The sequence below is a fragment of the Candidatus Collinsella stercoripullorum genome (assembly GCF_027669965.1).
Classification (GTDB): Bacteria; Actinomycetota; Coriobacteriia; order Coriobacteriales; family Coriobacteriaceae; genus Collinsella; species Collinsella stercoripullorum.
On sequence record NZ_JAQECM010000007.1, the window covers coordinates 1 to 52,520 of the forward strand.

Below are 52,520 nucleotides of genomic sequence, written 5' to 3' on the forward strand. Positions count from 1 at the left end.
CGCCCGGTCGATCCGGGGAGCGCGGGCGGCGGGCCGCCGGGAACGGACGGGCCGCGCCCTGGCGCCGGGAAGCAGACGGCGGCGCCGGGCCGCCGAGGCCCGACGCCGCCAGGAAAAGAGGGGCGCGCCTATCGTCCGGATGCCGCGGATGCGGCGCCCCGCCGCGCCGTGGAGTCGCGGTCGGCGCAGCGGGCCCAGTGCGCTAGCGGATGTTGTAGAACGCGTTCATGCCCGCGTACTCGGCGCTCGTGTACAGCTCGTCCTCGATGCGGATGAGCTGGTTGTACTTGGCGATGCGGTCCGAGCGGCAGGGCGCGCCGGTCTTGATCTGGCCGGCGTTCACGGCGACGGCGAGGTCGGCGATCGTGGAGTCCTCGGTCTCGCCGGAGCGATGGCTCACGATGCAGGCGTACCCCGCGCGCTTGGCCATCTCGATGGCCTCGAGGGACTCGGTGAGCGTACCGATCTGGTTGACCTTCACGAGGATGGCGTTCGCGGCGCCGAGCTCGATGCCCTTCTTCAGGCGCTCGGTGTTGGTGACGAACAGGTCGTCGCCCACCAGCTGGACCTTGTCGCCGATGCGCTGGGTCAGCTTGACCCAGCCGTCCCAATCCTCCTCGGCCAGGCCGTCCTCGATGGAGATGATCGGGTACTTCTCGACGAGCTCGGCCCAGTAGTCGATCATCTCGTCGGTGGTGAGCTCGCGGCCCTCGCCCGAGAGCACGTACACACCGCGCTCGGCGTCGTAGCACTCGGTGGTCGCGGGGTCCATGGCGATCTTGAAGTCGTCGCCCGGCTTGTAGCCGGCGGCCTCGATGGCCTTGACGATGTACTGCAGCGGCTCCTCGTTGCTCTTGAGGTCGGGTGCGAAACCGCCCTCGTCGCCCACACCGGTGCTGTGGCCGGAGTCCTTGAGGACGCTCTTCAGCGTGTGGTAGACCTCGGCGCACCAGCGCAGGCCCTCGGTGAAGGTGGGAGCGCCGACCGGCATGATCATGAACTCCTGGAAGTCCACGTTGTTGTCGGCGTGGACGCCGCCGTTCAGGATGTTCATCATCGGCGTGGGCAGGGTGTGGCCGTTCACGCCGCCGAGGTACTGATAGAGCTCCAGGTCCGTGGACTGCGCGGCGGCGCGGGCCACGGCCAGGGACACGCCGAGGATGGCGTTGGCACCCAGGTTGGCCTTGTTGGGGGTCCCGTCGGCCTCGATGAGGGCGGCGTCGACGGCGCGCTGGTCGAACGCGTCCATGCCGATCACGGCATCGGCGAGCTCCTTGTTCACGTGGTCGACGGCCTTCGTGACGCCCTTTCCGAGGTAGCGTCCCTTATCGCCGTCGCGCAGCTCGACGGCCTCGAAGGCGCCCGTGGAGGCCCCGGAGGGCACCATGGCGCGGCCGAAGGAGCCGTCGTCGAGCACGACCTCGACCTCGACCGTGGGATTGCCGCGCGAATCGAGGACCTCGCGACCGTAGACGTCCAGAATCTCACTCATTGCATCGTCCTTTCCGCTGGAGACCAGCTGGATGATCCATGCCCGGGCTTGGTTACCCAAAGCAAACTTTAGTCAGTATTCCCGATTGCGCGGGGTTTATCCACGGCAAGGCGATGCGAATCGGCGCGGGGCAGATCTTTGTTCCCGATACCCGCGGACCCGTCACTCCCCGTCCTTGACGCCGTCCCACAGCGCGTTGAGCTCGGAGGTGGAGAGGTCCTCGAGCCGCTCGCCGCGTTCGCGCGCGATGCCCTCCATGGCCGCCCACCGGCGGCGGAACTTGGCCGTGGAGGCGCGCAGGGCGCCCTCGGCGTCGATGCCCTCCTTGCGCGCCACGTTCACCAAGGCGAACAGCATATCGCCGAACTCCAGGGAGCGGGCGTCGCTGCCGGGCTCCTCCGCCTCGAACTCGGCGCGCTCCGATGCGACCTGGTCCCACACGTCCTCGACCGTGTCCCACTCGAAGCCCGCCTTGGCGGCGCGCTTGGACACCTTCTGCGCCTGCATGAGTGCGGGAAAGGCCAGGGGCACGCTGTCGAGCAGCCCCTCGGGCGCGGGCTCGGCGTCGGCCCCGTCGGTCGAGGCGGCCCCGTCCTCCGCAGCGTTGCGCCCCTCGCGCTCGGCCCGCTTGACCTCGTCCCAGATGTCCAGGACCGCATCGGCGTCCCGCGCCCCCTCGGCCGAGCCGAACACGTGCGGATGGCGCCGCACGAGCTTCTCGTCGAGGTCGCGCACCACGTCGTCGATCGTGAACTCCCCGGCGTCCGCGGCGATCTGGGCGTGCAGGACCACCTGCATGAGCACGTCGCCCAGCTCCTCGCGCAGATGCGCGGCGTCCCCGGACTCGATGCAGTCGACGGCCTCGTACGCCTCCTCGATCATGTTCCCGGCGATGGAGGCATGCGTCTGCTCGCGGTCCCACGGGCAGCCGTCGGGCTGGCGGAGGCGCCAGATGGTCCGGACGAGCGACTGGAACGAGGCGCGCGCGTCGGCGAGCGTCGACTCGTCGCGCGCCGCACCGGCCGCGGGCGGGCTCCCTGCGGTCTCGTCCATGGCTACTCCTCCCCCATCACGATGTGGGAGAACGCCTCGGTCAGCGGCAGGCTGTCATCGTAGATGCCGTAGCTGTGCGTGCCGTCCTTGGGAATGGAGACGCTGCCGGGGTTGAACGCCCAGATGCCCGGATGGCCGGGGACGGCCTCGTTCACCTTGACGTGCGTGTGGCCGTAGACGATCGCCGAGCCCTCGGGCAGCTCGGGCAGGTTGTCCACGCTGTTGTGGAACCCCGCGCCGAAGACGTGGCCATGGGTGCAGAACAGCTCCCGGCCGGACGGCGCGAGCACCGGGGCGCTGTCGGCCATGCACGGGAACGAGAGGACCATCTGGTCGACCTCGGCCTCGCAGTTGCCGCGCACGGCGACGACCCTCCCCGAAGCGGCGAGGTCGTTCAGCAGGGCGATCACGCGCTTGGGCGCGTAGTCGCGCGGGAGGTCGTTGCGCGGCCCGTGGTAGAGCAGGTCGCCCAGCAGCAGGACGCGGTCGGGGCGCTCCTCCCCGATGGCGGCCATGAGGCGCTCCGCCCAGTAGGCGGAGCCGTGGATGTCGGATGCGATGAGAAACTTCATGCGATTCCCTTCCAGAGGATCGGGCCGTCCCGCGCGTCGCGGCGACGGCGGTTCGGCGTTCGGACGGAGTCGGCCGGGATGCGGAGGACCGGGACGATGCGGAAGCCGGGCGGCGCGCCGGACGTCAGGGCAGCGCCTCGAAGCGAACGCGGCGCGAGAAATGGAAGTAGACGGCCACGATCGCGAGGTTGACCGCCGCGGGCCATACGAAGCCGGGTACGAGGACGTAGACGACCACGGACACCGCGTTGAGCACGACGGCGAGCCACGACACCCCGATGTAGTACACCTCGAGACCGCGTGCGGGACGGTTGGCCACGCCGATGCCCGCCGCCCCGAGCACGAGGTCGAGCAGGGCCGTCGCAAGCGAGCAGATGGCGAGCAGCAGGCCCGTCGACGTGTTGGCGAACATGAGCGCCATGCCCGTCCACGCCGCCATGCCGACCGCGGCGAGCACCGCGATGAAGCTCATGACCTTGAGCGCCTTCTGATTGGATGACATCTTCGGTCTCCTTCCCTCGCGCGGCGCGACCGACCGCGCTGTGGGGGTTATACCCAACCGGGAGCCCGCGCACGCAGACCGCCCGGAGCATGCGGGGTGGGGCGCCGCCGGCGCCAAGCGCCCGGCGAACGGCAAGACCGATCGGAAGCATGCAGGGCGAGCGGCCCGTCGGCGCGAAGGCGAGGGCGCCGGCCTCGAGGCCACCGGCCGAGGGACCCGCCGGCGCGAAGCCGGGGGTGCCGGGCTGCCGCCCTAGCGGCCGGACTCCCGCTCCACCTGCACGGCGGCGTACGCGAACGCGGCCGCGATGGCGAGGCTGACGAGCCCCGAGGGGATGATTCCCCCGGAAAGGACCATGAGCAGCACGTTGCACAGATTCGCCCATACGCCGAGCCACATGGGCAGACGGAGGCGCCCGATCCTCGACGGCGCGTTCGCCGCGCCGATGCCGAGCGCACCCGCCACGAGCCCGAGCACGGCGGAAAGCCCCATGGTCGCGACCTGCAGGGGGTCGAGTTGCATCTCGCCCGTCGAATGCAGGACCCACAGGGTGATGGCCAGGTCGATCCCGGCGATGAGGGCCAGGAAGCTCAGGACCTTGAGCGCTTTTCGCATAGGGGACATCGGACTCCTCTTTCCGTCGGGAGGGACACGGGGGCGCCGGCAGGAAGCGGCGACGCTGCCGGGCTCGCTACAGCCCGGCCTCTCGCGACGCCCGGGCCGCGTCCATCACGCGCTGGAGGGCGATGCCCTCGCGGCGGGCGATGGCGGCGCAGTCCTCGAACTCGGGGGCCTCGCGGCGCGAGCCGTCGGGGAGCTCCACGCGCTTCATGCGCACCGCGCCCCACGGCGTCGGGACCTCCTCGATCGCGCGCGCGAGCACCGTGCGCTCCATGCGGACGCGCCGGACGCCGATGGTCGAGGTCTCACGGAATATGACCTCCTCGAGGCGCCCCGCGTCCTCGATCGCGGAGATGACCTGCAGCTGGTAGGCCGGGCGCCCCTTCTTGGTGAAGACCGGGACCCAGTGGACCTCGCGGGCGCCGGCGTCGCGCAGCCGGTCGGCGGCGTAGGCGAGGACCTCGGGGGTGCTGTCGTCGATGTCGCATTCCAGCTTGACGACCTGCGCCGGCGTATCAGGCACCGGCGCGGCGGGCAGCTCCTCGATCAGCCAGGCGCGCACGACCGAGGGGCGCTCGTAGGCGCGCTTCCCGGCACCCAGGCCGACGGCCCGGACAGCGTAGCGCGGCGGCAGCTCGAATACGGGGTCGAACGCGGCGACGAGCGCGGCGCCCGTCGGGGTGACGAGCTCGCCCGAGACGTCGGCCTGCGCGAGGGGCAGGCTGCAGGCGACGCAGACGTTCAGGGTCGCGGGGGCCGGCACGGGGATGACGCCGTGCTGGCAGCGGATGGTCCCGTGGCCGTCGACCAGCACCGGGACGACCGTGCGGGCGACGGCCAGGCTGTCGAACAGGACGCTTGCGGCGACGATATCCACGATGGAATCGACGGCGCCGACCTCGTGGAAGTGCACCTGATCGAAGGGGACGGCGTGCGCCTTGGCCTCCGCCTCCGCGAGGATGCGGACCGCCCGGTGGGCGATCGCGCGGGCCCCCGCGGACATGTCCGCGGCGTCGATGATGCGGTCGATGTCCGCCGGCCCGCGGTGCTCGTGGTGATGGCCATGGGGGCCGTGGTGGTGATGGCCGCCGTGGCGGTGCTCGTGCTCGTGCTCGTGCTCGTGCTCGTGCTCGTGCTCGTGCTCGTGCTCGTGCTCGTGCTCGTGCTCGTGCTCGTGCTCGTGCTCGTGCTCGTGCTCGTGCTCGTGCTCGTGCTCGTGCTCGTGCTCGTGCTCGTGCTCGTGCTCGTGCTCGTGCTCGTGCTCGTGCTCGTGCTCGTGCTCGTGCTCGTGCTCGTGCTCGTGCTCGTGCTCGTGCTCGTGCTCGTGCTCGTGCTCGTGCTCGTGCTCGTGCTCGTGCTCGTGCTCGTGCTCGTGCTCGTGCTCGTGCTCGTGCTCGTGCTCGTGCTCGTGCTCGTGCTCGTGCTCGTGCTCGTGCTCGTGCTCGTGCTCGTGCTCGTGCTCGTGCTCGTGCTCGTGCTCGTGCTCGTGCTCGTGCTCGTGCTCGTGCTCGTGCTCGTGCTCGTGCTCGTGCTCGTGCTCGTGCTCGTGCTCGTGCTCGTGCTCGTGCTCGTGCTCGTGCTCGTGCTCGTGCTCGTGCTCGTGCTCGTGCTCGTGCTCGTGCTCGTGCTCGTGCTCGTGCTCGTGCTCGTGCTCGTGCTCGTGCTCGTGCTCGTGCTCGTGCTCGTGCTCGTGCTCGTGCTCGTGCTCGTGCTCGTGCTCGTGCTCGTGCTCGTGCTCGTGCTCGTGCTCGTGCTCGTGCTCGTGCTCGTGCTCGTGCTCGTGCAGAGCGTGTCCCGGATCGGCCTCGAGCGCAAGGGCGCCGTCGCCATGCAGATATTCCATATCATGGTCGCGGTTCTCGTGCTCGGCATCCAGCCGCACGGCGAAGTCGCAGCAATCGATGCCCGCCTTCTTCACGCGCGAGACCTCGATCTCAAAACCCCCGACCGACATGCTGTCCAACGCACGGCGCATCGCCGCCTCGTCCGCGCCCGCATCGAGCAGCGCCGCGACCAGCATGTCGCCCGCCACCCCCGCCTGGCAGTCCAGATACAGCGTCAGCCCCTCGCGGGGGCGCACCCGCATCGCGTCGTCCGCTTGACCCATGATCGATCAGGCCTCCTTGCCCGGTAGATGGTTGATAAGGGATGCCTGGTAGGCCGCCCCGAACCCGTTGTCGACATTCACCACGGACACGCCGCTCGCACAGCTGTTGACCATGGCCAGAAGCGCCGTGAGACCGCCCAGGTTGGCCCCGTAGCCCACGCTCGTGGGCACCGCGATGACCGGGCAGGCGGCGAGCCCCGCCACCACGCTCGGCAGCGCGCCCTCCATACCCGCGATGGCGACGATCACCTGGGCGCGGGCTATCTCGTCCCCATGGCGCAGCAGGCGGTGGATGCCCGCCACCCCGGCGTCGTTGACGCAGGTGACGCGATTGCCCAGGAACCGCGCCGTGAGCAGAGCCTCCTCGGCGACCGGTACATCGCTCGTGCCCGCGGTGACCACCAGGATCTCCCCGTTGCCGTCCGGCTCGGGCAGCTCGCCCACGACGCCGGCGCGGGCCTCCTCATGGTAGGTGAACGCGCATCCCAGCGCGGCGAGCTCCTCGGCCTTGCGGGGGTCGAGCCGTGTGATGAGGATGCGCCGCTGCCCGGAGGCGAGCATGGCGTCCGCGATCCCCGCGATCTGCCCGGCCGTCTTCCCGGCCCCGTAGACGACCTCCGAGACCCCGGTGCGCAGGCCGCGTCCGGTGTCGACCTGCGCGAAACCCAGGTCGGCGACGGTATCGGCACGCACATGGCCCACCAGCTCGGCGGGGGTCATCTCCCCTGTCGCGACCTGGCGCGCGAGCGCCTCGAGCTCGGCTGCATCCATAGGGCTCCTTCCGACGTGGCACGGCGCCCGCCTTGCGGCGCCCGCATCGACATGACGCTACCACATGGAGCGCACTCGAAGTCAGTGTCCGGCGGGACAATTCCACAGGGGCTGCGCACGTCCGCGGACCAAAGCGGGTATCCTGCACGTAACCGCACGGGCGACGGCAGCCCGCCGGGCATGCAGCGACGCTGGTGCCGCCTGAACGCCCATATGCCTACATGCGGACGAATCCGCACCCGGTTGCGTCCGCGCCCCACACGCCCGCAACCCCATCTGCGACCAGAAGGAGGACCATGTCCCTCGATCAGAGCGAGTATACCGAGAGCACCGCACCCGTCACCGCCGCAACCGCAGGCGCGCAGGCCAGCTCTGGCGCGGTGGAATCCGAGGCGACAGTCGCCGCGGAGCCCGAGGCGGCCATGCCAGGAACGTCTATCGTCACCATAATCTTCAGCGTGGTGAACGTCATCCTCAGCCCCGACGCGAAGGAGCCCGAGGCGGCCATGCGCCCCGAGGCGGCATCCGCCGGGGAACCCGTCGGCGCCGAGGCGCGCCCCGAGCCCGAACCCGTCGAGGAGGCCCTCGGCACCGGTGCCGAGGAGCCCGCGCCCGGGAACCCGGGGCTGTCCATCGCCACCATCATCTTCGGTGTGGTGGGCGTCATTCTCGCACTGTGGGTGAGCTGGATCCTGAGCGTCATCGCCGGCATCGTGGCCATCGTGCTGGGCCGCATGGCGTCGCGCCAGAACGCCCCCTATCCCCGCGCGATCTTGGCGGGCAAGGTGCTGGGCGTCATCTGCATCTTCGCCAACGCCTTCATGGTGTTCACCTACGTGGCGTACCTCATGAGCCTCGGCGTCCTCTAAGCCGGCATCCTCTAGGCGGGCGCAGGCGGGACGGCGGGGACGCCGCGCGCCCGCACCGCAGGTCGATGAGTATGAAAAACCTCCCGCTTCCCGAACCTCCATATCGAGCTCCGGGAAGCGGGAGGGTGTTCGCAGAAGCGGGTCCGGGTCGACGCGAACAGCCGGACCCCGTCAAAGCGGGACCTCGATGCCCGTGCGACCTCGGCACCTAGGATCTCACGGACGAGGCAGGTGTGGTCTCTGCCCCGACGCCCATGCGGCCTCGGCACCTAGAGCAGGGCCTGCTCCCAGGCGGGCTCGCGGAAACCCACGAGCACCGCGTCGTCGGCGATCACCAACGGGCGCTTGACGAGCATGCCATCGGTCGCGAGCAGCGCGAAAGCGTCCTCGTCGCTCATACCGGCATCCAACTTGGCCTTGATGCCCAGCTCGCGGTAGCGCATCCCGCTGGTGTTGAAGAAGCGGCGCACCGGGAGGCCGGAGCGCTCCTGCCAAGCGGCGAGCTCCTCGGCGGTCGGATTGTCCTCGACGATATGGCGGTCGGTGTAGTCGATCCCGTGCTCGTCCAGCCACTTCTTGGCCTTTCGGCAGGTAGAGCACTTGGGATATTCGATGAACAGGACGGGCATGGAGCCTCCTCGGATCGACGGGTGTGTCGCCGCGATTGTAGCATGCCCGTATCGGGGCGCGGTCTCGACCGATCCGACGGCGGCGGGCGCGGTTTCGGGCATCGGAACGCGGATTCGACCGGGCCGACGATGGTAAAGAATTTTACTGTAACGTTAAATCGGAGACTTCCAAGTAACCCTTCAGCGACGTAAAGCCTCTATCAGGGGTTTTGCAGCTGGCGATTCACCTGGCTACTCGGAGGGACCGAATTTAACGATACAGTAATTTCCTCATAGTGTCAGAATCCCCCATCAACCACTATATGTTGTGGTTTCTCATCGCTCGTCGATGCCGACCTGCTGGAATCCGGCACCTAGCGGCCGGCGCCGCGCATCGCCGCGAGCTCGGCACGCGAATGGACGCCCAGCTTGGAATAGACCTGCTGCAAGCGACTGTTGACCGCGGCCTCGCTCAGCACGAGACTCTCCGCCACATCCGCCGTCGACGCGCCGTCGGCGACCATGAGCGCGACCTCGACCTCCCCGTCGGTCAGGCCGGCATCTGAAAGCGCATGGGCGAACGAGCGACGCTCGAGCCACGCCAGGGCGGCCTCACGGGAATCGACCCCCAGCTTCTCGTACGCACGGGTGCAGTACGTCCCCACCGTCGAACGCGAAACCCCCATCTCCTCGGCCAGCGAGGCGAAGGTACGCCCCTCGCAGGCAGCGAGCAGCACCGTGCGCTCGCGGCGGGTGAGCCCGGCGTCGGCGAGGTCGAGCTCCCGGCGCGCGTGCTCCAAGCCGTCCTGCAGGCGCCGACGCTCAGCGGAGCCGTCGTCATCGGATCCCCCGGCGGCGCCCGAGGCATCCCCGAGGGGCGCCCCGGCATCCGTCTGCGCGGGCATCATGCGCTTCAGGCGCCCGTTGATGCGCAGGGCCACGACGGCGATGAGCACAACCAAGGCGAACAGGATGACCGGGCCGACCACCACGGTCGCGTAGTACCAGATCACGAAGATCCATTCGAATCCGACCGGTGCCATCTCGTCCTCCTCACCGCGCAACCATCGGACACGAGTCCGCTCATCGACAGTATGCCCGAACGCCGCATTTCGTGCTGTCGTGCACGCTGATGAAGATTTCGGGATATCCGCAGCTACGCGGTGTCGTGCAATGCAAGGCGGGAGCGGGACCGCCGAACGGCCCGTCTCGAGGGGCGGGCGGAGGCGTGCGGCGCGGCGCGGACGCCGGGATGCACGGCGCAAGGGGCCGGCATCCGCCACGGGCGCCGGGATGTCGGCATGAGCGCCCGGCACGCGCCGCGGGTGCCGGCGTGATAGGCCGGCATGCGGGGCAGGCGCACGACGCCCGGGGCCGGGGGGCGCGGCGGGCAGGTGCCGACGCCCCTATCGATGCCGCGCGTCGAGCTCGCCGGCGAGCTCGGGCACCGTGACGCCGTAGCGCTCGAGGGTCACGAGCAGGTGGTACACCAGGTCGCCCGCCTCGTAGCGGATATGGTCGTGGTCGCGGTCCTTGCATGCCATGATGACCTCGCTCGCCTCCTCGGCAAGCTTCTTCAGCAGCTCGTCCTCCTCGCCGTTGAGCAGGCGCGCGGTGTAGGAGGCCTCGGGCGAGGCGTCCCAGCGGCCGTGGATCACGTCCGCCAGCCCCTCGAGCGTCTTGCCGATATCGCCATCCTGCACGTTTGCGGTACGAACACCCATGTCGTCTCCAATCTGGTCGAATGTCGCGCGGACGGCCCCGCGCCGCGAGGCGCCGGGCAGCCCGCGCGGGTCGGGGCCGGACCTGCGCCGCCGGACGCGCGCCGGGCCGGCGCCGCCGTCGGTCAGCCGTCCGACTCCCCGGTCAGGCTCCGGTAGAAGCAGCTCCGGTTGCCGGTGTGGCAGGCGGGGCCGGGCGAGTCCACGAGCGCGAGGAGGGTGTCGCCGTCGCAGTCCGCGCGGAGCTCGCGCAGCTGCTGCATGTTGCCGCTCGTCGCGCCCTTGTTCCACAGCTCCTGGCGGCTCCGGCTCCAGAACCACGTGGTCCCCGTCTCGACGGTGAGGCGGATCGACTCCGCGCTCATCCAGGCGACCATAAGGACCTCGCCGGTATCGTATTGCTGCACGACGCAGGGGATGAGGCCCCGCTCGTCGAACTTCAGATCATCGATGCCCATATCGGCTCCTTTCCCGCGGGCGCCCCGGCCCCGCGGCCTCCGGCGCCCCGTCGGCGCCATCCCCTGCCTAGAAATCCAGGCGTATGGGGATGCCCTGCGAGGCCATGTACTCCTTCACCTGCCGGATGCTGTAGGTGCCGAAGTGGAAGACGCTCGCGGCGAGGACCGCGTCGGCCTCGCCCTCGATGATGCCCTCCGCGAAGTGCTCGAGCGTCCCCGCGCCGCCCGACGCGATCACCGGGATCGGGACCGCGCGCGCCACCGCGCGGGTGAGAGCCAGGTCGAACCCCTCCTTGGTGCCGTCCCGGTCCATGCTCGTGAGCAGGATCTCCCCGGCGCCGCGGCGGGCGGCCTCCTGCGCCCACGCCACCGCGTCGATGCCCGTCGGCGTGCGGCCTCCCGCCAGGTAGACCTCCCAGCGGTCGGCGCCCGGCGCCCCGGGCTCGCCTACCCGCTTCGCGTCGATGGCGACGATCACCGCCTGGCTGCCGAAGGCCGCCGCGGCGGCGGTGATGAGCGATGGGTCGCGCACGGCGGCGGAGTTCAGCGAGACCTTGTCCGCGCCGGCGGCGACCATCCGCCGCATGCTCGCCAGGTCGCGGAAGCCGCCGCCCACCGTGTAGGGGATCGCCAGCTCCTCGGCGGCGTGCGCGGCCATGTCGATCGTCGTCGCCCGGTTGTCGCTCGTCGCCGTGATGTCGAGGAAGATCACCTCGTCGGCGCCCTCGCGGTCATAGGCCGAGGCGAGCTCCACCGGGTCCCCCGCGTCGCGCAGGGACACGAAGTTCACGCCCTTGACCACGCGCCCGTCCTTGACGTCCAGGCATGGGATGACGCGTTTAGTGAGCATCGCCGGCCCCCTCTCCGGATACGGCCGCCGACGGCCCGGACGAGCGCGCGCCCGCCTGCGCCGCACCCTGCCCGGCCGCCTCCAGCGCCTCGGCGAGCGTGAAGTTCCCCTCGTACAGGGCGCGGCCAATGATGCAGCCCTCGACGACGTCGGGACCCGCCGCGGCGAGCGCGCGCACGTCCGCGAGGGTCGAGATGCCGCCCGACGCCACCACGGGGAAGCCCGCGCACGCGGCGACGCGGCGGTAGGCGTCCGCGTCGACGCCCGTCTGCATGCCGTCGCGCGAGATGTCGGTGAACACCAGATGGCGGAACCCGAGCTCGGACAGCTCGCCCACCACGCTCTCCACGCTGCGGGAGATCCCGTCGCGCCAGCCGTTGATCTTGACCTGCCCGTCGCGGGCCGCCACGTCGGCCACGAGCATGCCGCCGAAGCCGCGGGCCGCGACCTCGGCGAACCCGGGCTCGGTCACGAGCACGGTGCCCAGCGCGATGCGGCGGGCACCGTACCCCGCGAGCTCGTCGATGCGCTTGAGCGAGCGGACGCCGCCGCCCACGTCGACCGACAGCCCGTCGACGCGGCAGATGGCCTCGATCGCGGCCGAGTTCGCCGCGCAGGCGTCCTCGTCCTCCTCGAGCGCCGCGGAGAGATCGACCACGTGCACCCAGGTCGCGCCCTGCTCGGCGAAGGCCCGGGCCTGCGCCACGGGGTCGTCCGAATACACCGTGCAGCGCGAGCGCTCGCCCCGTTCGAGGCGCACCACCTTGCCGGCGATGAGGTCGATGGCGGGAAAGACGATCATGCGCCCACCTCCTTGACGCGCGCCTCCACGATGCGCACGAAGCTCTCGAGGATACGATGGCCGTGCGCCGAGGACTTCTCGGGGTGGAACTGGCACCCGTAGATGTTGCCGTGCCACACGACCGAACCGAACGCGCGCGCGTAGAACGTGCGGGCGGCGATGTCGCCGGCGTCCGCGTCCCCGTCGAGCGCGTAGGAATGCGTGAAATACAGGTTCGCGCCCTCGTCGAACCCGTCGAGCAGCGGGCAGGCGAGGCCCGCGGGCGTGAGGTGCACCTGGTCCCATCCCACATGGGGGATCTTCAGCCGGTCGGCCGGGAGGACGGTGCACGACCCCTTGAGCAGGCCGAGGCCGCGGACCCAGCGCTTCCCTTCGGCCTCGAACACGGTTCCGGGGGCGTCGCGGAGGTCGGAGCCGGCGGGCACGGGCGGCACCTCCGCCGGCGCATCGGCGGGCGCCGGCGCGGCAGCCGGCACGGGTGCGTCCGGCACGCCCTCGTCGCCGCGCTCGAACAGCAGCTGGAGCCCCAGGCACACGCCCAGAAACGGCGTGCCCGCACCGCCGGCCACAGCATCGATGACCGCCCGGTCCTGCCCCGATTCGCGCATGAAGGCGATCGCGTCGTAGAAGGACCCCACGCCCGGCAGCACGATCCCGTCTGCCGCGCGAATCCGCTCGGGATCGTCGGTCACCTGCGCCTCGGCGCCCGCGCGCGCCAGCCCGCGGGCCATGCTGGACAGGTTGCCCTTATGGTAGTCGACGATGACGATGACCGGCTTATCGGCCATGACCGCACCCCTCTCCGTACCCGTGATGAATCGACCCCGTCCCCCTGCGGCGTCTCGACCTCGCCCCCGAACGCGGCGCCCCGGTCGCTACAGGCTGCCCTTGGTGGAGGGGACGCCCTGCACGCGGGGATCGAGCTCGCAGGCGCGGCGCATGCAACGGCCCACGGCCTTGAAGGCGGCCTCGATGATGTGATGGCTGTTCGCCCCCGCGAGCTCGCGCACATGCAGCGTGAGCTGCGCGTCCCGTGCGAAGGCGTAGAAGAACTCGACCGCGAGCTCCGTGTCGAAGGCGCCCACGCGCTCGGTGGGAAGCGGCAGGTCGCAGTACGCCTGCCCGCGGCCCGAGATGTCGACGGCGGCCGCCACGAGGGCCTCGTCCATGGGGATCGCGCAGTCGGCGAACCGGGTGATGCCCGCCTTGTCGCCCAAGGCGGCCGCGAACGCCCGGCCCAGCACGATCCCCGTGTCCTCCACGGTATGGTGCGCGTCCACCTCGACGTCTCCGGTCGCACGGACCGTGAGGTCGAATAGCCCGTGGCGCCCGAACGCGTCGAGCATGTGGTCGAAAAACGGCACCCCCGTGGAGATGTCGCAGGCGCCCGACCCGTCCAGGTCGAGCTTGACGGTGATATCGGTCTCCCCCGTCACGCGGGAGACCTCGGCGGTCCTCGCCATCCGGTCCTCCTTGCCGGCGGGCGCGCCAGCCCCGTCGGCCCCGCGGGCGCGGGGCCCCGGCCGGGGCGGCGCGCCTCAGCCCTCCTCGTCCAGCAGCGCCGTCAGCGCCGCCAGCAGCTCGTCGTTCTCCTCCGGCGTGCCCACGGTGATGCGCAGGCAGCCCTCCAGCCCGGATGCGTACGAGAAGTCGCGCACCAGGATGGAGCGCTCGTCGCGCAGGCGCTCGCGGATGCGGCTCGCCTCGTCCATGCGCACGAGCAGGAAGTTGCCCTGGCTCGGCCACACCTCCAGGCGCTCGTCGGCCTCGAGGGCCGCGAGCAGCCGCGCGCGCTCGGCGCGCACCTGCGCCACCGCGGACGCCAGCTCGGCGCGCGCACGGACCAGCGCGAGGGCCGCGGCCTGCGTGAGCACGTTCACCGAGTAGATCTGACGGATCGCGGCGAACACCTCGATCACGTCCGGAGCGGCGAGCACGTACCCGCAGCGGATGCCGGCCGCGCCGAAGGCCTTGGACAGCGTGCGCAGGATGACCAGGTTGGGGCAGCTCCCGAGCAGGCGCTCCACCGAGACCCCCTCGTCCGCGAACTCGATGTAGGCCTCGTCGACCATCACCGGCCCGGGGCAGGCCCGGCACAGCTGCGCCACGAACGACGCCGACACGGGGTTGCCCGTGGGGTTGTTGGGCGAGGTGAGGATCGCGAGGTTCGTATGGGGCGCCGCGGCGAGCATCGCGCGCTCGTCGAGCTCGAAGGTCCTGCGGTCGCGGCGCACGTTGCGCACGCCGGTCCGCGTGAGCGAGGCGAAGAACTCGTACTCGGAGAAGCACGGCGGGCAGTTGAGGACGCGCCGCCCCTCCCCGCCGAAGGCGAGCAGGAAGTTGAACAGCAGCTCGTCGCCGCCGTTGCCCACGCAGACGTTCTCGGGCGCCAGGCCGTGGCGCGCCGCCAGCTCGCATCGCAGCTCGCCGGACAGGGGGTCCGGGTAGCGGTTGAGCGGCGTCGCCGCCAGCGCCGCGTCGACCGAGGCGCGCACGCTGGCCGGCAGCGGGTAGGTGTTCTCGTTCGCCGACAGGTTGATGCGGCACGGCGTGAAGCTGGGGTCGTAGGGCTCGATGCCCGCGAGGTGCGGCTGCACGAGGGCGCGCATGCGATCTGAGAGCTCTGCCATGGGTCACGACTCCTTCGCGGGGGAAACGGGCTCGGCGGCGGGACCGGCGGCGGGACCGGAGACCCCGCGCGCCACGGTATCCGGGTCGTCCCCGGGCCAGGCGGTCCGCGCCAGGTCCGCCCCGGCGAGGGCCTCGGGCGAGACCGCGTCCGGACCGAGCTCCAGGACCCGGCGGCGCAGGCCGGCGGACAGCCCGTGCGCCCACAGGCCCTCCGCCTGCGCGAGGCGCTGGGTCGCCGGGGCGTCCGCGAGCAGGCCCGCGGGCGTGTAGCAGATCACCGAGGACTTCTTGACGAAGTCGTCGACGGACAGCGGGCTGGAGAAGGTCGCGGTGCCGCCCGTGGGCAGCGTGTGGTTGGGGCCGGCCACGTAGTCGCCCAGCGGCTCGCAGCTCCAGGCGCCCACGAAGATGGCCCCCGCGTTGCGGATGGAGCCGAGCAGCCCCATCGCGTCGGCGCAGTGCAGCTCGAGGTGCTCGGGCGCGATCGTGTTGACGGCCTCGAGGGCGGTGGGCATGTCGGGAGCGATCACGACCGCCCCCTGCTCGGCGAGGGACGCGGCGGCGATGTCGCGGCGGGGGTTGGCGGCGAGCAGCGCCTCGGCCGCCCTCTCCACGCGCTCGGCGAAGGAGACGTCGCAGGTGACGAGGTAGCATGCGGCGAGCGGGTCGTGCTCCGCCTGGGCCATGAGGTCCGCGGCGACCACGGCGGGCTCGGCCGTGGCGTCCGCGAGCACGCACACCTCCGAGGGGCCGGCGACCATGTCGATGCCGACATCGCCCGAGACCAGGCGCTTGGCCGCGGCGACGTAGGCGTTGCCGGGCCCGGTCACCTTCTCCACCCGCGGGATCGACTCGGTGCCGTACGCGAGCGCCGCGACGGCCTGCGCCCCGCCGACGGTGTAGATCTCGTCCACGCCGCCCACCTTGGCCGCGGCGAGCGTGTAGGGGGAGATGGGGCAGGCCCCCGGCGCGGCGTCGCGCTGCGGCGGCGTGACCATGACCACGCGGCGCACCCCGGCGACCTTGGCGGGGATGGCGTTCATGAGGACGGTCGAGGGGTACTGCGCGCGGCCGCCCGGCACGTAGATGCCCGCCGCCGCCACCGGCGTCACCTTCACGCCGAGCACGGTGCCGTCGGGGCGCGCGGTGAACCAGCTCTGCTGGACCTCGCGTTCGTGGAAGTCGCGGATCTGCGCGGCGGCCTTCTCGAGCGCGGCCAGGAAGGAGGGGTCGAGCCCCTCGAGCGCCGCGTCGACCTGCTCGTCGGGCAGGCGGAAGTCCGCCACGTCCACGCCGTCGAACTCGCGGCAGAAGCGGCGCAGGGCCTCGTCCCCGCCGGCGCGCACCTCGTCGATGATCCCCTGGGCCGAAGCCGTGATGTCCGCCGGCACGGCGCCCTCGCGCGCGAGCATGCGCGGCTGCAGGCGCTCGCCCGGCGCGAGCGTGATGGTCCTCATCCTCACTCCTATCGGGGCACCGGATGCGCCCGACGCCTGCGCGCCGCGTATCCGCGCCCGTGAGCAGGCGGGCGCACGGCCCATCGTTGAGCCGCGCGCCCGCACGAATCTTCTCCTACACGGTGACTTTATCATGATAAAGCATACGGCACAACCGCGTTACCCCGCCGAAACACGGGACCGAGGGAGCGCTGCGCGGGCCTGCTAGCCCCGCCGCACGACGTCCGCCAGGCGCGCGGCGAGCACGCGGACGCGGGGGTCCAGGCGCGCGCGGCCCGGGCTCGCGAAGAAGCGCGCCGTGCAGGTCATGATCTCGCCGGTGACGACCAGGTCGTTCTCGCGCAGCGTGGTGCCCGTCGCCGTGATGTCCACGATCCGGTCCGCCATGCCCACGATGGGCCCGAGCTCGATGTTGCCGTGCAGCGTGAGGATGTCCGCGTTGACGCCGCGCCCCGCGTACCAGGCGCCCGCGATGCGCGGGTACTTGGTCGCCACGCGCAGGGTCCCGCGCCGCGCGTACGCGCGCTCCGTCGCCCCCGCCGCATACGCTGCAGCCGGCTCGGCCTCGATGAAGCGGCACGCACCGAAGCGGAGGTCGACGAGCTGCAGCAGGTTGCAATCGGCCTCGATGAGCGAGTCGCGCCCGCAGATGCCGCAGTCGGCCCCGCCGCACGAGACGAACGCGGGGGCGTCCTGCGCGCGCACGATGATGTACTCCACGTCGCCGATGGAATCCGGGCCCTCGAGACGGTCGCGCACCGTGAACATGAGGTGGCGCCCCGGATCGCGCAGGGGCCCGACGTCGAGCCCGGCGGCCTCGAGAACGCGCAGGGTGTCGCCGTTGAGCGAGCCCTTGGGAACGGCGATGCGCACGGGGGGCGCAGCGGGCGACGGCACGGCCGCCGCGGCGACGGACGGAGCCGCCGGGACGTCCCCCTCCCCGCCCGCATCGCCGTCGCCCGCGGGGGCCGCAGCCGCACCGGCCATGCGCTCCGCGACGGCGGCCTCGAGCCGTTCGAGCGAGAACGCGAAGCCCGCGGCCGGAACGCGGGGCATCCCCTCGACCGCCCCGTCGAACACCTCGTCGTAGCGCCCGCCCGAGCCGATGGACTCGGGGATGCCGGCGGCGTAGACCTTGCAGACCAGGCCCGTGTAGTACCCGAACGAGTTGACGATCGAGAAGTCGAACGACAGGCGCTCCGCCGCCGCGGGGGCCTCCGACGCCAGGCGCTCGGCGAGCGCGCCCAGCTCCCCCACCGACCGCGCGTCCGCGCCGGCGCCCTCCAGCAGCTCCCGGGCGCGCACCAGCACCTCGGCCCCGCCGCAGAGGCGCGGCAGCTCCCTGACCGCCCGCTTGAGCGCGGGCGGCTCGGAGCCGCCCTCCACGAGCTCGTCGAGGTCGACCAGGTTGTTCAGGTGGACGAGCTCGAGCGCGCGGCGGGCGAGCCCGGCATCGGAGCAGTGCGCGAGCAGCTCCTGGTACGGCTGGACGCTCCCGCAGACCACGCGCCAATCGGGCAGGTCGAGGGCCTGCGCGACCTCCGCCGCGCACCGCACGACCTCGGCGTCGCCCTCGATGCCGCCCGCGCCGATGAGCTCGAAGCCGAGCTGGGTCACCTGGCGCGAGGCGCCCGTGTTGCGCGGCGCCGTCCTCACGACCGGAGCGTCGTAGCGCAGGCGCAGCGGGAGCCGGGCGCCGTCCAGCCGCGAGGCGACCATGCGGACGATGGGGAGGGTGTTGTCGGGCCGCACCACCAGGAAGCGGCCGTCGTCGTCGAACAGCTTGAACGGGGTGTCCGCGATGCGGCCCCCTCCGCCCAGCGCGTCGCGGTGCTCGAGCAGCGGCGTCTCCACCGGCAGGTAGCCATGGCCCTTCAAGATGCCCCGCACCGTGAGCGCGATGTCCTCGCGCGCCTGCGCCTCCTCGGGCAGAATGTCGCGGAATCCCCATGGTGTGGCCGTCATCCCCGTGCACCGTCCCCTGTTCGTCGTCCTCCGGCGGCTTCCGCTCGCGCGGATGCGCCCCGTCTCGTCTTGAGCGTGGATACTTTAGCATACTGGAGTGCTCGCTGCTCGGCGCATGGAAGTTTTACCGAACCCTGACACCCTGCCCGCCCCCGCACGACCCCTCATCACGAAAAAGGGGGCGCGGCCAAGCGGCCGTGCCCCCTTCCGCAGCGAAGGTCCGACGGATGCGCGGGGTTACTCGTTGTCGCCCGCGGTCATCTGGGTGGCGGACAGGCCGCCCTCGGTCGCGGCGGCCGCATCGGGCCACACCCAGTCGGTGAAGGCGGGGTGATCGAAGCCCTCGTCCACGGCGAAGCGGAACGCCTCGTCGCGGAAGGCCTCCCACTCGTCGATCTGCGCGGCGTGCTCGTCGGCGCCGGCCTGCGCGTCCACCAGGCGCAGCGCGTCGGCGGCCAGCGCCCAGCGGTCCATGTTGTTCAGGCGCAGCATGTCGAACGGGGTGGTCGTGGAGCCCTTCTCCTCGTAACCGTGGACGCGGAAGCTCTTGACGCCCGGGCGCTCCCACAGGATGCGGTGGATGGTGCCCTCGTAGGCATGGAAGCAGAACAGCACCGGCTTGTCCTCGCCGCCGAAGAACTCGACGAAGCGCTCGTCGGAGATGGCCTGGTCGTTATCGTGCAGGCTCTGGATCTTCAGCAGGTCGACCACGTTCACGAACCAGACCTTGACGCCCAGCTTGCGCAGCAGGTCGGTGGCGGCCAGCGCCTCCATGGTGGGGACGTCGCCGCAGGAGGCGATCACCAGGTCGGCGTCCTCCAGGCTGTCGGCCGTGCAGGCCCAATCCCAGACGGCGAGGCCCTCCTCGAGCTCGGCCTTGGCCTCATCGACGGTGAGGAAGGTCGGGGCGGGCTGCTTGCCGCAGAAGATGGCGTTCACGCAGTTCGTGGACTGGTAGGCGCGCTCGGCCACGGCGAGCGCCATGTTGGCGTCGCAGGGGTAGTAGGCGTTCACGATGTGGGTGTCGTTGGCCTTGTTGAGCAGCAGGTCGATGAAACCGGGGTCCTGGTGGGAGAAGCCGTTGTGGTCCTGGCGCCACACGTGGCTCGTCAGCAGGATGTTCAGGCCGGCGATGGGCTCGCGCCAGGGGATCTCGCGCACGGTGGCCTCGAGCCACTTGCAGTGCTGGTTCACCATGGAGTCGACCACGTGGACGAAGCTCTCATAGGTGCTCCACACGCCGTGGCGGCCGGTGAGCAGGTAGGCCTCGAGGAAGCCCTCGCACTGGTGCTCGGACAGCTGCTCGACGACCTTGCCGGACGTGGCGAGGAGCTCGTCGTTGTCGGCGTCGGCGTGGTAGCCGGCCTCCCACTGCTTCTTGGTCACCTGATAGGCGTCCTGAAGGCGGTTCGAGGCGGTCTCGTCCGGGCCGAAGATGCGGAAGTCGTCGTTCGCGGCGAGCACGTCGGCGGTGTAGGCGCCGAACACGCGCGCGGCCTCGGTCGCGCCCCAGCCGTGGCCCTTCTCGGCGACCGGCACCTCGTGGGCGTGGATGTCGGGCAGGGTGAGGTCGCGGCGGACCTTGCCGCCGTTGGCGTTCGGGTTCGCGCCGATGCGCAGGTCGCCGACGGGCATGAAGGCCGTGACCTCGGGACGGACCTGGCCCTCGGGGGTGAAGAGCTCCTCGGGGTGGTAGGAGCGCAGCCAGGCGCGCAGGACGCGGAAGTGCTCATGGGTGTCCTTGGCGCTCGCCAGCGGCACCTGATGGGCGCGCCAGGAGTCCTCGGTCTTCTTGCCGTCGATGTGCTTGGGGCAGGTCCAGCCCTTGGGGGTGCGGAAGATGATCATCGGGTAGACCGGGCGGGTCTCCACGCCGGTCTCGGCGATCGTCTTGATGTCGCAGATCTCGTTGAAGACCTGCTCGAGCAGGTTGGCGAAGCGCGCGTGGATGGAGGCGTGCGGCTCGTTGTCGAAGCCGGCCATGAAGAAGTGCGGCTTGTAGCCCATGCCCTCGAAGAACTTGGTGAGCTCCTCGTCGGAGATGCGGGCCAGGATGGTGGGGTTCGCGATCTTGTAGCCGTTGAGGTGCAGGATCGGCAGGACGATGCCGTCGGTCTTGGGGTTGACGAGCTTGTTGGACTGCCAGGAGGTGGCGAGCGCCGCGGTCTCGGCCTCGCCGTCGCCCACCACGGCGACCGCGAGCAGGCTCGGGTTGTCCATCACCGCGCCGTAGGCGTGGGACAGGGTGTAGCCGAGCTCGCCGCCCTCGTGGATGGAGCCGGGGGTCTCGGGCGCGAAGTGGCTGGGGATGCCGCCGGGATAGGAGAACTGGCGGAAGAACTTCTGGAGGCCGGCCTCGTCATCGGTGATGTCGGGACGGATCTCGCGGTAGGTGCCGTCGAGCAGGGACTGCGCGGTGCCGGCCGGGCCGCCGTGACCGGGGCCCATGAGGAAGATGGCGTTCTGCTGGTGGTCGGCGATGAGGCGGTTGACGTGACCGAACAGGAAGTTCACGCCCGGCGTGGTGCCCCAGTGGCCCACGAGGCGGTGCTTGACGTCGGGACGGCCGAAGTCGCGGGTCTCGCCGGTCTTCTCATCGACCCAGTCCTTCTTCATGAGCGGGTTGGAGCGCAGATAGATCTGGCCGACGGAGAGGTAGTTGGCGCAGCGCCAGTACTTCTCGACGCCGGAGAGGACCTCGGCGCTCACGGGGCCGTCGAGCTTCTTCCACGGGGTTCCGATCACGGGGTTGGACATTGCTCCTCCTTTTCATGACGCCGGGCGGTGTGCCCGGCGGCTTGCTACCCGAAGGCTGCCATGGGCGATGCGGACGGGCGCGGGCCGGCGGCGGACCGCAGGCAGGGGTTCGGCGGAGCGCGCGCCGGAGGTTGGATCGACCCCCGGTCGCCGGGATCCGCACCCGCCTCGAGCATCGGCGCCAGTATAAGTGATAAAACGTTTTATCACTATGGAAAAACGTTTTATCTTTTTGAAAGTTTTATGTCATGCCGCCGTAAGGGGAAGGGTGCGGGCGACGGTGCGCGCCGCCGCGCGAAAGGCGGACGGAACGGACGCGGGACCGCCGCGGAAACCCCGTCGTGACGGAGGGGCGGTACATGACACCGGCGGCCGTCATAGCACAGGCGGCCGTCATGGCGCGGGGCCCATCCCAGGCCGTCGCCCCTATCCGGCACCCGCCGGCGCCCCTACAGGGCGGCCACGCTCTCCTTGATGACGAGATGGGGCTTGAGCACGCGCTCCACCGGGTCGGCGGCGGGATTGTCCAGACGGCGCATCATGAGACCCACCGCATGGTGGGAGAGCTCGGCGACGTTCTGCTCGATCGAGGTGAGCGAGGGCTCGAACAGCGCGTCGGCGGCGCTGTTGTCGTAGCTCACGAGCGAGTAGTCGCGCGGGATGCGCCTGCCCTGCTCGTGCATGCGCTTGAGCAGGCCGAGCGCGATGTTGTCCGAGCTCGCGAACACCGCGGTGGCGTCGCTGGCGAGCACGTCGGCGGCCGCCTCGTACGCGCTCGAGATGTAGTACTCGGTCTCGGCGACCAGCGACAGGTCCGGCTCGACGCCCGCCTCGCGCAGCGCCCGCAGGTAGCCCACCAGGCGCTTGCGGCCGGTGATGGTCTTCGCCGCGTTCACCATGCAGGCGATGCGGCGGTGCCCCATCTGCAGCAGGTAGCGGGTCGCCATGTATCCGCCGAGCTCGTGGTCGAACATGACCTTGTCGCAGGACAGCTCGTCGACCACGCGGTCGACCATCACATAGGGCACCGGCAGGCCCGACAGCTCGTCGATGAGGGCGCGGTCGTCGGGCACCTCGTCGCCCACCACGAGGAACAGCCCGTCGACGCCGCGCGTCACGAGCAGGCTCAGCAGGTCGAGGTCGTTCTCCGGCAGGCCGTCGGAGTTGGTGATGAACAGCGCGTAGCCCTCGGCGCGGCAGCGCTGCTCGAGGTTCTTGGCCAGCGACGAGAAGAAGCGGCTCTCGATGTTGGGGACGATCAGGCCGAGCGTCTTGGAGCGCTGGGTGACCAGGCTGCGCGCGATCTGGTTGGGGATGTAGTGCTCGCGCGCGGCGACCTCCTTGATGCGCCGCCGGTTCTCCTCGGAGATGCGGCAGGGGCGGTTGTTGAGGACGAGCGAGACGGAGGCGGGGGACAGCCCCACCTCGCGCGCGATCTGCTTCAGCGTCACCTTGTTGGCCACGAAGCCTCCCTGTGCCAGCAAACGACCGGAAAACGCATGGGCGTCTGGTCTTTATACCACCTTCGGCCTCCTTATAATAGCGAGCATGATGAAGCAGGATGACATAACACGAAAGGCCCGGTCGCGCGCCCACGGCATGCCGGAGAGCCCCGGGGCCCGCGTCGCCCTGTACGGGATGCTCGCCGCGCTCGCCCTGTGCGCCGGCTACCTCGAGGTGCTGGTCCCCCTGCCCGTCACGGTGCCCGGCGTCAAGCTGGGGCTCGGCAACGCGGTGGTGCTGTACGCGCTGCTCAGGATGGGCGCCCGCCCGGCGCTGTACCTGATGCTCGCCAAGGTGCTGTGCACGACGATCCTGTTCTCCAACCCGCAGATGATGGTCTTCAGCCTCGCGGGGGGCCTGCTCTCCTGGGCGGTCATGGCGCTCGCCGTCCGCTTCGCCCCGTTCTCCGAGGTCGGCGTATCCGTCCTGGGGGGCGTCGCCCACAACCTGGGGCAGCTCGCGATGGCGGCGGCGCTGCTCTCCCCGGCGACGGCGTACGTGAACGCCCCGGTGCTCGTCATCGCGGGCGTGGTCTGCGGAGCCGCGATCGGGATCCTGCTGCGCGGCGTGCTCGCCGCCCTGCCCGAAGGGGGGATCCGTGCATAGGCCGCATCCCGGGCCCCGCGCCCGCGTCGCGCCCCCGCGCGCACAGGGGGCCGGCTCCCCGCCCGTCGCGCCGCATCGCGGCGGACCCGTCTCGCGCCGCGGGCTCCTCGCCGGCGCAGGGGCGCTGCTCGCAGCGGGCGCGCTCGGGATCGCCGGCTGCGCGGCGCGCCCCTCCGGGCACGCGGACGGCAGCGGGCCGGTCGACGGCTCGACCTTCGCCTTCGACACCTACTGCACCTTCACGGTCTACGGCGACGACACCGCGCTCGCCCGGCTCTCGAGCGCATGCGCGCGCTACGACGCGCTGCTCGACCTCTACGACGAGGAGAGCGACATCGCGCGCGTGAACGCCGCCGGGGGCGAAGCGGTCCAGGTCGACCCCGACACCGCCGACCTCCTCGCGCGCGCCCTCGAGTTCTGCGCCCAAGCGGACGGCCTGTTCGACATCACCATCGGCGCCGTCTCCACGCTCTGGGACTTCGATGCGGGTACGCGGCCGTCCGACGAGCAGATCGCCGCCGCCCTCCCCCATGTCGGATGGCGCGGCGTGCACGTGGACCGCGAGGCGTCGACCGTCCGGCTCGACGACCCCGAGGCCAAGCTCGACCTGGGCGGCATCGCCAAGGGGTACGTGGCGGACCGGCTCGTCGAGCTGCTACGGGACCGGACCGACGCCACCGCGGCCATGATCTCGCTCGGGGGCAACATCGCGCTGTACGGCACCAAGCCCGACGGGAGCCCGTGGGACATCGGCGTGCGCGACCCCAACGACCCGGGCGGCAGCTCGATCGTGGGGACGGCCCATGTGGAGGGCGGCACGTCGCTGGTGACGAGCGGCCTGTACGAGCGCACCTTCGAGTTGGACGGGGTCACGTACTGGCACATCCTCGACCCGCGCACGGGCATGCCCGTGGCGACCGACACGGAGAGCGTCACCGTCGCCTGCCCCTCCTCGACCGCGGCGGACGCCCTCTCCACCACCCTGTTCGTGGCGGGGAGCGCACGCGGGTGCGAGATCGCGGACGGACGCGCGGACACCGGCGCGTACTTCCTGCTCGACGACGGCGGCGCGGCCTCGAGCGCCGCCTGGGACGAGCTCACGGATTTCGAGGTGTAGGCGAACAGGAAACGGCGCCGCAGCAGCGACGCCGTCTTGTTCCCTGGTGCCCCCGGGCGGATTCGCGTCCGGCTGCGTCGTCCGCAGCTTCGGGCGCTCGCGCGCCCTCGCACGCTCGCTGGCAAACGCTCACGCGTTTGCTCAGCCTCGCGACCCCAGCGGGTTCGAATCCGCCGCGAGCCGCACAAACCAGAAACGGCGCCGCAGCTGCGACGCCGTCTTGCTTGCTGGTGCCCCCGGGCGGATTCGAACCGTCGACACCCGCTTTAGGAGAGCGGTGCTCTATCCCCTGAGCTACGGAGGCAGGTGACGAGCATTCTAGCAGATTGGAAACCGGTTCGCTCAGTCTATCGTCGAGGCACCCGCTTTTTCGCATATACGCGGTCGCCCATACGCTCGAGCAGGTATCATTAAGGTCGTTTGATCGGCTATCCGACCGCGTGCCCACGCGACCGCCGCCAAGAATAAGGAGCATCCGCATGTCACCCAACCGCAAATACCTCAAGGTCGCAAGCCTGCTACAGGTCGTCGTCGCCCTCGCGGCGCTCATCCTGGGCATCATCTGCTTTACCGGCGCGAACTACGCCGAGGCGGACGCCGGGGTGCTCGGTGTGCTCGTGGTGAGCATCGACGGCATCCTGTACCTGCTGTGCGCGGCCCTGAGCTTCATCACCGCCTTCATGGGCATCCACGGCGCGAACCGCCCGAGCGCCTTTGGAAGCCATCGCCTGCTCGCCGTCCTGACGGTCCTCGTCGGCATCGTCACGTGCGTGGTCAGCGGCCTCGGGCAGACGATCCCCGTGCTCGACGCGCTGGTCGTCCTGTTCGGCTTGATCGCCGCCATCCTCGACACGATGGTCCGCAAGGAACTCGACCGCTAGCGTCGCACCTTCATACACCGCATGGGAAAAGCCGGGGTTCGCCCCGGCTTTTCCATTGTCGGCCACCCGTTTCCGGCTAACCCCACGGATTGCGCTCGAACAGCGGCTCGGGTTCCGGTCGACGGTCCGAATAGGGATCGTAGCCGTCGTCGTCCTCGTTCTCCGCCCGGATGAACGGGTCGCGCGGCTCGGGACCCTTCTCCCGCCGCGCCTGGGGGCGCTTCTCGTCGTCGGGCATGGTGCCTCCTTCGCCCAGCGTATCCACATCCGCCCCATTGTCGCACAGAGAAGGGGCGGCGCGCCCGTAGGCCGCGTCGCCCCCATCTCCGATGTCTGGCCGCAGGATCTCCCCTGCCGCCTCGCGGCTACTCCATGCCGAGCGCCTCGCGCATCTGCGTGGCGTAGTTCGCAGCCATCATGCCGTACACGATCTGCACGCCGCCGGCGACATGCACGATGCCGCGCGCCTCGAGCTCATCGGTGAACACCTTGTCGTCGGCCACCTTGCTGCAGTCGTTCAGCTGCAGGCGCAGACGGGTGAAGCATGCCTCCGCGCTCTTGATGTTATCGGCGCCGCCGACAGCCTCGATGATGAGCGGGATGAGCTCGCTCACGGGCGCCTTCTCGGCCTTGGCGTCCTCGGCTCCCTCATCGGGAAGCTCCCGCCCCGGGGTCTTGAGGTCCATGCGCTTGATGAGCGCCTTGAAGACGAAGAAGTACGTCGCGAACCAGATCGGTCCGAGGATGAGGATCGACATCCAGCCGGATCCCTTGCCGGCCCCCAGGATGCCGTTGAAGATCAGCGACAGCAACGGGCCGCCGAACGTCGCGGAGCCGGCGACGTTGAAGTTCAGCAGGAACGTGAACGCGTACGCAAGGCCCGCCATGATGGCGTGGACCAGGTAGAGCACCGGCGCGATGAACAGGAACGAGTACTCGAGCGGCTCGGTGATGCCGGACAGCACGCACGGGATGACGAGCGCGATCATGAGGGCGCCGGTCTTCTTCCTGTTCTCGGGCAGCGCCGTCTTGTAGAAGGCGAGCGCGGCGCCGGGAAGGCCGAACATGGCGAAGATGACCTTGCCGTTCATGACGAAGCGGCTCACGTCGATATCGAACGGGGTGGTGGCGGAACCCAAGATGGCGCTGTAGATGTTCACGGCGCCGGAGATGGTCTCGCCGTCGATGACCTCGGTACCGCCGAGCGAGGTGAAGAAGAACGGCAGGTACACGAAGTGATGCAGGCCGAAGGGCAGCAGCAGGCGCTCGCCGGCGCCGTAGACGAACGACCCGAACACGCCAGTGGCGCGGATGAAGTCGGAAAGCGCCCCCAGAGCCGTCTGGACAAGCGGGAACACGAGCGAGAGCACCAGCGCGAGCACGCTGCAGCCCACGATCGTGACCGCCGGGATGAACTTCACGCCGTTGAAGATGGACAGCGCGGCCGGCAGCTCGATCTTATAGAAGCGATTATGCAGGTAGGCGACGAGCGCACCAACCAGGAGGCCTCCGATCACGCCGGTATCGAGCGTGACCGTGCCCAGGATGGTGCTCTGGCCGGTAGCTAGGTTCTCCGGGTCGATGGTACCGATCGCCGTCAGGAACGTGCCCATCACGGCGTTGAGCGTCATGTAGCCGATCATGCCGCACAGCGCCGCCGTGGCCTTCTCCCCCTTGGCGAACCCATAGGCCAGACACACGGCGAAGATAAGCGGGATGTTGCTCATCACGACGCCCGCGGCCGCCTTCAGGATCGAGAAGAAGATGGCGATCGCCGGGGTTCCCAACCATGGCGCGTACTCGAGCAGCATGGGGCTCGTGAAGGCGTTGCCGAAGCCCTGCAGGATGCCCGCGATAGGCAAGATCAAAACGGGCGTCATCAGGACCTTGCCCAGACGCTGGAACTTCGCCAGCAATTCATCTTTGTTCATATTCAGTCCCCTCTATCGTCGGGAGCGCGGCGGGGTGCGGGCCCCGTGCCCCCGCGGACGGTTGCAGCGCAGCGCCGAGCGGGCGCGCCGCGGACGATCCCCTGCCATCCGCCCGCGACGCGCCGCTCGGCGTCGGTTCGCTAGCGGAGCTCGGGCCAGTAGCCCTTGTTGGCCTCGATGAGCGCATCGAGCACCTTGCGGGCCTTCTTGGCGTCGCCCACCAGGCGGTTGAGGGTCAGCGCCTGCAGCGCCTTCTCGTAGGACCCCTCCATCCAGGCCTCGACCGTGAGACGCTCGTAGGCGTACTGGTTCTCCATGAGGCCGCGGTAGAACGTGCCGATCTTGCCCACGGCGTAAGGGTCGGGGCCGTTTTTGCCCACGCTCGCGGCGACCTCGACCATGGCGTCGTCAGGCATGCCCTCGATGATCCCGTCGTTGCGGACCATGACGATGAAGGTCTTGCGGGTGTTGCGGTAGATGGCCGAGGAGACCTCGACGATCATGTCGCCGTGCGCATCGTTCTGCACGACCGACGACCCCTTGGCGGTACCCGCCTCGGCGACGCGGCGGCACTCGGCGAACACGCGCTTCTCGCGGCCGTTGATGACCTCGTCGGAGCGGGTGTAGTCGGGGTCGAGGTGGGCCAGCTTGTACTCGGGATACAGGTAGTACTGCAGGTAGGTGTTGGGCAGGTAGTCGGGGAAGTCGGCCAGCATGTCCTTCACCATGGCGTAGGTGTCGAGCCAGGACTGATCGCGCTGCTCGGCGTCGGCGGGCAGAAAGCCGTTCTTGGCGGTGTACTCCTTCACCAGCGGGACGAGGTCGTTGCCCTCCTTGTCGTAGAGGTGCGTGAACCAGCCGAAGTGGTTGAGACCGAAGTACACGGGCTCGACATCGCCCATGTCGCGACCGAGCAGGCGGCCGTAGGAGCGCAGCAGGTTGACCGGCTGGTCGCAGATGTTGAGCACGCGCTTCTCGTCCGGGAAGATGCGGTCCAGGCCGTAGGCCACGATCGCCGCCGGGTTGGTGTAGTTGATGATCCACGCCTCCGGGCTCCGCTCGCGCACGTCGTTCACGATCTCAACCATGTCGCGCATGGAGCGCATGCCGTACGCCATGCCGCCGGGACCGACCGTCTCCTGGCCGATGATACCCATGGACAGGGGGATCTTCTCGTCCTTGCTGCGCATCTCGTAGCCACCGGTGCGGATCTGGCACAGGGCGAAGTCGATATCGGTGTAGGCGACGTCCTTGTCGGTGGTGTAGATGAATTCGACGTCGGGCGCCTCCTCGGCGAACAGGACCTTGCCGAACTCGCCGATGGGCTCCTGGCGCTCGGCGTCGATGTCGTACAGGCACACGCGGTTCAGCGGGAAGATGTCGAGATGCTTGGTGAGCGCCTTCAGGATGCCCGGGCACCACGTGGAGCCCCCGCCGATAAGAACGATGTTGAGCTTGTCTTTCATGAGAACCACTCCCCGAAACTAGAGTCAACTGACGCTGCGCGGGGGAGCGCGATGCGGTTCCGCGGCCACCGTGCCCGCGTCCCTCCCGTTGCCCATATTGTGCTGCGCGCACGAGCGCACCATGACCCTGAGCAGGGGAAACGGCTGCGCGACACACGGGATAGCGCACGACACGAACCCGTGTCGCGCGACACGCGGGCCGAGGTACCGCTGGCGAACGAGATGAGACCGTTTGCGGACGATTGACTCCGGAAAAGCCTCGAGCCATGGGATATTACGATGCTTGAAAAGCTGACGGGGAGGTGTCGCTGCCGTGCGGGACTCGTTTTACGAACACGTCAAATCGGGCGAGAAGCATCTCAACGACCTGGAATCCCAGATCCTCCGCTACATCATCTCGCTTCGCGGGGACCTCGAGCAGGCGACGTCGAAGGGCATCGCGGCGCACTTCTTCGTGGCGCCCAACACCATCGTGCGCCTCGCCCACAAGCTGGGCTTCACGGGCTTCACCGACCTCAAGCACTCCTACCTCATCTCGCTCGAGCGCAACCGCTACGTCATCGAGACCATCCCGCTCGACCTGCAGATCATCCAGACCAAGGACCTCGTGCGCGAGCAGGCCGTCGAGGAGGTCGTACGTGCCGTCGAGCGCGCCGAGCGCATCGTCTTCTTCTGCTCGGGACTCTCGAAGTTCCCCTGCCTCGAGATGGAGGAGAAGCTCCGTGTCATGGGCAAGAACGCCGACACGCTGAGCGAGCGCCACGTCATGCGGCACCATGCCGAGCAGCTGGGGCAAAACGACCTGGTGTTCAGCGTGTCCATCAGCGGCGAGACGGAGGTCTCCATCGAGGCGACCTCCATCGCCAAGAGCCGCGGCTGCACGATCGTGACCATGACGGGACTGTCCAAGAACTCGCTGTCCAAGCTCGCGGACATCCCCCTGTTCACCGTGGAGAAGCAGATCCGCTATGGCGACATGGACCTCGACAGCCGATTGATGTTCCACTATGTGTTCGAGATGATCTTCGAGCGCTTCTTCGAACTCGTCCAGCAGGCGCAGGAACGCTAGGCGCCCGGCCCCGCAGGCGGCTCAGGGGGAGGTTAACGTAAAAACGAGGGCGGCGGCCCCGAAAACCACCGGGGCCGCCGCCCAGAAGCGCTGCCGCCTGCGTGCTACTCCCCGTCGGGGACCTCGTAGGTCGGCGCGGGGCCGCTCGCCTCCGACTCCACGAAGAACGTGCCGTCGGTATCGACGTCGACCAAGATCCGGTCGCCCTCGCTCACGGCACCGTCGATGATCGCCTCGGCGATGGTATCCACCACCTCGGTCTGGATGAGCCGCTTCAGCGGGCGCGCCCCGAAGACCGGGTCGAGGCCGCCCACGGCGAGCATCTGCTTGGCCGCCGGCGTGACCTCGAGGGTCATGCGCTCGCGGGCCAGGCGCTCGCGCACGTCGGCGAGCTGGATGTCGACGATCTTGTCGATCTGCGCCATCCCGAGCGGGTGGAACACCACGATGTCGTCGATGCGGTTCAGGAACTCGGGCCTGAATGTCTGGCGCATAGCCTCATCGACCTCGCGCTTCATGGCCTCATCGTCCTTGCCGGACAGCTCGGCGATCGCAGCGGAACCCACGTTGGACGTCATGATGATGATCGTGTTCTTGAACGACACCTGGCGGCCCTGGCCGTCGGTCAGGCGGCCGTCATCGAGCACCTGCAGCAGGATGTTGAACACATCCGGGTGCGCCTTCTCCATCTCGTCGAGCAGGATCACGCTGTACGGACGCCTGCGCACGGCCTCGGTGAGCTGGCCGCCCTCGTCGTAGCCGACGTATCCGGGAGGCGCGCCGATGAGCCGCTGGACCGAGAACTTCTCCATGTACTCGGACATGTCGATGCGCACGAGCGCGCGCTCGTCGTCGAACAGGCAGCTGGCGAGCGCCTTCGCGAGCTCGGTCTTGCCCACGCCGGTGGGGCCGAGGAAGAAGAAGCTGCCGATGGGCTTATCGGGATCCGCCAGGCCCGCGCGGCTGCGGCGCACGGCCGACGCCACGGCGCGCACGGCCTCGTCCTGGCCGATCACGCGGCGGTGCAGCTCGCCCTCCAGGTCGCGGAGCTTCTCGAGCTCGCCCTGCATCATCTTCGACACCGGCACGCCGGTCCAAGCGGACACGACCTCGGCGATCTCATCGGAGGTCACCTGCTCCTGCAGGCCGCCCTCCGCCTTGCTCGCCTCGATCTGCGCCTCGCCGGCGCGGACCTGCTGCTCGAGCCCGGGGATGATGGAGAAGCGCAGCTCGCTGGCGCGGGCGAGGTCGCCGTCGCGCGTGGCGCGCTCCTCCTCGCTGCGCGCGTCGTCCAGCTGGCTTTTGAGCTCCTGCACGCGGTCGATGGCGTTCTTCTGGTTGAGCCAGCCGGCCTTCTGCACGTTGAGCTTCTCCTGCACCTCGGCGATCTCCTGGCGCAGCGCATCGAGCCGCTCGGCGGACGCGGGGTCGCTCTCCTTCATGAGCGCCTGCTCCTCGATCTGCATCTGGGTGAGCTTGCGCTGGGTCTGGTCAATCTCCACGGGCATGGAGTCGAGCTCCATGCGCAGGCGGCTGGCCGCCTCGTCGACGAGGTCGATGGCCTTGTCGGGCAGGAAGCGGTCGGCGATGTAGCGGCTCGAGAGGTCGGCGGCGGACACGAGGGCGCCGTCGGTGATGTGCACGCCGTGGAAGATCTCGTACTTCTCCTTCAGCCCGCGCAGGATCGAGATGGTGTCCTCCACCGAGGGCTCGGACACCATGACGGTCTGGAAGCGGCGGGCGAGCGCCGCGTCCTTCTCGATGTACTTGCGGTACTCGTCGAGCGTGGTGGCGCCGATGGCATGCAGGTCCCCGCGGGCGAGCGCCGGCTTCAGGATGTTGCCGGCGTCCATGGAGCCCTCGGTCGCGCCCGCGCCCACGATGGTGTGGAGCTCGTCGATGAACAGGATCACGCGGCCCTCGGACTTCTCGACCTCCTTGAGCACGGCCTTCAGCCTGTCCTCGAACTCGCCGCGGTACTTGGCGCCGGCGACGAGCGCGCTCATGTCGAGCTCGATGAGGTCGCGGTCACGCAGGGTGCTCGGCACGTCCCCGGCGACGATGCGCTGGGCGATGCCCTCGACGATGGCGGTCTTGCCGACGCCCGGCTCGCCGATGAGCACGGGGTTGTTCTTGGTGCGGCGGGAGAGCACCTGGATGGTGCGGCGGATCTCGTCGGTGCGGCCGATGACCGGGTCGAGCTTGCCGGCGCGCGCCAGGTCGCAGATGTTGCGGCCGTACTGCTCCAGCGCCTCGAACTGGGTCTTGTCCTCCGCCGACTTGACGCGGTCGTCGCCACGGAGCTCCTGGTAGACCTCCTCGACGCGCTCGGGCGTGACGCCGGCGTCCCTGAGCACGCGCCCGGCGTCCCCCTTGTCCTCCGCGAGCGCCATGAGCAGGTGCTCGGTGACCACGAAGCTGTCCTCCATCTTGCCGGCGCGCTTCTCCGCGCGGTCGAGCACGCGCACGAGGTCGCGCGACATGCCCATCTGCGCGCCGTCGCCCGAGACCTTGGGGGCGCGCTCGATGACCTCGGCCGTGGCGCGGCTGAGCTGGGCGGAGTCCGCGCCGATCCGCTCGATGATGACGGAGATGTTGCGCTCGCCGCCCGTGAGCAGCGCGGACAGGAGGTGGATGGGCTCCACCGCCCCCGCCTGCGCGTCGCTCGCGATGCCGATGGCCGTCTGCAGGGCCTCGCGCGACGTCATGGCCAGCTTGTCGATCCTCATACTGCATCACCTCTCCTGGGGTGTCGCCGACCCGCGGGAAAATAGTGACAGGCACCATTTTCCCGCGCAGTCAGCCTGCCGCCCTGCGGGGCGGCATTCGTCCGTTCGAGAGGTATTGTTTCCCGATACGCTCCCGCTTATACCGAAATCTAAGTCTCTCTATATTAGATTTTCTGAGTGCGCAGGGACAGGGAGGCCACGCCGCCCGTCATCGGGGACGCCCCCGGCGGCGGGCGGCGGCACGCAGGCGGCGCCGCTGCCCGCCGAGGCCATGCACCTACAGGCCGAAATGCTCCGCGACCCTCCCCATGCGTTCGGACTGCGCCGCCCCGAACGGGCAGCGGCTGTCGCAGTGCCCGCAGCCGATGCACTCGCCCGCATGGTGCTCGAGGTTGCGGCAGTGCTCCGCCGCCAGCTCATCGCCCACGCCGGCCCGCTCGAACTCCCGCAGCAGGGCATTCCTGCATGACACACAGGACAGCCCCGCACAGCCGAACGGGCGGTCGCCGGTGACAATGGCCTCAGCACAACCGAACGAACGGTCGCCGGTGACAAAAAACCGGATCTCGACGCAAGGAATCCGCATCCCCGCTCGTGTTGTAGATGAGAGGGGCGTCCCTCCCGCGGAAAGAGGCCGAGACGAGAGGAGATCACGATGAGGAAGCTCGGTACGAAGGCGAAGGTGGCGGCCGGTGCGATCGCGGTCGCGGCGACGATGGCCCTGGGGACGGCGCTCTTCCCCGCGACGCCCGTGCGGGCCGCCGACACGGCGACGACCGGTGCGGTGACGCAAGTCGCGGCGCAGTCCGCGCAGGCGGGCGCATCGGCCCGCGCGAACGCGGCCTGCAACGGGTACGTCGACGCCGACGGCGACGGCGTCTGCGACACCTGCGGCGGGAAGGCGCGCGGCGGCCACCACGGATGCGGGAACTACGTCGACTCCGACGGCGACGGGTACTGCGACGCCTGCACGGGCGGAGGCTCCGGATACCGCAACGGCAGCGGCACCGGCAACGGGGCGTGCTACGTCGACGAGGACGACGACGGCATCTGCGACAACCGCGGGACCTCGACGTGCGGCGGCGCCGACAGCCCCTGCGGCGGCACCGGCGTCCCCGTCGGCTCGGCCCACCGCGGCGGCAACGGCAGCGGCGGCGGCCACGGCGAAGGGCATCACGGCAGCGGCGGCGGACATCACGCAGGCTACCGCTGAGGCGGACGAAGCGCCGCCCGAACCGGGGGGCGCCCGCATCAATCCGGCAACGGTTTCGGCGCCTGCCCGCATACAGGCGCCGAAACCTCCCCTCGCGAAGGCTGTTTGCATACCCACACTTTCCTACCTGCTGGTCTTTGATTGATGATGCATAGAACTTCATGTGCGGACAGAACGGGGGCGATGGGGGTGGTCATTTTCTATGCGAATTGCGAATGTGCTGATCGATGGAACAGTTCATATCGATATCTCATCCCATTAAGGATGTAAAAGACCAGGACCGCGAACCGATATACGGGCCATGAGAGCGGCCGGCCGCCGAAATCCTCTATGCACATTCGCAATTCCGTCTTTTTTTGACCAGGGGGGGGTCGAGCAGAGACGATCGACACCGAGTGGGCGGTCAGTCGGGAGAGCGGTTCCGGCCGGGGCAATCCGCCAGCGGGTCGAGCAGGAGGCGCCGAGGCCGGGCAGACGGGCGCCGCCACCGGACGGGACGCGCCGGCACCGGACAGACGGGCGCCGTCATCGGACGGGACGCCGCCACCGGACGGGACGCGCCGGCAGCGGGCGGGGCGCGCCGGCAAAGCCCGCCGCGACCGGCGTCGCCACAGGCCCCCGCTTGGCGCACAATAGAGACGAGGAACAGGGAACCAGGAGGGCCCATGCGCGCTGCAAGCGACATCGAGCGGGCGATCGGCGCCTACGGCGACGCCGTGTGGCGCGCCTGCCTGCTCTACCTGAGTCCCTGCGACGCCGAGGACGTCGTGCAGGACGTCTTCCTCAAATACGCCCTGCATGACGCGCCCTTCCGCGACGACGGGCACGCCAAGGCATGGCTCCTACGCGTCGCCATCAACGCCTGCAAGGACGTGCTCAAGGCGGCGAACAGGAAAAACGAGTCGGTCGACGCCCTCGCGGAGCAGGGGCGCCTCGGCGAGCTGGGGTGCACCGACGATCGGTCGGCCCATGAGCTGGCGCGCATCCTCGACGCCATGGACGCGTTGGGCGACCCGCCGAAGACGCAGCTCTACCTCGCCCTGTATGAGGGATATACCGCAAAGGAGATCTCCCGGATGTGCGACATGCCCGAAGGCACCGTATACTCGTGGATCTCGCGCGGGAAGAAGCGGCTGAGGGAGGTCCTGTCATGACGGACAACCTGGAGAGGCGCATGCGCGAAGCGTTCGACGGGGCGCACCTGCCGGCTGGACTCGCCGAGCGCACGCTCGCGCGCATCGAGGCGGAACGCGCGACGCAGGCAGAACCTGCATCACAGGCCGGGTGCGCGACGCGGATGGAACACATGGCGCGGGTTGAACGCGCCACGCCGGCAATGCAAGTTGAGCGCGCGGCGCGGGCAGAGCATCCCGCGCGGACCGAGCGCCGGCCCGCCCGTCCGCTCACCCGGCGCGCCGCCATCGCGCTCGCCGCCTGCCTCGCGCTCGCCGCGGTCTGTGTCGGCGGATACGCATGGGCCCAGGCGCCCTGCGCGTACGTGGCGATCGACGTGAACCCCTCCATCGAGCTCGGTATCAACCGCTTGGGCAACGTCGCCTCCGTCCGCGCGTACAACGAGGACGGGGAGCGTCTCCTGCAGGCGCTCGACCTCGACGGGCTCGCGTTCGCGGACGCCATGGCCGCCCTGGAGGAGCGGCTGCGCGGATACCTCGACGACGGGGCGACGGTCGAGATGACCGTCGTGTGCGACAACGAACGGCGGGCGGCGGAGCTCGAGCAGGTGGGCGTCGGATGCCTGAGCGCCTCGGGGTCGGGGAGCGTGCACTGCTCCCATGCGAGCTCCGAGGAGCACCACGCCGCCGAGAGCGCGGGGATGGGCCTTGGGAAGTACCGCCTCTACCTCGAGCTCGTCGACGCCGGCGTGGACATCTCGCCCGAGGAGGCGTCCGCGATGACCATGCGCGAGCTGCGCGCGCTGCTGGAGGACGCCGGAAGCGCGTCGGCAGGGGGCTCCGGATCGGACGCCGGGCAGGCAGCCGGCCGCGCCGGCGGACACGGGAACGGGTCGAGGGACGAGCACGGACACGGGGGCGGCCACGGCGGGGACTGAGCCGCGCACGAGCCGTCGATGAGAACGGCCTTCGGGTCGCCGGCCTCCCCGGCCGGCCTCCCCCGCCGACGGCAGCGGCGCCCCGCTCAGAGCGACCAGGTCGCGTGCACCGAGCCGCCCCCGACCGCCGCGGACAGCCCCGAGGCGTCCTCGATGCGCCCGATGCGCGTGTACCGGTACGATGTCCGATGCCCCTCGTAGAACAGGACCAGGCAGTCGTCGCCGAACAGCATGACGTCGCCCGCCTCGATCCGCTCCGGGGACTCCGCCGCGACGGGCAGCGGGTCATCCAGATAGGCGTACTTCTCGTTTCCGTTCAGTTCGGCCATATCGAGCTCGATTGCCAGGCGCGCGGCGAGCTCCCGCGCAGCATCCGTGTCCGCAGGCGTCACGATGAAGCGCGCGCCGCCGAGCTCGACCGTCATCTCCCGTGCAGCCACCGCGGAGCCCCCGAACGCCTTGCGCACCCCGCGCAGCGCGAGCATGTCCCCCGTCTGCACCGTCGCCTACCCCCTCTCCATGCCGAACGACGCGAGCCGTTTCTCGCCGATTCCCTGCAGCCAGGTGAGCACCGTGGAAAACAGCAGGTAGATGGCCGCGACCTCGAGATACAGAGGCAGCGCCCCGTAGGTGCGCGACACGATCTGCTGCGTCGCCATGAGCATCTCCAGCACCGTGATGTTCGCCGCGAGCGACGTGTCCTTCACGAGCGCGATCAGCTATGGTTTATCGAGGGGAGAGGAGCGCACGGAGGCGCCCTGCGCGACGGGCCATGCCGCATGCGGCGCAGCGCGGTGGCGACACGGAAGGCTGGCCTATCTGTCGCCAAGACGGACCGCGGCGGCGGAGGCGCGGCGGATGACACGGGGCCGTCCCGTCAGCCGCCGCAGGGGCCGTCCCGCCCGTTCCCGCTATCCGTCCCGCCTGCCGGCATCCCCGCCGCGCGGGGCGGCGGTCCTGGGGAATTTTCACCCGTCCCTATTTTCCCCGGCATCCCCGCCGCGCGGGGCGGCGAGCTCCTTTAGGAGCTCGAACCGGCTCATGATGTAGTCGTAGTTCTCGCGCCGATGCGGCAGCGTGCAGGCCGAGCAGTCCTTGATGTCGCCCGCATCGCCCACGTAGCGGAAGTTCCCGCCGCAGCGGGGTCCCAGCGCGTACAGCGGGCAGAAGCAGAATAGGCAGTTGAGCTCCTCGCCGTCCGGCATGATGTGGCACGGGTGGAACTCGCACGCCGTATGGCTGAAGAATCGGTAGTTCCCGCCGGCGACCGGCCCGCGCCCGAATCCGTCCGCGCGCTCGGCCGCGTCGGCCGCGCCTTCCCGCTCGCGCTCCGCCATGCGCCCTCCTTCGAACCCGCGGCGGGCGCCCCGCCGCGCCGTCGGCACGTCCGGGTCCTATTATGCCCGAGTGCCCCAATGTCGCATAGCGCATGCGATCAGCTCCTCCCGAAGCGGATGCGACGGTCCAGGCCCCCGCTACTTGGCAGCCGCGGCGTCGATGCAGGCCAGCGCGTTCAGGCTGCGCGGATAGCCGATGAACGGCAGGATCTGATGGACCACAGCGTACATGAACGCGGGATCGTTTCCCGTGTTGAAGTTGCCGGCGGCGTGCGCGGTCGCCTGCAGGTCGCAGCCGCCCTGGGCCACCAGGTAGCAGAAGGTGACCATCTCGCGCTCGGCGAGCGTGAGGCCGTGGCGGGTGTAGTAGTCCCCGAAGCAGTTGGCCGCGAGCCAGCGGTTGACCGTCGCACGCTCCGCCGGGCCGTTCACCCAGGCCTCGCGCATCCCCTCGCCGAACGCCTCGACCTGCACGCCGTTGCCGGCTGCGAGGCGCGTATCGGGCGTCACGGTCGCCTGCCCCTCGAGCGGCAGCTCGACGCCGGCGGCCTCGAGCGCCTCGTTCATCGCGCCGACGAACGGCATGACGCGGCCGAAGCCCAGGTAGTCGGTCGCCTGGTACACGACCTCCTTGAGCTCGACCGGGGTCACGCCGGCCTCGAGCGCCTCGGGCACCACGGCGCGGAACGCGTCGAGGCCCTGGCAGCCCAGCAGCGCCGCCACGATGGCCAGGTAGCGCGTACGGGCCGGGAGGGGCTGCGCCTCGTCGCCCGCCGCCTCGGCCAAAAACGCCTCGACGATCCCCGCGTACTCGGGGTCGGTCGCCTTGAATCCATCGGTGATAGCCATGGGATTTCCTCTCTCTTCCTTCCGCGGGACGGGGTGCCCGCCCCATCTCATCACAGGGAGACCGTACGCCTTGAAGTCGGCTCCAGGTCAATATGTCGCACGGCGCTGCAGACGCTCCCATGGCAGGTGCCCGCCGGTCCGCCTGCGACCCGCGCTACTGACGGATGAAGGCGGCGTCGTGGTCGGGGACGCCCGCGTCGTCGGTCACGAAGCGCTCGGCACGCATGTGCAGGTCGTATGTATCGCGGAGCTCCGCGATCGTGGCCATCATCGGCGAGGCGTGATGGGCGTCGAGCGCCGCCTGGTCGGCCCAGCTGTCGATGAGCATGACGGTCTCGGGGTCATCGAGCGGCTGGAAGTAGCGGTAGCCGACGTTCCCCTCCTCCGCGCGGATCCTATCCGCCGTTCCCGATGCCTCCATCTCCTCGGCGAAGGCACGCGCGGCGCCGTCCTTGCCGGTGTAGTACAGGTTTACCGTGATCGCCATTTCCGCTTCTCCTCTCTCACGACGTCAGCGAACGAGGCGCGCCGGCTCCACGTGCGCCCCCGCCTTTGCCCCGTCCGCTGCCTCGCTCTCGCGGCGCGGCGCCCGCCGGCTCCGCTAGAGCGCCGCCCCCAGCCTGTACGTCTCGCGCAGATGCCGCGAGGCGCGCGTCATGCCCGGCGTCCCGCAGCCGTAGCCGAGCACCCGCCCGCGGTCGCGCATGTCGAGGTAGCGACAGAGCGTCTCGTAGTGCGCGACGAGCGCGTCGAAGGTCCAGTCGTCGGCGTTCCACGCGTCGGCGAGAAGGACCGCGTCCAGCCGCCGCCCCGCGAGCCCTGCGGCCACCTCCCCGATGCATGAAAGGCCCCTCATGGAGATCCGACCCCTGCAGTACTTCCTCATGGTCGCCCGCGAGGGGACCATCTCCGGGGCCGCGCATGCGCTGCACCTGTCGCAGCCGTCGCTCTCCCGCCAGATGCAGGAGCTGGAACGCGAGCTGGGCTGCAAGCTGTTCGACCGCGGCAGCAGGCGGATCGAGCTGACCGAGGCGGGTATGCGCCTGCGCCGGCGCGCCGAGGAGATCGTGGACCTGGTCGGTCGCACGGAGGCCGAGTTCCTCGTCTCGGCGGACACCCTGGCGGGCGAGGTGCGGATCGGCGGCGGCGAGACGCCGGCCATGGAGCTCGTGGCGGACGCGGTCGCCGAGCAGCAGAGCGCCTACCCGCTGATGCGCTTCTCCCTGTACAGCGGCAACGCGGAGGACGTGCACATCGCCTGGAAGCGCTACCGGGAGTTCTCGCCGGCGGCGAGCGTCTTTTTGGATAAGATCCGGGAGCTGTGGAGCTGAACCCGCCGGCCCGCCGGCCGGCCCGCCGTCGGGGGCCCGGCGCCTGTCATCGGGCGAGCCCGCCGTCGGGGACGGGCGCGTACGGCAGAACGCCCGGCAGACGGGACGCGGTGTCCCATCTGCCGGGCGTATCCGTCCGCGTGAGCCGGGCCTTCCCGGCGCGCTCCTTACAGGTCGCCGCCGCCGAGCAGGCCGCGCAGGACCTTCTTGGGGTCCGCGGAGCCGTCGCGCGGGGCGAGGGCGGTGATCTTCTTCTGCATCTTGTACTCGTGGACCTCGTCCTCGAGCTCGCGCACGCGGGCGCGGAGCTTCTCCATCTCCGCCTCGCGCTGCTCGGCGCGCTCCTTCATGTCCAGGATGCGCACCACGCCGGCGAGGTTGATGCCCTCGTCGGTGAGCTGGTTGATGAGCTCGAGCCGCTCGATGTCCGCGCGCGAGTACAGGCGCGTGTTGCCGCCCGAGCGCTGCGGGTTCACCAGGCCCTTGGACTCGTAGACGCGCAGGGTCTGGGGGTGCATGCCCGTGAGCTCCGCCGCGACGGAGATCATGTACAGAGGCTTGTTGCGTGCATCGTCGGCCATATCAATCCCCAAACTCCCTGTTCATGACGGCCGGGACGGTCCCCGCCGTCATCATGACGGATAGGGCGGTCGCCGGCGCCGCGCGGCCGCCCGAGGCGGGCCGGCGCCGGGGCGCACCCCATCCGTCATACCTTACATCTTCGCGCGGTAGCGGTCGACGCCCGCACGGTAGTCGCGCCGGTCCGCGGCGCGCAGCTTCTCCAAGGCGCCGCGCTCGTCGGCGGAGAGCCCCGTGGGCACCTGCACGGCGATCTTCACCAGCAGCGCCCCGGTCCGGCCGCGGTGCTTCACGTCGGGCGCGCCCATCTCCTTGAAGCGGAAGGTCTTGCCGTCCTGGGTGCCCGCCGGGACCTTCAGGCGGACGGTCGCCCCTCCGGGCGTGGGCACGTCGACCTGGCAGCCGAGCGCGGCCTCGTAGACGGAGACCGGCAGCTCCATGGTCACGTCCGCGCCCTTGCGCTTGAACAGCGGGTGCTCGGCCACGTTGGTGGTGACCACCAGGTCGCCGCGCTCGCCGCCGTTCGCGCCGTACTCGCCGCGCCGCTTGTAGCGCAGCTTGCCGCCGTCGACCGCGCCCGCGGGCACGGACACCGTGATGGTCTGCTGCTCGCCGGTCGACGGGATCCGGTAGGTGACCTTATGGGTCACGCCGCGGAACGCGTCCTCGGCGGAGACGTCGACCGACAGCGAGAGGTCGCTGCCCTTGCGCGGGCGCGACGCCGCGCGGCCGCCCATGCCGCCGATGTTGCTGGCCCAGTCGGAGCCGAACGCCCCGTCCCCGTTGAAGATGCTGCTGAAGATGTCGCTCCAGCCCCCCGCCCCGGCGCCGCCGGAGTAGGTGTAGCCCCCTCCGCCTGCGCCCGGGATGCCGCCGAACATCAGCATCTGGTCGTATTCCTTGCGCTTGGCGGGATCGGACAGCGTCTCGTACGCCTCCGAGATCTCCTTGAACTTCGCCTCGTCGCCGCCCGCGTCGGGATGGTACTTCTGCGCGAGCTTGCGGAAGGCGGTCTTGATCTCTTTGTCGGAGGCGTTGCGCTGGACGCCCAGAACGTCGTAGAAGTTCTTCCCCTGTGGCATACGCCATGCCCCCTTTCCTGGTAACCCCGCGCCCCGGCCCTGCCTGCGGGCGGGGACGCCCGACCGGCGGGAGGCCCGTCCTCCCCACGCCCCCGCTCAGGGGGGGGGGCGCGGCGGGCCGCGTCGCCGGGTCGGTCGATCCTTAAAAGGGCCCCGGGGCGAACGCCCCGAGGCCCCGTCGCTTACTCCTCGGCTCCCTCGGAGGGCTGTTCCGCGTCCCCCTCCGGCTCCGGTTCGGGCGCCGGCCTCTTGGCGCCGCCGTAGGTGACCGTCACCATGGCGGAGCGCAGGATGCGGTCGGCCATGCGGTACCCCTTCTGGTACACGTCGTTCACCGTCTCGTCGTACTGGTCCGGGTCCTCGACGCGGCCGACGGCCTGGTGCTCGAGCGGGTCGAACGGCTCGCCCTTGGGATCGATCGGGGTCACGCCCTCGTGCTCGAACACGCCCATGAGCTTGGAGTGGACCGCGTCCACGCCGTCGACGAACTGCTTGAAGTCGTCGGAGAGCTCCTGGGAGCGGGCGTGGTCGATGGCGCGCTCGATATCGTCCACCACGGGCAGCAGCGCGCTCACGAGCTTCTCGGTGGCGCGGCTCTGCTCGGCCAGGCGCTCGGCGGCGGTGCGGCGGCGGTAGTTCTCCCAGTCGGCCTGCAGGCGCACGGCGCGGTCCTGCGCCTCCTTGGCGCGGGCCTCGGCGGCGTCGCGGGCCTCGGCCGCCTGCTCGAGCTCGCCGCGCAGGCCGGAGAGCTCCTCCTCGGCGCGCTCGAACTTGAGCTTGAAGTCATCCTCGGCCGCCTGCTCGCCGGCGCGGATGGCCGCCTCGACCATCTCCTCCTCCGTCATGGCGGGCGCCGGGGCGTCCTGCTCGGAACCGGTGCCGACGGCGGTCTCCCCGACGGCCTCGGCGGTCTCGACGTTCTCGGTCGCGGCAGCTTCCGTCGCCTCGTCGGCTGCCTCTACGGGAATCTTCACATCCTTCTCCTCAGCATCCGCGGGGGCGGCAGCGGCGGCCGCCCCCGTGTGGTCAGTGCGGGCGGACATGATTACTTGTCCTCGTCTACGACCTCGTAGTCGGCGTCGACGACATCGTCATCGGCACCGGCCGCGGAGCCGGCGGTGCCGTTCTCGGTGGCCTGCTGGGCGTCGGCGTAGACGATCTGGGCGAGCTCGTAGGCGACGGACTGCAGGTTGTCGCCGGCAGCCTTGATGGCGTCGACATCGGAGCCCTCGAGCGCCTTCTTGGCCTCGGAGATCGCGGCCTCCGCCTTGGACTTGAGGTCGGCGTTGACCTTGTCGCCCAGGTCGGCGAGGGTCTGCTCGGTGGAGTAGGCGAGGCTGTCGGTCTGGTTGCGGACCTCGACCTCCTCCTTCTGCTTCTTGTCCTCCTCGGCGTGGGCCTCGGCGTCCTTGACCATGCGGTCGACTTCCTCATCGGACAGGGCGGTGGAGCCGGAGATGGTGATCTGCTGCTCCTTGCCGGTGCCCTTGTCCTTGGCGGAGACGGTCACGATGCCGTTGGCGTCGATGTCGAAGGTGACCTCGATCTGCGGGACGCCGCGGCGGGCGGCCGGGATGCCGGTCAGCTGGAACTTGCCCAGGCTCTTGTTGTCGCGAGCCAGCTCGCGCTCGCCCTGCAGGACGTTGATCTCCACGGAGGTCTGGTTGTCGGCCGCGGTGGAGTAGATCTCGGTCTTGGAGGTCGGGATCGTGGTGTTGCGGTCGATCATCTTGGTCATGATGCCGCCCATGGTCTCGACGCCGAGCGACAGCGGGGTGACGTCCAGCAGCAGGATGTCGCTGCCGACGGTGGAGTCGCCGCCCAGGATGGCGCCCTGGATGGAGGCGCCGCAGGCCACGACCTCGTCGGGGTTCACGGACATGTTGGGCTGCTTGCCGGTCATGTTCTTGACGAGCTCCTGCACGGCGGGCATACGGGTGGAGCCGCCGACGAGGATGACCTCGGTGAGGTCCGAGAGCTTGAGGTTGGCGTCGCGCAGAGCGTTGGTGACCGGGGCCTTGCAGCGCTCGAGCAGGTCGTGGGTGATCTTCTCGAACTCGGCGCGGGTCAGCACGTAGTCGAGGTGCTTGGGGCCGGTGGCGTCAGCGGTGATGAAGGGCAGGTTGATGGTGGCCTGCTGGGCTGCGGAGAGCTCCTTCTTGGCGTTCTCGGCGGCCTCCTTCAGGCGCTGCAGGGCCATGGGGTCCTGGCGCAGGTCGATGCCGTTGTCGGCCTGGAACTTGTCGGCCATCCAGTCGATGACGCGCTGGTCCCAGTCGTCGCCGCCCAGGTGGTTGTCGCCCGCGGTGGAGAGCACCTCGAAGACGCCGTCGGCGAGGTCCAGGATGGAGACGTCGAAGGTGCCGCCGCCCAGGTCGAACACGAGGATGCGCTGGTCGGTGCCGCCCTTGTCGAAGCCGTAGGCGAGCGCCGCGGCGGTGGGCTCGTTGACGATGCGCTTGACGTTCAGGCCGGCGATCTTGCCGGCGTCCTTGGTGGCCTGGCGCTGGGCGTCGTTGAAGTAGGCCGGGACGGTGATGACGGCGTCGGTGACGGTCTCGCCGAGGTACTTCTCGGCGTCGGTCTTCATCTTCTGCAGGATCATCGCGCTGATCTGCTCGGGCGTGTAGTCCTTGCCGTCGATCTCGGCGACGGCGCGGCCGCCCTGGCCCTCCTTGACCGCGTAGGGGACGGTCTTGATCTCGGAGGAGACCTCGCCGTACCTGCGGCCCATGAAGCGCTTGATGGAGAAGACGGTGTTCTTGGGGTTGGTGACGGCCTGGTTCTTGGCGGCCTTGCCCACCACGCGGTCGCCGTCGGAGCGGAAGCCCACGACGGACGGGGTGGTGCGGTCGCCCTCGGCGTTCACGATGATGGTGGGGTTGCCGCCCTCGAAGACCGCCATGGCGGAGTTGGTGGTACCGAGGTCGATACCGAGGATCTTGCTCATTGGATATCCCTCTTCTTTCCTTTTCCTGCCGGGCGGCTCCGGGCGCGGGCCCGCGCCGCCGATTGTTCGTTCGACCCTACTATATCCCCTTATAGGCTCGGATATACAAAATCTAAGTCAAATCATATAAGATTTCTTGAGTTCCACGCAACAGGGTCGCCGAGCGCGGCGAAACCGCGGCGGGCGCCGCCCCGCACGCGCCGCGGCGGGGCTGCCGGCGCGCCTCGCGCTGGCGTTTCTGTCCGCTTGCGCCCCTCCCCAGTAAGCCTAAACTGACTCGGCGAACGGTATGAAAATGGCGGAGCCGGGGGTTGCAATGGCTCCCTCGCGTGGTATGTTAAGCGCAGAAACGCTCGGATCCCGTTCGCCTGCGGCCCGAGCAGGTCTTGTTTCGCACAGAGAGAGGAAACTGCCATGGCTAAGCCTATCATTGATGCCGACGAGTGCATCGCCTGCGGCGTCTGCGTCGACTCCTGCCCCCAGGGCGTGCTCGAGCTCAACGATGTCGCCACCGTCGCCGACGAGGACTCCTGCATCGCCTGCGGCGTGTGCCAGGAGAGCTGCCCGGCAGGCGCCATCACCGAGATCGAGGAGTAGCCTCCGCGCATCCCGGATGCATCGAACGCCTATGGAGGACCCGGTCCCCGAAGGGGGCCGGGTCCTTTCGTTTTCCGGAGCGGCCGCGCCGCTAGTACGGCGCCGAGGCGGGCGGGAGCCGCTTGAGGTACGCCCACATGCGCTGCTTCTCGCGCGGGTCCGCGAGGGCGGCCTCGAAGCCGTCGAGCGCGAGGACCCGCCGACCGAGCACGTGGGCGATGAGGCCGGGCTTCAGCATGGCCGTGTCGAAGTCCTCGATCGCCACGAGCGCGTCCGCGTAGGCGTCGCGCATGGCGTCGGCCGCTGCATCGTCCAGAAGGATCACGGCCTCGGGGTCGAGCGCCTCGAGCGCCCAGCGGAACACGTCGGCCGGCAGGGGCTCGCCCGCCGGGGCCGCCGCGTCCGCCTCCGCCGCCGCGCCCGCCATGCTGGCGAGCGCGCAGAAGTCCTCGGGCGCGTACCCGATCGCCGCGAGCGCGGCGCGCAGGGCGCGCCCGTCGGCGCCGGCCAGAAGCTCCCCGCCGGCCCGCTCCGCCTCGTCCAGCTCGCCTTTGACCAGGACGACCGGCGAGAAGGCGTTTCCCGCCATGATCACGCCGCGGGCGCCGAGCGCATCCAGGTCCTGCTCGACCATCTGCGCGAGCGCCTCTTTCCTCTCCGTCGCCGTCACGTGCATCCGCGCTCCTCACCTTCGCGTCTTCCAGCGCTATCATAGCGCGCCGCGGCGCGCGGGCGGCGCTCGGGAGGCGCCGACCGTTCGCCGCGCCCCGTTCCGAACCGGGTGCATCGGCGCGCGGCAACTGGGTATAACCCGTCACGTACCTGACGAGTCCCGCGCATGCGCGCACTCCCATAGGAGGAACACCATGGCAACGATCATCGAGGCCACCCCGCAGAACTTCGACCAGCTGCTCTCGTCCGACCTTCCCGTCCTCATCGATTTCTGGGCCCCGTGGTGCGGCCCCTGCCGCACGCTCTCCCCGATCGTCGACGAGCTGGCCGGCGAGCTCGAGGGCAAGCTCGTCGTCGCCAAGTGCAACGTCGACGAGAACCAGGACATCGCCATGAAGTACGGCGTCATGTCCATCCCCACGCTCGTGATGCTCAAATCCGGCCAGGAGGCCATGCGCACCGTCGGCGCCATGCCCAAGGCCAGGCTCGCCGCGGAGATCGAGAAGGCGCTGTAAGCGCCCTCCCCTCCGCACCGGAGCAGACGCGTCCCCGAACCAGCGACGGGCGCCCCGCGGACCCGCGGGGCGCCCGTTCCTTTTTGCCGGCGGTGCGCCAAGCGCTACACTTGACCGAAAGACGAGACGAGGAGGAACGATGCACGACACCGGTATGAACATGGGGCAGCTCGCCATGAGCGTCAAGCAGGTCGACGACGCCGTCGCGCTCTCGCGCGACTGGAGCCACCGGCTGCTCCACGCGACCGAGGCCTACGATATGGAGCGCATCGGCTCCAAGCTCGAGCAGGCCATGGCCGCGCTCGACGAGGCGCGCGCCGCCCTCGAGGGCTACGAGGAGGCCATCGAGGCCGACCACAACGCCGTCGGCACCGTGAAGCTGGTGTAGACGTGGGCGCGCCCGAGGGCTCCTGCGAGCTCGCCCGCTTCTCCATCGCCGTCCCCGCCGACCTGCTGAGGGAGTTCGACGCCTCGATCGGGCGGCGCGGGGACGCGCGCAACCGCTCCGAGGCCATCCGCGACCTCATGCGCGCCTCGCTGGTGCACGAGACCGCCCGCACCCCCGACGAGCAGGTCATCGGGTCGCTCACCATGATCTACGACCATCACACCGGCGACCTCACCCGTCGCCTGGACGAGGTTCAGCACGACTACACCGACGAGATCGTCTCCACCATGCACGTGCACCTCGACCACCACAACTGCCTGGAGATCCTCGCCCTCAAGGGGCGCGGCGAGCGCGTCTACGAGCTCGCCGACAAGCTGCTCGGGCTGCGCGGGGTCCACCACGGGGAGCTCACCTGCGCCGCGACCGGCTCGAGCCTGGAGATCTAGCATGCCGGGCGCCGCAGACGGCAGGGGGAGCGGGGATCGCCCCGGATGCGGGGCGCACGACGGCGCGCGCGAGGCGCCGCGCCGCGTCGGCATCCATGTGACGGGCATCGTCCAGGGCGTCGGCATGCGCCCCTTCGTCTACCGCGAAGCCGTGGCGCACGGACTCGCGGGATGGGTGCTGAACGCCGCCGACGGCGTGCACATCGAGGCCCAGGGACCCGCCGGCCGGGTCTCCGCGTTCGTCCGCGCGCTCGGGCGGCGCGCCCCCGCCGCGGCGCGCGTCGACCGCATCGACGTCGCCGAGCTCGCCCCGGAGCCCGACGGTGCGCCGGATCCCACCGGGGACGGGCGCGAACCGGCGTTCCGCATCGTCGCCTCCGACGCCGAGGGGGCGCGCACCACGCTCGTCTCCCCCGACATCGCGACCTGCCCCGACTGCCTGCGCGAGCTGTTCGACCCCGCCGACCGCCGCTACCGCTACCCCTTCATCAACTGCACCAACTGCGGGCCGCGCTTCACCATCATCCGCTCGCTGCCCTACGACCGCCCCGCGACCTCCATGGACGCGTTCCCGATGTGCGGGGCCTGCGCCGCCGAGTACGCCGACCCGGGCGACCGGCGCTTCCACGCCCAGCCCGACGCCTGCTTCGCCTGCGGGCCGCACATCACCTGGCGCGAGCGCGCGGGGGCGTGCGGCCGGGACGCCGTCGGGACGCCCGCCGCGGGCCGCACGCGCGAGGAGAGCGACGCGATCATCGGCCGGTGCGCCGACCTGCTCGCCGCGGGGGGCATCGTCGCCGTCAAGGGACTCGGCGGGTTCCACCTCGCCTGCGACGCCGGATGCGACCGCGCGGTCCGCGAGCTGCGGCGGCGCAAGCACCGCGGGCGCAAGCCCCTCGCCGTCATGGTGCGCTCGCTCGGGGACGCCGGGGCGCTGTGCGAGGCGGACGACGCCGAGCGCGCCCTGCTTGCCGGCAGCATCCGGCCCATCGTCCTGCTGCGGCGGCGCCCGGCGTCCGGCATGGGGGGCGAAGGCCCCGCGGGCGATGCGGCGGGCGCGCCCCGCATCGCCCCGTCGGTCGCCTTCGACCTGCCGGAGCTCGGCGTCATGCTGCCCTACACGCCGCTGCAGCACCTGCTGCTCGCCGCCTGCGCCGACCGCGGCGTGCGGGCCCTCGTGATGACGAGCGGCAACCTCGCCGGGGAGCCCATCGAGGTCGATGACGGCGCGGCATGGGAGCGCCTGTGCGCGCGCGGCGTCGCCGACGCGCTGCTGGGCAACGACCGCGCCATCCTCGCGCGCTACGACGACTCCGTGGTCCGCGTGGTCCGCGGGGCCCCCGCGCCCGTCCGCCGCGCGCGCGGCTACGCGCCGCGCCCCCTGCCGCTGCCGCCGCTCCCCCCGGGGGCGGTCGAGCCGCCGTGCATCCTGGCCTGCGGGCCGGAGCAGAAGGCCACCCTCGCGCTGACCCGGGGCGACGGCGACGGCCGCGCGGCCCTGTGCTTCGTGAGCCAGCACGTCGGCGACGTGGAGGGCGCCTCCGTGCTGGAGGCCTGGCATGGCGCGCGCCGCCGCATCGAGGACCTGTTCGGCCTGGACCCCGGCGCGCTCGCCTGCGACGCGCACCCCTCCTACCTCACGAGCCGATGGGCCCGCGGGCGGGCGGCGGACCGCGGCCTGCCGCTCGTCGAGGTGCAGCACCACCACGCGCACATCGCGTCGGTCATCGCCGAGGCGGCGGCGCGCGGGGACATCGACCCCGCCCTCCCCGTCGTCGGCGTCGCGCTCGACGGGACGGGCGCCGGGGACGACGGGACCGTCTGGGGCGGCGAGGTCATGACGGCCGACCTCACCCGTTTCGACCGCGTCGCCCACCTGCGCCGCTGGCGCCTGCCGGGCGGCTCCGCCTCGATCCGCGAGCCGCGGCGCAGCGCGCTCTCCCTGCTGGCGGGCACCGGCCTGCTCGGGCACCCCGGGGCGGCGCCCCTCGTCGGGGCGATGGGGGAACCCGTGCGCCGCGTGACGCTCGCCATGGTCGAGCGCGGCGTCAACAGCCCGCTCACCAGCAGCATGGGCCGGCTGTTCGACGCGGTCGCGGCCCTGCTCGGCATCTGCGGGGAGGCGACCTACGAGGGGGAGCCCGCCTGCCTGCTCGAGGCGGCGGCGCAGCGGGCGCGCAGGTCGGCGCCGCTGGCGGGCTTCCGCCTCCTCAGCCCCGAGGCCCCCGGCCTCCCGCGCGTCATCGACACCGGGCCCGTCCTGCGGTCGCTGCTCGAGGGCGTCTCGGACGGCGTCCCCGTCGACGAGCTCGCCCGCGGCTTCCACGAGTCCGCCGCGCGCATGGTCGCGCAGGCGGCGGCCGAGGCGTGCCGCGAAGCCGGGATCCGGACGGTCGCGCTGTCGGGCGGCGTCTTCATGAACCGCCTGCTGCTCGGGCGCTCGGTCGACCTGCTCGAGGCCGCCGGCCTCACCGTGCTCGTCCCGCGCGACGTGCCCGTCAACGACGGCTGCATCGCCTACGGGCAGGCGGCCGTCGCGCGCGCCCGCCTTGCCGCCCGCGGTGCGGGCGCGGTACCATCTTCCCGATCGACTTGACCCGCCCGCGCAGCGGGCGGAGAGGGAGGCGCCCATGTGCCTTGCCGTCCCCGGCAGGATAACCGCCGTACATGAGGGAGACCGAGCCGACGTCGACATGCTCGGCGCCCGCCGCGAGGTGTCGCTGCGCCTCGTCCCCGAGGCGCGCGAGGGGGACTACGTCCTCGTCCACGCGGGCTTCGGCATCCAGGTGATCGACGAGCGGGAGGCCGCCGAGACCATCCGGCTGCTCCAGGAGATGGACGAGCTGCTCGACGACGAGCTGCCCGCGCCCGAAGGGGCCGCATGAGCGCGTCCGATGCGCCCGCGGCGGCCTTCGCCGCCTTCCGCGACCCCGGGCTCGTCCGCGAGCTGATCGCGCGCATCGGGCGCATCGTCGGCGAGCGCGCGGTCAACCTCATGGAGGTCTGCGGGACGCACACGATGAGCATCGGCCGCTACGGCTTCCGCTCCGTCATGCCGAGGGGCGTGCGCCTGCTGTCGGGCCCCGGATGCCCGGTCTGCGTCACCTCGACGCAGGACATCGACCGCGCCGTCGCGCTCGCGCGCGTCCCCGGCGTGACCGTCGCGACCTTCGGCGATATGATGCGCGTCCCCGGCTCCCGGTCCTCCCTGCGCGCCGAGAAGGCCGCGGGGGCGGACGTGCGCGTCGTCTACTCCCCGCTCGACGCCCTCGACATCGCCGAGCGCGAACCCGGCCGCGAGGTGGCCTTCATCAGCGTGGGGTTCGAGACCACCACCCCGGCCGTCGCCGCCACCCTGCTCGAGGCGGCCGAACGCGGGCTGGGGAACTTCTCGGTGCTCGCCGCCAACAAGATGACGCCGCCCGCGCTGCGCGCCATCGCCGACGACCCCGAGACGCGCATCGACGGCTTCATCCTGCCCGGGCACGTCTCCACCATCACGGGCCTGGCGCCCTACCGCTTCCTGGCGGACGAGTTCGGCATCCCCGGCGTCGTGACCGGGTTCGAGCCCGTCGACATCCTGGAGGGCATAGAGCAGCTCGCCCTCATGATCGCGCAGGGCGCCCCTGAGATCCGCAACGCCTACCGGCGCGGCGTGAGCGAGGAGGGCAACCCCACGGCGCGCGCCCTGACGGACCGGGTCTTCGAGCCGGTGGACGCGCGATGGCGCGGGCTGGGCGAGCTGCCCCGCTCGGGGCTGCGCATCCGGGAGGGGTTCGCCCGCCTCGATGCGGCGCGGCGCTTCGACATCTCCGAGGAGCCCGCGCGCGAGCAGCCCGGCTGCCGCTGCGGGGACGTCCTGCACGGGCGCATCGCCCCGACCGGCTGCCCGCTGTTCGGCCGCGCGTGCACGCCGGAGCATCCGGTGGGGCCGTGCATGGTGTCGAGCGAGGGCAGCTGCGCGGCGTACCACCGCTATCGGGACTGAACGCGGCGCCCGCGCGCTCCCGCGCCGTGGAGCGCGCGGGCGCCGACGCCCCGCATCGGCATGGAGGACAAGGAGGGACCCATGACGGACGACACGGTGCTTCTGGGCCACGGATCGGGCGGTCAGATGATGAAGCGCCTTATCGACGAGCTGTTCCTGGACGCGTTCGGCTCGCCCGAGCTGCTCGCCGGGAACGACGCGGGCGTCTGCGAGCTGCCGGCGACCGGGCGCATAGCCGTCTCGACGGACAGCTTCGTGGTGACGCCGCAGTTCTTCCCCGGCGGCGACATCGGGCGCCTCGCCGTGTGCGGCACCGTGAACGACGTGTCCACCGCGGGCGCGCGCGTGCGCTACCTCTCCTGCGGCTTCATCCTCGAGGAGGGCTACCCGGTCGACGACCTCGCCCGCATCGTCCGCAGCATGGCCGAGACCGCGCGGGAGGCGGGCGTCCGCATCGTGACGGGCGACACCAAGGTGGTCGAGCGCGGGGGAGCCGACGGCGTCTACATCAACACGACGGGCGTGGGCGAGGTGCCCCGCGGCGTGGACCTCTCCGGGTCGGCATGCCGTCCCGGAGACGCCATCCTCGTGTCGGGCACCCTCGGGGACCACGGCGTCGCCGTCATGAGCTGCCGCGAGGGCCTCGGCTTCGGCACCGACGTCGTGAGCGACGCCGCCCCGCTCAACCGGCTCGTCGCCGCCGTGCTGGACGCCGCTCCGCACGTCCGCTGCTTCCGCGACCCCACGCGCGGGGGCCTGGCGAGCACGCTGAACGAGTTCGCCGCGGCGAGCCGCGTCGACATGGAGGTGGACGAGGACGCCGTCCCCGTGGCGGACCCCGTCCGCGGCGCCTGCGAGATGCTCGGTCTCGACGTGCTGCAGGTGGCCAACGAGGGGAAGATGGTCGCCGTCGTCCCCGCCGACGAGGCCGACGCCGCGCTCGCCGCCATGCGCGGCGCACCCTACGGCGGGAACGCGGCGGTCATCGGCCGCGTGGGCGAGCCGGCGGGGGATGCGGGACCGCTCGTGCGCGTGCGCACGGCCTGGGGGTCGGCGCGCGTCCTGGACACGCTCGTCGGGGAGCAGCTCCCCCGCATCTGCTAGCGAAGGCGCGGCCCCGCCATGCCGACCGGGGCCGCGCCCCCTCCGAACCCCCCGCACCCCCTCCCCATTCATCCCAGGAAAGGACCACGCATGCCCTTCACCCATGTGATCTTCGACCTCGACGGCACCCTGCTCGACACGCTCGAGGACCTCGCGCGCGCCGGCAACCACGTGTGCTCCGCGCACGGCTGGCCGACGTTCCCCATCGACGCCTACCGCTACAAGGTGGGCAACGGCATGCTCAAGCTCGTGGAGCGCTTCATGCCCGCCGAGTTCGCGGGCGACGGGACCATGTTCGAGCGCACGCTCGCGGAGTTCCGGGCCTATTACAGCGCGCACAAGGAGGACCATACCGCGCCCTACCCCGGCGTGCCCGAGCTCCTCGACGAGCTGCGCGCCGGCGGGCTCGCGCTCGCCGTGCTCACCAACAAGGACCACGCCGCGGCCGCGCCGCTCGTCGAGCGCTTCTTCGGAACGGGACGCTTCTCCCTCGTGCAGGGGCACGTGGCCGGCTTCGACCCCAAACCCGCCGCCCCCATCACCCTGCACGTGCTCGAGCAGCTGGGCGCGGATGCCGCCTCGACCCTCTATGTGGGCGATTCGGATGTCGACGTGGCGACCGGCCACAACGCGGGGCTCGCGGTGGCGGGCGTCACCTGGGGGTTCCGCGGCCGCGCGGAGCTCGAGGCGGCCGGCGCCGACTTCCTCGCCGACTCCCCCGCCGAGCTCGCCCGCATCGCACGGGGCCGCTAGGGCCCTCCGGACGGCCGCAGGCGGCCGCGCTCGCATCGCCGCGGCGCCGCATATACGGCGAAACGGCCGCGGGCCGTCGGGGGGCGGACTCCCCCGACGGCCCGCGG

General features: G+C 70.5%; 54 protein-coding genes and 1 tRNA gene. 18 read left to right on the forward strand and 37 right to left on the reverse strand.

Annotated features, from left to right (window positions below):
* Positions 1–202: 202 nt before the first annotated feature.
* The 7 genes from eno to larB form a co-directional block, all read right to left on the reverse strand.
* Positions 203–1,492: a phosphopyruvate hydratase gene (gene eno / locus PHA29_RS03115; protein ID WP_270574906.1), complete on the reverse strand. Its 1,290-nt coding sequence runs from the start codon at positions 1,490–1,492 to the stop codon at positions 203–205.
* A 162-nt stretch (positions 1,493–1,654) separates the two neighbouring features.
* Positions 1,655–2,545 (reverse strand): nucleoside triphosphate pyrophosphohydrolase, encoded by an 891-nt coding sequence (mazG, locus tag PHA29_RS03120; protein WP_270848030.1) that lies wholly within the window; start codon positions 2,543–2,545, stop codon positions 1,655–1,657.
* Between the two features lie 2 nt (positions 2,546–2,547).
* Positions 2,548–3,117, reverse strand: coding sequence for a phosphodiesterase (gene yfcE, locus PHA29_RS03125; RefSeq protein ID WP_270848032.1), 570 nt, complete (start codon positions 3,115–3,117; stop codon positions 2,548–2,550).
* A 124-nt stretch (positions 3,118–3,241) separates the two neighbouring features.
* The gene (locus PHA29_RS03130) at positions 3,242–3,619 is read right to left on the reverse strand and encodes a hypothetical protein (RefSeq protein WP_270848034.1); all 378 of its coding nucleotides are present in this window, start codon (positions 3,617–3,619) and stop codon (positions 3,242–3,244) included.
* 252 nt (positions 3,620–3,871) lie between these two features.
* Positions 3,872–4,243, reverse strand: a complete 372-nt coding sequence (locus PHA29_RS03135; RefSeq protein ID WP_270574902.1) for a hypothetical protein — start codon at positions 4,241–4,243, stop codon at positions 3,872–3,874.
* 67 nt (positions 4,244–4,310) lie between these two features.
* Positions 4,311–6,347 carry a nickel pincer cofactor biosynthesis protein LarC gene (larC, locus tag PHA29_RS03140; RefSeq protein ID WP_333491377.1) on the reverse strand — a complete coding sequence of 679 codons (2,037 nt, stop codon included), beginning with the start codon at positions 6,345–6,347 and terminating at the stop codon, positions 4,311–4,313.
* 6 nt (positions 6,348–6,353) lie between these two features.
* Positions 6,354–7,118: a nickel pincer cofactor biosynthesis protein LarB gene (gene larB, locus PHA29_RS03145; protein WP_270848036.1), complete on the reverse strand. Its 765-nt coding sequence runs from the start codon at positions 7,116–7,118 to the stop codon at positions 6,354–6,356.
* Positions 7,119–7,414: 296 nt separating this feature from the next.
* Here larB and PHA29_RS03150 point away from each other — a divergent pair, with 296 nt between their 5' ends.
* Complete coding sequence (locus PHA29_RS03150) at positions 7,415–7,987, forward strand: hypothetical protein (RefSeq protein ID WP_270848037.1); 573 nt, start codon at positions 7,415–7,417, stop codon at positions 7,985–7,987.
* A gap of 269 nt (positions 7,988–8,256) precedes the next feature.
* Here PHA29_RS03150 and PHA29_RS03155 read toward each other — a convergent pair whose 3' ends face one another.
* The 13 genes from PHA29_RS03155 to PHA29_RS03215 all read right to left on the reverse strand — a co-directional run bounded on the left by PHA29_RS03155 (position 8,257) and on the right by PHA29_RS03215 (position 22,699).
* Positions 8,257–8,616, reverse strand: coding sequence for an arsenate reductase family protein (locus tag PHA29_RS03155; RefSeq protein ID WP_270405639.1), 360 nt, complete (start codon positions 8,614–8,616; stop codon positions 8,257–8,259).
* Between the two features lie 353 nt (positions 8,617–8,969).
* Positions 8,970–9,638, reverse strand: a complete 669-nt coding sequence (locus PHA29_RS03160; protein ID WP_270405641.1) for a helix-turn-helix domain-containing protein — start codon at positions 9,636–9,638, stop codon at positions 8,970–8,972.
* A 363-nt stretch (positions 9,639–10,001) separates the two neighbouring features.
* Complete coding sequence (hisE, locus tag PHA29_RS03165; RefSeq protein ID WP_270848038.1) at positions 10,002–10,319, reverse strand: phosphoribosyl-ATP diphosphatase; 318 nt, start codon at positions 10,317–10,319, stop codon at positions 10,002–10,004.
* 122 nt (positions 10,320–10,441) lie between these two features.
* Positions 10,442–10,774, reverse strand: a complete 333-nt coding sequence (hisI, locus tag PHA29_RS03170) for a phosphoribosyl-AMP cyclohydrolase (RefSeq protein ID WP_270403970.1) — start codon at positions 10,772–10,774, stop codon at positions 10,442–10,444.
* Positions 10,775–10,841: 67 nt separating this feature from the next.
* Entirely contained in the window at positions 10,842–11,624 is a 783-nt protein-coding gene (hisF, locus tag PHA29_RS03175) for an imidazole glycerol phosphate synthase subunit HisF (RefSeq protein WP_270848039.1), read from the reverse strand.
* The gene (locus PHA29_RS03180) at positions 11,614–12,426 is read right to left on the reverse strand and encodes a 1-(5-phosphoribosyl)-5-[(5-phosphoribosylamino)methylideneamino]imidazole-4-carboxamide isomerase (RefSeq protein ID WP_270848041.1); all 813 of its coding nucleotides are present in this window, start codon (positions 12,424–12,426) and stop codon (positions 11,614–11,616) included. Before PHA29_RS03180 ends, hisF begins: the two co-directional genes overlap by 11 nt.
* A complete protein-coding gene (locus PHA29_RS03185) occupies positions 12,423–13,214 on the reverse strand; it encodes an imidazole glycerol phosphate synthase subunit HisH (protein ID WP_270848043.1) in 792 nt (263 codons plus the stop codon). Before PHA29_RS03185 ends, PHA29_RS03180 begins: the two co-directional genes overlap by 4 nt.
* An 87-nt stretch (positions 13,215–13,301) precedes the next feature.
* Positions 13,302–13,889 carry an imidazoleglycerol-phosphate dehydratase HisB gene (hisB, locus tag PHA29_RS03190; RefSeq protein WP_270848044.1) on the reverse strand — a complete coding sequence of 196 codons (588 nt, stop codon included), beginning with the start codon at positions 13,887–13,889 and terminating at the stop codon, positions 13,302–13,304.
* Between the two features lie 75 nt (positions 13,890–13,964).
* Positions 13,965–15,056, reverse strand: a complete 1,092-nt coding sequence (hisC, locus tag PHA29_RS03195; RefSeq protein WP_270848045.1) for a histidinol-phosphate transaminase — start codon at positions 15,054–15,056, stop codon at positions 13,965–13,967.
* 3 nt (positions 15,057–15,059) lie between these two features.
* Positions 15,060–16,514, reverse strand: a complete 1,455-nt coding sequence (gene hisD, locus PHA29_RS03200) for a histidinol dehydrogenase (protein ID WP_270848046.1) — start codon at positions 16,512–16,514, stop codon at positions 15,060–15,062.
* A gap of 204 nt (positions 16,515–16,718) precedes the next feature.
* Positions 16,719–18,479 (reverse strand): ATP phosphoribosyltransferase, encoded by a 1,761-nt coding sequence (gene hisG, locus PHA29_RS03205; RefSeq protein WP_270848048.1) that lies wholly within the window; start codon positions 18,477–18,479, stop codon positions 16,719–16,721.
* 237 nt (positions 18,480–18,716) lie between these two features.
* Positions 18,717–21,236 carry a phosphoketolase family protein gene (locus PHA29_RS03210; protein ID WP_270848049.1) on the reverse strand — a complete coding sequence of 840 codons (2,520 nt, stop codon included), beginning with the start codon at positions 21,234–21,236 and terminating at the stop codon, positions 18,717–18,719.
* A 449-nt stretch (positions 21,237–21,685) separates the two neighbouring features.
* Complete coding sequence (locus PHA29_RS03215) at positions 21,686–22,699, reverse strand: LacI family DNA-binding transcriptional regulator (protein ID WP_270403984.1); 1,014 nt, start codon at positions 22,697–22,699, stop codon at positions 21,686–21,688.
* A gap of 85 nt (positions 22,700–22,784) precedes the next feature.
* Here PHA29_RS03215 and PHA29_RS03220 point away from each other — a divergent pair, with 85 nt between their 5' ends.
* Both PHA29_RS03220 and PHA29_RS03225 read left to right on the forward strand, forming a co-directional pair.
* Positions 22,785–23,345, forward strand: coding sequence for a Gx transporter family protein (locus PHA29_RS03220; protein ID WP_270848050.1), 561 nt, complete (start codon positions 22,785–22,787; stop codon positions 23,343–23,345).
* Entirely contained in the window at positions 23,338–24,462 is a 1,125-nt protein-coding gene (locus tag PHA29_RS03225) for an FAD:protein FMN transferase (protein ID WP_270848052.1), read from the forward strand. The genes PHA29_RS03220 and PHA29_RS03225 overlap by 8 nt, the downstream gene beginning before the upstream one ends.
* A gap of 228 nt (positions 24,463–24,690) precedes the next feature.
* Here the strand turns inward: PHA29_RS03225 and PHA29_RS03230 are convergent.
* A tRNA-Arg gene (locus PHA29_RS03230) sits at positions 24,691–24,766 on the reverse strand.
* Between the two features lie 175 nt (positions 24,767–24,941).
* Here PHA29_RS03230 and PHA29_RS03235 point away from each other — a divergent pair.
* Positions 24,942–25,343, forward strand: coding sequence for a hypothetical protein (locus PHA29_RS03235; protein ID WP_270848053.1), 402 nt, complete (start codon positions 24,942–24,944; stop codon positions 25,341–25,343).
* A 76-nt stretch (positions 25,344–25,419) separates the two neighbouring features.
* Here the strand turns inward: PHA29_RS03235 and PHA29_RS03240 are convergent, their stop codons facing one another.
* From PHA29_RS03240 to PHA29_RS03250, 3 genes are all read right to left on the reverse strand, one after another.
* On the reverse strand, positions 25,420–25,581 hold the full coding sequence (locus PHA29_RS03240; protein WP_270848054.1) for a hypothetical protein: 162 nt from the start codon (positions 25,579–25,581) through the stop codon (positions 25,420–25,422).
* Between the two features lie 127 nt (positions 25,582–25,708).
* Positions 25,709–27,274, reverse strand: a complete 1,566-nt coding sequence (locus PHA29_RS03245) for a PTS transporter subunit EIIC (protein WP_270848055.1) — start codon at positions 27,272–27,274, stop codon at positions 25,709–25,711.
* A 140-nt stretch (positions 27,275–27,414) separates the two neighbouring features.
* A complete protein-coding gene (locus PHA29_RS03250; protein WP_270848057.1) occupies positions 27,415–28,740 on the reverse strand; it encodes a 6-phospho-alpha-glucosidase in 1,326 nt (441 codons plus the stop codon).
* A 313-nt stretch (positions 28,741–29,053) separates the two neighbouring features.
* On the opposite strand from PHA29_RS03250, the gene PHA29_RS03255 reads away from it, so the two are divergent.
* Positions 29,054–29,809 carry a MurR/RpiR family transcriptional regulator gene (locus tag PHA29_RS03255; protein WP_270403995.1) on the forward strand — a complete coding sequence of 252 codons (756 nt, stop codon included), beginning with the start codon at positions 29,054–29,056 and terminating at the stop codon, positions 29,807–29,809.
* Between the two features lie 104 nt (positions 29,810–29,913).
* Here the strand turns inward: PHA29_RS03255 and clpB are convergent, their stop codons facing one another.
* Positions 29,914–32,538 carry an ATP-dependent chaperone ClpB gene (clpB, locus tag PHA29_RS03260; protein ID WP_270848058.1) on the reverse strand — a complete coding sequence of 875 codons (2,625 nt, stop codon included), beginning with the start codon at positions 32,536–32,538 and terminating at the stop codon, positions 29,914–29,916.
* Positions 32,539–32,815: 277 nt separating this feature from the next.
* Positions 32,816–33,010 (reverse strand): 4Fe-4S binding protein, encoded by a 195-nt coding sequence (locus PHA29_RS03265; RefSeq protein WP_270848059.1) that lies wholly within the window; start codon positions 33,008–33,010, stop codon positions 32,816–32,818.
* 183 nt (positions 33,011–33,193) lie between these two features.
* Between PHA29_RS03265 and PHA29_RS03270 the strand changes: the two genes are divergently transcribed.
* From PHA29_RS03270 to PHA29_RS03280, 3 genes are all read left to right on the forward strand, one after another.
* A complete protein-coding gene (locus tag PHA29_RS03270; protein WP_270848061.1) occupies positions 33,194–33,751 on the forward strand; it encodes a hypothetical protein in 558 nt (185 codons plus the stop codon).
* Between the two features lie 665 nt (positions 33,752–34,416).
* A complete protein-coding gene (locus tag PHA29_RS03275; protein ID WP_270848062.1) occupies positions 34,417–34,905 on the forward strand; it encodes an RNA polymerase sigma factor in 489 nt (162 codons plus the stop codon).
* Positions 34,902–35,822 (forward strand): anti-sigma-I factor RsgI family protein, encoded by a 921-nt coding sequence (locus PHA29_RS03280; RefSeq protein WP_270848063.1) that lies wholly within the window; start codon positions 34,902–34,904, stop codon positions 35,820–35,822. Before PHA29_RS03275 ends, PHA29_RS03280 begins: the two co-directional genes overlap by 4 nt.
* 86 nt (positions 35,823–35,908) lie before the next feature.
* Here the strand turns inward: PHA29_RS03280 and PHA29_RS03285 are convergent, their stop codons facing one another.
* From PHA29_RS03285 to PHA29_RS03310, 6 genes are all read right to left on the reverse strand, one after another.
* The gene (locus PHA29_RS03285; RefSeq protein ID WP_270848064.1) at positions 35,909–36,322 is read right to left on the reverse strand and encodes a cyclophilin-like fold protein; all 414 of its coding nucleotides are present in this window, start codon (positions 36,320–36,322) and stop codon (positions 35,909–35,911) included.
* Between the two features lie 6 nt (positions 36,323–36,328).
* Positions 36,329–36,529 (reverse strand): hypothetical protein, encoded by a 201-nt coding sequence (locus PHA29_RS03290; protein ID WP_270848065.1) that lies wholly within the window; start codon positions 36,527–36,529, stop codon positions 36,329–36,331.
* Positions 36,530–36,790: 261 nt separating this feature from the next.
* Complete coding sequence (locus PHA29_RS03295) at positions 36,791–37,159, reverse strand: cysteine-rich small domain-containing protein (protein WP_270848066.1); 369 nt, start codon at positions 37,157–37,159, stop codon at positions 36,791–36,793.
* A gap of 138 nt (positions 37,160–37,297) precedes the next feature.
* Positions 37,298–38,008, reverse strand: a complete 711-nt coding sequence (locus tag PHA29_RS03300; protein WP_270848067.1) for a carboxymuconolactone decarboxylase family protein — start codon at positions 38,006–38,008, stop codon at positions 37,298–37,300.
* Positions 38,009–38,162: 154 nt separating this feature from the next.
* Positions 38,163–38,495 carry a putative quinol monooxygenase gene (locus PHA29_RS03305; protein WP_270848069.1) on the reverse strand — a complete coding sequence of 111 codons (333 nt, stop codon included), beginning with the start codon at positions 38,493–38,495 and terminating at the stop codon, positions 38,163–38,165.
* Between the two features lie 114 nt (positions 38,496–38,609).
* Entirely contained in the window at positions 38,610–38,864 is a 255-nt protein-coding gene (locus PHA29_RS03310; RefSeq protein ID WP_270848071.1) for a hypothetical protein, read from the reverse strand.
* Between PHA29_RS03310 and PHA29_RS03315 the strand changes: the two genes are divergently transcribed.
* The gene (locus tag PHA29_RS03315; RefSeq protein ID WP_270848073.1) at positions 38,863–39,339 is read left to right on the forward strand and encodes a LysR family transcriptional regulator; all 477 of its coding nucleotides are present in this window, start codon (positions 38,863–38,865) and stop codon (positions 39,337–39,339) included. The genes PHA29_RS03310 and PHA29_RS03315 overlap by 2 nt on opposite strands.
* 167 nt (positions 39,340–39,506) lie before the next feature.
* On the opposite strand, the gene PHA29_RS03320 is transcribed toward PHA29_RS03315, so the two are convergent.
* From PHA29_RS03320 to dnaK, 4 genes are all read right to left on the reverse strand, one after another.
* Positions 39,507–39,920, reverse strand: a complete 414-nt coding sequence (locus PHA29_RS03320) for a heat shock protein transcriptional repressor HspR (RefSeq protein WP_270404020.1) — start codon at positions 39,918–39,920, stop codon at positions 39,507–39,509.
* Positions 39,921–40,052: 132 nt separating this feature from the next.
* On the reverse strand, positions 40,053–41,000 hold the full coding sequence (locus PHA29_RS03325; protein ID WP_270574626.1) for a DnaJ C-terminal domain-containing protein: 948 nt from the start codon (positions 40,998–41,000) through the stop codon (positions 40,053–40,055).
* A 182-nt stretch (positions 41,001–41,182) separates the two neighbouring features.
* The gene (locus PHA29_RS03330; protein ID WP_270848075.1) at positions 41,183–41,974 is read right to left on the reverse strand and encodes a nucleotide exchange factor GrpE; all 792 of its coding nucleotides are present in this window, start codon (positions 41,972–41,974) and stop codon (positions 41,183–41,185) included.
* 71 nt (positions 41,975–42,045) lie between these two features.
* Positions 42,046–43,950, reverse strand: coding sequence for a molecular chaperone DnaK (gene dnaK, locus PHA29_RS03335; protein WP_270848077.1), 1,905 nt, complete (start codon positions 43,948–43,950; stop codon positions 42,046–42,048).
* A 414-nt stretch (positions 43,951–44,364) separates the two neighbouring features.
* Here dnaK and PHA29_RS03340 point away from each other — a divergent pair, with 414 nt between their 5' ends.
* Positions 44,365–44,547 carry a DUF362 domain-containing protein gene (locus tag PHA29_RS03340; RefSeq protein ID WP_270404027.1) on the forward strand — a complete coding sequence of 61 codons (183 nt, stop codon included), beginning with the start codon at positions 44,365–44,367 and terminating at the stop codon, positions 44,545–44,547.
* Between the two features lie 91 nt (positions 44,548–44,638).
* Here the strand turns inward: PHA29_RS03340 and PHA29_RS03345 are convergent, their stop codons facing one another.
* Positions 44,639–45,223, reverse strand: coding sequence for a hypothetical protein (locus PHA29_RS03345; protein WP_270404029.1), 585 nt, complete (start codon positions 45,221–45,223; stop codon positions 44,639–44,641).
* A gap of 190 nt (positions 45,224–45,413) precedes the next feature.
* Between PHA29_RS03345 and trxA the strand changes: the two genes are divergently transcribed.
* The 8 genes from trxA (at position 45,414) to PHA29_RS03385 (ending at position 52,413) form a co-directional block, all read left to right on the forward strand.
* The gene (gene trxA, locus PHA29_RS03350) at positions 45,414–45,734 is read left to right on the forward strand and encodes a thioredoxin (RefSeq protein WP_270404030.1); all 321 of its coding nucleotides are present in this window, start codon (positions 45,414–45,416) and stop codon (positions 45,732–45,734) included.
* A 139-nt stretch (positions 45,735–45,873) separates the two neighbouring features.
* On the forward strand, positions 45,874–46,122 hold the full coding sequence (locus tag PHA29_RS03355) for a hypothetical protein (RefSeq protein ID WP_270848079.1): 249 nt from the start codon (positions 45,874–45,876) through the stop codon (positions 46,120–46,122).
* Positions 46,123–46,124: 2 nt separating this feature from the next.
* The gene (gene nikR / locus PHA29_RS03360) at positions 46,125–46,568 is read left to right on the forward strand and encodes a nickel-responsive transcriptional regulator NikR (protein ID WP_270404033.1); all 444 of its coding nucleotides are present in this window, start codon (positions 46,125–46,127) and stop codon (positions 46,566–46,568) included.
* 1 nt (position 46,569) lies between these two features.
* A complete protein-coding gene (gene hypF, locus PHA29_RS03365; protein WP_270848082.1) occupies positions 46,570–49,164 on the forward strand; it encodes a carbamoyltransferase HypF in 2,595 nt (864 codons plus the stop codon).
* Between the two features lie 34 nt (positions 49,165–49,198).
* The gene (locus tag PHA29_RS03370; protein ID WP_270848084.1) at positions 49,199–49,453 is read left to right on the forward strand and encodes a HypC/HybG/HupF family hydrogenase formation chaperone; all 255 of its coding nucleotides are present in this window, start codon (positions 49,199–49,201) and stop codon (positions 49,451–49,453) included.
* Positions 49,450–50,556, forward strand: a complete 1,107-nt coding sequence (hypD, locus tag PHA29_RS03375; protein ID WP_270848086.1) for a hydrogenase formation protein HypD — start codon at positions 49,450–49,452, stop codon at positions 50,554–50,556. The genes PHA29_RS03370 and hypD overlap by 4 nt, the downstream gene beginning before the upstream one ends.
* Positions 50,557–50,637: 81 nt before the next feature.
* Positions 50,638–51,660 (forward strand): hydrogenase expression/formation protein HypE, encoded by a 1,023-nt coding sequence (gene hypE / locus PHA29_RS03380; RefSeq protein WP_270848088.1) that lies wholly within the window; start codon positions 50,638–50,640, stop codon positions 51,658–51,660.
* Positions 51,661–51,750: 90 nt separating this feature from the next.
* Positions 51,751–52,413 (forward strand): HAD family hydrolase, encoded by a 663-nt coding sequence (locus tag PHA29_RS03385; RefSeq protein WP_270848090.1) that lies wholly within the window; start codon positions 51,751–51,753, stop codon positions 52,411–52,413.
* Positions 52,414–52,520 lie beyond the last annotated feature (107 nt).

Coding starts and splice junctions, on each gene's coding strand:
- eno (WP_270574906.1), bottom strand. CDS start 1,492: ATGAGTGAGATTCTGGACGTCTACGGTCGCGAGGTCCTCGATTCGCGC.
- mazG (WP_270848030.1), bottom strand. CDS start 2,545: ATGGACGAGACCGCAGGGAGCCCGCCCGCGGCCGGTGCGGCGCGCGAC.
- yfcE (WP_270848032.1), bottom strand. CDS start 3,117: ATGAAGTTTCTCATCGCATCCGACATCCACGGCTCCGCCTACTGGGCG.
- PHA29_RS03130 (WP_270848034.1), bottom strand. CDS start 3,619: ATGTCATCCAATCAGAAGGCGCTCAAGGTCATGAGCTTCATCGCGGTG.
- PHA29_RS03135 (WP_270574902.1), bottom strand. CDS start 4,243: ATGTCCCCTATGCGAAAAGCGCTCAAGGTCCTGAGCTTCCTGGCCCTC.
- larC (WP_333491377.1), bottom strand. CDS start 6,347: ATGGGTCAAGCGGACGACGCGATGCGGGTGCGCCCCCGCGAGGGGCTG.
- larB (WP_270848036.1), bottom strand. CDS start 7,118: ATGGATGCAGCCGAGCTCGAGGCGCTCGCGCGCCAGGTCGCGACAGGG.
- PHA29_RS03150 (WP_270848037.1), top strand. CDS start 7,415: ATGTCCCTCGATCAGAGCGAGTATACCGAGAGCACCGCACCCGTCACC.
- PHA29_RS03155 (WP_270405639.1), bottom strand. CDS start 8,616: ATGCCCGTCCTGTTCATCGAATATCCCAAGTGCTCTACCTGCCGAAAG.
- PHA29_RS03160 (WP_270405641.1), bottom strand. CDS start 9,638: ATGGCACCGGTCGGATTCGAATGGATCTTCGTGATCTGGTACTACGCG.
- hisE (WP_270848038.1), bottom strand. CDS start 10,319: ATGGGTGTTCGTACCGCAAACGTGCAGGATGGCGATATCGGCAAGACG.
- hisI (WP_270403970.1), bottom strand. CDS start 10,774: ATGGGCATCGATGATCTGAAGTTCGACGAGCGGGGCCTCATCCCCTGC.
- hisF (WP_270848039.1), bottom strand. CDS start 11,624: ATGCTCACTAAACGCGTCATCCCATGCCTGGACGTCAAGGACGGGCGC.
- PHA29_RS03180 (WP_270848041.1), bottom strand. CDS start 12,426: ATGATCGTCTTTCCCGCCATCGACCTCATCGCCGGCAAGGTGGTGCGC.
- PHA29_RS03185 (WP_270848043.1), bottom strand. CDS start 13,214: ATGGCCGATAAGCCGGTCATCGTCATCGTCGACTACCATAAGGGCAAC.
- hisB (WP_270848044.1), bottom strand. CDS start 13,889: ATGGCGAGGACCGCCGAGGTCTCCCGCGTGACGGGGGAGACCGATATC.
- hisC (WP_270848045.1), bottom strand. CDS start 15,056: ATGGCAGAGCTCTCAGATCGCATGCGCGCCCTCGTGCAGCCGCACCTC.
- hisD (WP_270848046.1), bottom strand. CDS start 16,514: ATGAGGACCATCACGCTCGCGCCGGGCGAGCGCCTGCAGCCGCGCATG.
- hisG (WP_270848048.1), bottom strand. CDS start 18,479: ATGACGGCCACACCATGGGGATTCCGCGACATTCTGCCCGAGGAGGCG.
- PHA29_RS03210 (WP_270848049.1), bottom strand. CDS start 21,236: ATGTCCAACCCCGTGATCGGAACCCCGTGGAAGAAGCTCGACGGCCCC.
- PHA29_RS03220 (WP_270848050.1), top strand. CDS start 22,785: ATGATGAAGCAGGATGACATAACACGAAAGGCCCGGTCGCGCGCCCAC.
- PHA29_RS03235 (WP_270848053.1), top strand. CDS start 24,942: ATGTCACCCAACCGCAAATACCTCAAGGTCGCAAGCCTGCTACAGGTC.
- PHA29_RS03240 (WP_270848054.1), bottom strand. CDS start 25,581: ATGCCCGACGACGAGAAGCGCCCCCAGGCGCGGCGGGAGAAGGGTCCC.
- PHA29_RS03245 (WP_270848055.1), bottom strand. CDS start 27,274: ATGAACAAAGATGAATTGCTGGCGAAGTTCCAGCGTCTGGGCAAGGTC.
- PHA29_RS03250 (WP_270848057.1), bottom strand. CDS start 28,740: ATGAAAGACAAGCTCAACATCGTTCTTATCGGCGGGGGCTCCACGTGG.
- clpB (WP_270848058.1), bottom strand. CDS start 32,538: ATGAGGATCGACAAGCTGGCCATGACGTCGCGCGAGGCCCTGCAGACG.
- PHA29_RS03270 (WP_270848061.1), top strand. CDS start 33,194: ATGAGGAAGCTCGGTACGAAGGCGAAGGTGGCGGCCGGTGCGATCGCG.
- PHA29_RS03275 (WP_270848062.1), top strand. CDS start 34,417: ATGCGCGCTGCAAGCGACATCGAGCGGGCGATCGGCGCCTACGGCGAC.
- PHA29_RS03280 (WP_270848063.1), top strand. CDS start 34,902: ATGACGGACAACCTGGAGAGGCGCATGCGCGAAGCGTTCGACGGGGCG.
- PHA29_RS03295 (WP_270848066.1), bottom strand. CDS start 37,159: ATGGCGGAGCGCGAGCGGGAAGGCGCGGCCGACGCGGCCGAGCGCGCG.
- PHA29_RS03300 (WP_270848067.1), bottom strand. CDS start 38,008: ATGGCTATCACCGATGGATTCAAGGCGACCGACCCCGAGTACGCGGGG.
- PHA29_RS03305 (WP_270848069.1), bottom strand. CDS start 38,495: ATGGCGATCACGGTAAACCTGTACTACACCGGCAAGGACGGCGCCGCG.
- PHA29_RS03315 (WP_270848073.1), top strand. CDS start 38,863: ATGGAGATCCGACCCCTGCAGTACTTCCTCATGGTCGCCCGCGAGGGG.
- PHA29_RS03310 (WP_270848071.1), bottom strand. CDS start 38,864: ATGAGGGGCCTTTCATGCATCGGGGAGGTGGCCGCAGGGCTCGCGGGG.
- PHA29_RS03320 (WP_270404020.1), bottom strand. CDS start 39,920: ATGGCCGACGATGCACGCAACAAGCCTCTGTACATGATCTCCGTCGCG.
- PHA29_RS03325 (WP_270574626.1), bottom strand. CDS start 41,000: ATGCCACAGGGGAAGAACTTCTACGACGTTCTGGGCGTCCAGCGCAAC.
- dnaK (WP_270848077.1), bottom strand. CDS start 43,950: ATGAGCAAGATCCTCGGTATCGACCTCGGTACCACCAACTCCGCCATG.
- PHA29_RS03340 (WP_270404027.1), top strand. CDS start 44,365: ATGGCTAAGCCTATCATTGATGCCGACGAGTGCATCGCCTGCGGCGTC.
- PHA29_RS03345 (WP_270404029.1), bottom strand. CDS start 45,223: ATGCACGTGACGGCGACGGAGAGGAAAGAGGCGCTCGCGCAGATGGTC.
- trxA (WP_270404030.1), top strand. CDS start 45,414: ATGGCAACGATCATCGAGGCCACCCCGCAGAACTTCGACCAGCTGCTC.
- PHA29_RS03355 (WP_270848079.1), top strand. CDS start 45,874: ATGCACGACACCGGTATGAACATGGGGCAGCTCGCCATGAGCGTCAAG.
- hypF (WP_270848082.1), top strand. CDS start 46,570: ATGCCGGGCGCCGCAGACGGCAGGGGGAGCGGGGATCGCCCCGGATGC.
- PHA29_RS03370 (WP_270848084.1), top strand. CDS start 49,199: ATGTGCCTTGCCGTCCCCGGCAGGATAACCGCCGTACATGAGGGAGAC.
- hypD (WP_270848086.1), top strand. CDS start 49,450: ATGAGCGCGTCCGATGCGCCCGCGGCGGCCTTCGCCGCCTTCCGCGAC.
- hypE (WP_270848088.1), top strand. CDS start 50,638: ATGACGGACGACACGGTGCTTCTGGGCCACGGATCGGGCGGTCAGATG.
- PHA29_RS03385 (WP_270848090.1), top strand. CDS start 51,751: ATGCCCTTCACCCATGTGATCTTCGACCTCGACGGCACCCTGCTCGAC.